A 49973-nucleotide genomic window follows, 5' to 3' on the forward strand; every position below is an offset into this window, starting at 1 on the left:
CGTCAAAAACGCCCAGACAACCGGGGAGGGCCCCTTGAACTTTGCCTTGCGCAACGCTATGGCCGACAAGAAACTGTCACCCCGTCAACTGGCCACCCGTGTAGGGGTGACGACCAAGACAGTGGAACGATGGATCGCAGATGGGGAGCTGATCCCGCATGCACGAAACCGCGTGGACACGTCAGGTGTGTTGGGAGTTGATGAAGCGGTGTTGTGGCCCAAGGCAGTCGGATCGGTCGTCAAGACCGGACCGGATCGAGAGATCATCTCCGCTTATCCGTACCGTTCGGCGTGCCCATCGTCGGTGTGGCGGCAGCTCATCAGTGAGAGCACGCGGGACATCGTCCTCGCCGGGTACACGAACTATTTTTTCTGGATCGAGCAGCCCGCGTTCCACGCCACACTTCGCGTCAAAGCCGACGCCGGTTGCCGCATCCGCTTCCTGCTCGGCGACCCGGACGGCCGTGTGACCGGGCAGCGCGAAGCCATCGAAGATGTGGCCTTCAAGGTGTCCACGCGCATCCGCATCAGCCTGGACGAGCTGGCCAAGCTCTCCGACCTCTCCGGCCTGGAAGTGCGCTTTTCGTCCGACGAGGACGCCACCAACCACGTTGGCCTGTCTGTCTTCCGGTTCGACGAACAGGCCCTCGTCACTCCACACCTCGCCCGGCTCGTCGGCCACGATTCGCCGATGCTGCACCTGCGCAGGCTCCAGGAGGGCGGCCTCTTCGACCGCTTCGCGGAGCACGCCGAGGAGCTTTGGGAGCGCGGGCGTGCCGTCACCCTGAACACGGGATGACCAGGGTTCTGTCTGCTGGTCGTATGGCGGATACGGCCTGTGCACCAGCATCTGCCACCGCCACATCATCGCCACACGACACCCGGAAACAGGCCGACGATGCGGCGCCTGGCGCGGTTTCGAAACGTCCGCTTCGTGTCGCCGGTCAGCGCCGCCGAAGGGCGGCCAGCACCTGCTCGACGTCGTCGGCGGTGTTGTAGAGGTGGAAGCCGAGCCTGGCCTTGCCCGCCCGCGTGCTCGCGGTGATGCCTGCCGCCGCCAGGTCGCCGGCATCGGCGTCCAGGGCCACGATCGCGCTGCCCCGCGCGGGCAGGCCGAGTCGGCCGAGAAGGGTGTCGGCGAGGCCCGCGCAGTGGGAGTGGACGGCGGCCAGGTCCAGGGAAGCCAGGTACGGCAGGGCGACGGCCGCGCCCAGGTGGGCCGGCCAGACCGGCGCGAGGTCGAAGCGGCGCGCCCCCTTTGCCAGGCGCAGGGGCATGCCGTAGACGGTCTGCATGGGTTCTTCGCCCGCGTACCAGCCGGCGACGACCGGCACGGCGCGCTCAAGGGCCCGCGGATGTACGGCTATCCAGGCGGCTCCGCGCGGGGAGAGCAGCCACTTGTACCCGGCGGCGACGACCCAGTCCGCCCAGTCCAGTCGGAGCGGTGTCCAGCCGGCGGCTTGCGTGACGTCCAGCACCACGGGCACGCCGCTGCGTTCGCGCGCCTCGCGCAGCGCGTCGAGGTCCACGCGGGCGCCGTCCGCGGACTGCACGACGCTCACGGCGGCCACGTCGTATTCGGGGAGGGCCGAGGGGAGCGCGGTCAGATCCACCTCGGTCACCGTCACCCCGCGGTGCGCCTGGGCCGCGAACGGGAAGGTGGTGCTGGTGAACTCCCCTTTGGCCACGAGCACCTTGGCCCCGTCCGGCAGACCGGCGGCCACCGGGGCCAGCAGCTGGGACACGGCCGCGCCCACTGCCACGCGCTCGACCGGGACGCCGACGAGGTCGGCGTAGCCCTGCCGGGACAGGGTCACCGCCTCGTCGAAGTCGTCCGGCGTATCGGCCCCGCGCCGCCACCGGTCCACACCGGCGGCCACCGCATCGGCGACCGCGCCGGGCGGAATGCCGATGCTCGGCGTGTTCAGGTACCCGCGGGGAACGTCGAATTCGGCTCCGAAGGCGTCGCGCATACCGCCATGTCTATCAAATGCGGTCTGGGGTTGGGGTGTTCATCGCCTTGCCCGATCCCGTGCTGCCCACCGCTCTGTCATGCTCGGGCAGCATGGCCGACGACGAGGCGCTCGTGCGTCCTGCAACGGACGCCGACCGTGCAGGAGTCCTGGCTCCGGCACCCCGGCTTGCCGAGGGCGTCGCGGCATGGCGGGATCACGCGGCGGCGGTCCGGGCCGCCGGCACATGGCTGGCGGAGTCGATGGCCGCTGCCGGCGAGGGGCGGGCCGGGGTGTTCGTCGCCATCCGCGGCGACCTGGTCGTCGGGGTGGTGGCGGTGGAGGAACAGCGCCACTACACCGGGGTGCTGGACGGCCGTCAACCAGCGGCGTGCTCCACGTGTTCCTCCTCGTCCTCGTCATCGTCGACGGCCGGCGGACAGAGATCCATGACCATGTCCAGCCCGAGGGTTCCGATCTCCTTCAGCAGTGGTGCGGAAAGCTCGCAACTTCCTTGTCCGTTCTCGCTGCTGTAGCCGAGGAAGAGATCCATGAAGCATTCTCCGGCCAGTCCGTCGAGCACGTCATGCCTCTCGCGCACCCGGCTCACCAGAACCTCGACGTGCTCGTGGAGGGGACGGCTGGTCTCCAGCCCGCTCTCCAGAATCCACACCGACGCTTCCCGCCGCCGGCTCGTGGGATTCCGGGGACTGTACAGGCTCCCCTTCTCGAAGGCACGGTCGGGCTCGATCCCCAGCCGCGCCGTCACCTCCCGGGCGGTCACGGTTTCACTCGTGATCCGCAGCGAACCGGTGGCCCACTTGCCGTCCTCCATCGGCGGCTCTTGCCCCGTCTCCAGTTCCGTCACCGGCCCCGCAATTTCATTCGTCGCTCGATACGCAAAAATACTCACTATGAGTGATTATTCCATGTCCATCCCGTTTGACCGACTGCGTGCCGCCCTGGACGTCGCGCTCCGGCACGTGGAAGCGCAGCACGGTGATTCCGTCGCGCTGACGGAGGACTGCTTCTGGTCCGTTCCGCAGGAAGATCTCTACGACATGGGGCACAAGCCGACGGAGCTCACGATCGGCTCCTTGGCGGACTCCTGGGAGTGGGTCGAGAAGCTGCCCGACGAGCCCGGCGACGCCATCGACCACCACCTCGTCCGGCTGTCCGAGATCCTGCGGGCGATCGGCCACGCGCGGTCGGCGTCGTAGACCCGGGGCTGTCCGGGCGGATCCCGCCACAGCACCGTCCCGCCCCTATGTCATCATGTGATGACATCGCTCGATGACATGAAATGGGGGAACCTGTGGAGGCAGGGGACATACGGGGAGCAACGGCCCCCGCCACGTGGCGGCAGCGGGCGCTGGTGCCCGTGCTCGTCTATCTCGGCATGGTCGTGGCCATGGTCAGCAGCCTCGGTGCGCCGCTGGTGCCGCGTATCGCCGTCGTCGACCACGTCTCGCCGGCCACCGCCCAGTGGTCGCTGACCATCGCCCTGCTCGTCGGGGCCGTCGCGACCCCGACCATGGGGCGCCTCGGGGACGGGCCCCGGCGCCGGGCCGTGATCCTCGGTGCGGTGGGCGTCGTGCTGGCCGGCAGCGTGCTGGCGGCGCTGCCGCTGGGCTTCGGTGCGCTGCTCACGGGGCGGGCCCTGCAGGGCGTGGGCCTCGGGCTGATACCGCTGGCCATCGCCACCGCGCGGGAGAGCCTGCCCGCCGAGCGCTCGCGGCCGGCGGTCGGGGTGCTGTCGATCACCCTGGTCGCCGGAGTCGGCCTCGGCTACCCGGTCACCGGCCTGCTCACCCAACTCTTCGGCCTGCACGCCGGGTTCTGGCTCGCGGCCGTCATCAGCGCCGTCGCGCTGGCCGCCGCAGCGGTCGTCCTGCCGCCGACGCGGCACCTGACGCCGCAGCCGCTGGACGTGTTCGGCGCGGTGCTGCTCGGCGTCGCGCTCGCCGGAGTGCTGCTCGTCCTCGGCGAGGGGGAGTCCTGGGGCTGGACCTCGGCCCGCCTGCTCGGACTGGCCGGGGCCTCCCTCCTCCTGCTGCTGTGGTGGACGGTGCACGAACTGCGCACCCCGCACCCGCTGGTGGACCTGCGGCTCGTCCGGCACCCGGTGGTGCTCACCGCCGACGTGACGGCCGTGATCGCGGGCCTGGGCATGTACGTCCTGATCTCCCTGGTGACCCGCTACGCGCAGACCCCGGCGACGGCGGGCTACGGCTTCGGTGCGTCCGTCGTCGTCACGGGCATGATCCTGCTGCCGTTCTCGGCCGCCAGCGTCGTCTCCAGCAAACTGGCCGGTGTCCTGGCGCGGCGCGTGTCCACCGGTGCGGTGCTGCCGGTGGGCTGCACGGTGTCCCTGCTGGCGATGGCCGTGTTCGGCTTCGCCCGCGGCAGCCTCTGGGAGCTGTTCCTCGCGATGGGCATCGCCGGACTCGGCGTCGGCTGCACGTTCGCGGCCATGCCCGGCCTCGTCGTCAGCGCGGTCCCGGCGCACGAGACGGGCAGTGCCATCAGCTTCAACCAGGTCCTGCGCTGCGTCGGCTACTCCGCGGGCAGCGCGCTGAGCGCGACCGTTCTCGAGGCGCACACCCCGGCGGGGCGGACGCTGCCGTCCGCCGACGGCTACCAGACCGCTGCGCTGCTGGGATGCGCCGTGTGGCTGGTTACCATCGTGGTCACCGTCGTCCTGCCCGCGCGCTCCCGCGCGGCGGGCACCGCGCGTGCCGGGGCGACGGTGCACGTGGCGGCGGGGGAGAAGGGCGCCGTCGGTACGGCCCCGGACAGCGGCAACCCCGCGCCCGCGGCCGGCCCGGCGCGGTGCGCATCCGACGAGCGGAGGTCCCCATGAGCCCCGAGCAGCAGGCACCGTCCGGGGGCGGGAAGCCGGCCTCCCGGCGCCGCGACGCCGGCCGCACCCGCGAGCGGCTGCTCGACGCGGCACGGGAGCTGTTCACCGAGCGCGGCTTCGACCGCACCACGACCCGCGAGATCGGGGAACGCGCGGGCGCGGACCCGGCGTTGATCGCCCGCTACTTCGGTGGCAAGCCGCAGCTGTACCTCGCGTCGCTGCGCGCCGAGTCCGACCGGGCGATCCCCGCCGACCTGCTCGACGAGGAGCGGCTGCTCGGCCTGCTGCGCAGGATCACCGACCACGGTCCGGGCCCGGTGACCCGGGCCACCGTGGTGCCCTACAGCGACCCCGTCGTCCAGGAGGCCGCCCGTACGCAGCTGTACGAGCGGCTGGTCGACCCGCTGAGCGAGCACTTCGTCCGGGACGGCGTTCCCCGGGCGCAGTTGCGGGCGGAGCTCGCGGTGGCGGCGCTCACCGGCGTCGTCCTCGCCCGTGACGCGGGCGCGCTCACGGAGCTCGCCGCGGCGGACCCCGGCGAACTCGTCGGCCTCGTCCGGGTCCTGCTGAGCGGGGCGGCACGGCCCGTCGGCGACGAGGCGGCCTGAGACGAGGCGGCCTGTTCGGAAATCCAGGTGCGGTGATGCGGGTCCGCAACGGATACTCGTGCGAGTTCACGAAGGAGGTGGAGACGATGAAGCTTGCCGAGGCACTGGCGGAACGCGCGGAAGCGACACGGCGCGTGGAGCAGCTGCGAGCGCGCGTCGTCGGCAGCGCGCGGTACCAGGAGGGCGAGACACCCGCCGAGGAGGCGTCACAGTTGCTGGCCGAGGCCGGTGAGGTGCTGGACTCCCTGGAAACGCTGATCCGGCGGATCAACCGCACCAACGCGGCCGTGCAGATGGCCGAGGACGGCACGCTCACCGACGCGCTCGCGCGCCGGGACGTGCTGCGGCTGCGCCACTCGGTGGTCACCGCGGCGGCGGATGCGGCGGCGGGCTCGGGCGACCGGGGATACGGCCGGCAGCTGCGGTCCGAGCTGATGATGCTCTCCGCACTCCCGGTCGCGGAGCTGCGTGCACGGGCGGACATCCTGGCCCGCGAGATCCGCGAGATCGACATGCGGATCCAGCGGACGAACTGGGAAGCCGACTTGCTGGACTGACCGGTTCCGGCAAGTGCCGGGACCAGCGCAGCGACAAGTGCAGGACGATGCGGAGCAGGTAGCCGTACCGGAGGCGTGCACACACCGAGGGTCGGCGGTTTCCGGTCCACTCCTGGCGCGTGAAGAGCAACGCAGGGGGTTCGATTCCCCCATGACGACGCAGCTCAGCATCGCGTACAGGTAACGGTGCACACAGCACAGCACATCACCACGTGCAGATCCGGGGCGGCGAGGGCGGGTTCGGGGTTTCCCGCATCGTCGGCGAGTGGGGGCGGGGCATGGCGACGGACGTCCTGTGCCCCGCCGAGAACCACGGTTTCATGGAGCCCCTCCCGCTCCACGGCCGGCGCCGCTGCGAAGGGCCGGCGGCCGTCGAACGCGTCAAGGCCGTCCTCGAACCACTGTGCAAACGCGGCGACTTCGCCCCGGAGAGCACCCGCAAGGCGCTCGGCGGCCTCGCTGCGACCGCCCCGCCGGCGGCCACTGACCGGTCTCCTCTCTCGTACCTCTGAGCTGCGGCGTCAATCGTCCGTTGATCCGAGGGTGGTGCACTGCTCCGCAGTCACTCCGACCACGAGAGAGGAAACGTTTCATGACCGTACGACCCACCTCACCCGCGCACCTCCGCCTCTGGGCCGCCGCCGGGCTGGCGGGCGCAGTGACCGCGGGCGTGCTGGCGACCCCGGCCGCTGCGGTGGCGCCTGCGGCACCTGCGGCATCGGTGCCGTCTGCAGCCGGATTACGCGCGGACTACCCGTGCGATGAATACCTGACGGCCTATAAGGGCCAGACCGTCCGCTCGACCTGGACCTTCCACATCGACGCCCTGGGACGGCCCGAGTGGGCACTGGCCGGCAATCTGTCCGCCGGCAGGTCCCCGCGCACCGCGTGCGAGACGACGGTGGGGAACATGGGCGGCAAGGGCTATGACGGCGGCCATCTGATAGCCAGTACGCTGAAGGGTGTCAGCAAGCGCATCAACCTCGTGCCGATGCGGCACTCGGTCAACATTGGCATCTACAAGATGTTCGAAAACGGCGCAAAGAAATGCCTGAAGGTCCCAGGCATGCAGGTCACCAACTACAGTGCTGTAGCGCGCTATCCCGCAGGGTCGTCCGTGACACCCGACAGCTTCACCGTATCGATGCTGCCGAGGAAGAAGGGGGCAGTGAACCAGCAGATCAAGCTGGACATTCCCAACAAGGACCTCTCCCCGCAGAAGGTCGCCGCACTCAAGAGGACGCTCAACGCCGGCCTCACGGCGAACAAGTGCGGCACCGTGTCCTGAAGGTGTTCCCCGGTGGGAGCGCCTGTCCGGTGCTCCCATGGCGGGAACCGTAATCCCCCTGCAGGATGTTGACCACATACCGAGAGGGAGGGCTGCGCGTGGGAAGCATGCTTCTTGAACGTGACGAAGCATTGGCGGAGGCGGCGAGAGCCGGAAAATCCGCGCGGTCCGGGAACGGCCGTTGGGTGTTGTTCGGTGCGACGACGGGCCTGGGGCGCACCGCTCTGCTGGAAGAAGTGATACGGCGCGAGGCGGCGGCAGGCGGTATGCGCGTGCTCCATGCGCGCTGCTCGCCCGATGAATCGGCGTTTCCTTTCGCTCTGCTCCGCCAGATCTTTCCCGAGCTGGGGATTCCCTTCGCGGACCTGCCGACCGCCGAGGAACAGCGGACCTTCCACCGTCTCGTGACCGGCCTGGCCCGGACCGCCGCCCGGCAGCCCGTGCTCCTGGCGGTCGACGATCTGCACGACGCCGACGCGGTGTCACGCCGCTGGATCGCCTACCTGGCGCGCCGGCTGGCGGGGTTGTCCGTACTGCTGGTGGTCACCGAGCGCCAGGAGGCGGGCCCCACCGTCCAATGCAATGCGTGGGGCAGGCCCATGACGCTCCGCCCGCTCGGCCCGTCGGCCGTCGCCCGGCTCGTGGACGCCTGTCCGCCGCCCGCCCGCGGGCACGGTGCCGACCGGGCCGGGCTGTGCGTCCGGGCATGCGCCGGCAATCCCGCGCTGGTGCACGCCCTCCTCGCCGACCTCGACGGGGGACCGCTGCCCGACCAGCTCTCCGACCTGGCCGGAAGCCGCTACCGCGACGCGATCGCCCAGTGGTTACGGAGCCGGGTCACCCCGGGGTCGCGCCGCGTCGCCGTGGCGCTCGCCATCGCCTGGGGAGGTCCCGCGGTCCCCCGCAAGGCACTGCTCCGCGAGGCCGCCGGCCTCGGTCCGGACCACCGTGCCCTGCCCGCGGGCACGTCCACCCACGGCCGTCTCCTCTCCCACCGGCTGGCCCGCGCAGCCGTGCTCGCGGCGACCGATCCGGCCGAACTGGACGAGCTGCGCGGCCGGTTCGCCCGCCTGCTCGACGAGCACGGTGCGCCCGCGGCCACCGTCGCCGCCCACCTGCTCCACATCGACGGGCCCGGCGAGGAGTGGATGACGCAGTCCCTGGAGGACGCGGCCGAGGACGCCGCGCGCGACGGGCGCATCGAGGAGGCCGCCGCCCTCCTCCGCCACGCCCTCACCGCTCCGCTCGCCCCCGCCCGCAGCTCCCGGCTCGCCCTGCGCCTCGGCGGCCTGGAACTGCCCCGCAGCGCCGACGCCGGCATCCGCAGGCTGCGCACGGCGCTGGACCTGCAGGTCGATCACGAGGAACGCGCCGCCGTCGCACCCGCCCTCGGCGCGGCGCTCGTCGCGCGAGGCCGCACGGACACGGCCATGGACGTCATGCGCCAGGCGGGCAGCGCCCTGGAGGACGACGAGCACGTGCGGGTCCTGCAGACCACCGCCGCCATGATGGCCTCGCACGACGCGGTCGCCTGGCGCAACGCCGTCGCCCGCATGCGGGAGCTGGCGGCGACGGCCCCCGCCGGCATCCAGCCGTTCGCCTGCGGCCTGGTCACCGTGTACGAGGCCGGGACCGGCCGGCTGTCGGCGGCCGAGGCCGTCAGCCGCGTTCTGCCGTGCCTGAAGACGGCGGTGGACCCGCGGATCCGTACCGGCTGGCTGGCCAACGCGGCCACGTTGCTGCACTGGGCCGACCGGCTGGACGAGGCGCGCGCCCTCACCGACGAGTGCCTCCCCGTGCCGCCCGTGCTCCCGGACCTGACGGACGTCGGCCGGCAGTGCCTGGTCGTCATCCGTGCCGAAACAGCCCTGTGGGCCGGTGACTTCCGGCGCGTGGTCGCCGAGAACGCCCCGCTCCTCGACGCCTGCACCGGCCAGGGCCTCCGTATGCCCCATCTGAGGTCCGTGGTGGCACTCGCCTGCTACGAGCTCGGCCACCGCGCCCGGGCCTGGCGGCTGCTGGACGCCGTCGACGAGAAGGACGAGGAGCGCACCGGCAGTTCATGGAAGTGGGAGGAAGCGCGCTATGCCAGGGCCCTTCTGCACGCCGCCGAGGGCAGATGGCAGGAGGCGCTCGACAACTACCTCGCCTGCGGCCGGGGTCAGGAGGCACGCGACATCGTCAGTCCCGCGCTCACACCCTGGCGGTCCGGCGCGGCCCACGCCCTGGTCCGGCTCGGACAGCCGGAGCGTGCCCTGGGGCTGGCCGAGGCGGAGCTGCGCCATGCGCGGACCTGGGGGACCCCCCGCACGGTCGGCCGGGCGTTGCGGGCCCACGCCGCGGCCGTGGGCGGCCGCCACGGCCTCGCATCGCTGAACGAGGCCGTGGACGCGCTGAGGCAGGCGCCCGCCCCCGTGGAGCTCATCGAGGCCCTGATCGACCTGGGCCACGCACGGATCGGCGCCGGGAACGGCCGCAAGGGCCGCAGCGATCTGCACGAGGCCCACACCCTGGCGCTGCAGCTTCTCGGTCCCGACCCCGCCGCCGGACGCCTGGTCCGTGCCGCCGAGAACGCCCTGAAGGCCGGGGGCGCCCGCAGGATCGGCCAGGTCACGACGGGCAGCGCCGCACTCACCCGGGCCGAGCGGCGCATCGTCGAACTGGCGGCCCGCGGGCAGACGAACGCCGAGATCGGCGCGGCGCTCCATCTGGCCCGCAGGACGGTGGAGACCCATCTCACCAACGCCTACCGGAAGCTCGGTGTGACGCGCCGTACCCAGCTGGCGTCCAGCTGGGACGGAGCGGGTGCCTCCGGGGCCGCCTCCGCCGGGCAGGACGAGGAGGACGAGGAGGAGGGCGTGACCGCGTCCGCCTGACCGGGAGCCCGGGTGCCGCCCGGGCTCAACCGGCCATGGCAGGGCCCGAGTCGGGGGCGGCGTCGGCAGGCCAGAGGTCGTCGGGGAAGAGGGCGTCGTCGGAGTCGCCCTCGGGCATCAGGGCGGCGAGCATCTGCCGGGCGTCCTCCGCGATGTCGGCGGCGCGGGGCAGCATGACGCTCTCGTAGGCATGCAGGGCCTCGTCGACGGTGGCGTGGCCGGCGACGGCCTGGGCGAGCTCGGCGCCGTCGAGCAGGGCGAGGTTGGCGCCGACGCCGACGGGCGGCATCAGGTGGGCGGCGTCGCCGAGCAGCGTGACGCCGGGGACGCGCTGCCAGGTGTGCGGGACGGGAAGGACGAACATGGGCCGGTTGACGAAACCGCCCTCGTTGTCGCGCAGGACGTCCAGCAGGCTCTCGTCCCAGCCCTGGTACCGGGCGAGGAGGCGGGCGCGTACGGCTTCGGTGTCGGCGAGGTCGAGGCCGGCGTGCCAGTCCTGGGGGCCGCGGAAGGCCACGTAGGCGCGGACGTGTCCGTTGCTGTTGCGCTGCACGAAGATGCTGTGGTTGCCCGCCTTGGCCGACATGGTTCCGCGGCCGACCAGGCGGGCGATGCCGGGGTGCCGGCGGTCGGTGTCGTCGAAGAGGGTCTCCACCATCGTGACGCCGGCGTAGGCGGGTTGGGCGCCGGAGAGCGCGGGGCGCACCCGGGACCAGGCCCCGTCGGCGCCGACGACCAGGTCGAACTCCTCGGCGGTGCCGTCGTGGTGGTGCAGGCGGGCGGTGCCGCCGGGGAGCGGGGTGACGGACTGTACGGGGCGGCCCCAGCGGATCGTGCCGGGGGCGAGGGAGTCCAGCAGGAGGGTGCGCAGCTGGCCGCGGTCGATCTCGGGCCTGCTCAGGTCGCCTTCGCCGGCCTTGTCGTGACGTATGAGGGTGGCGTGGCGGTCGTACATGCGCCACTCCTGGCTCTCGGGCCGGGACAGGGCGAGGAACCGGTCGAACAGTCCGGCGGCGCGCAGCGCGACCTGGCCGGTGTCCTCGTGGATGTCGAGGGAGCCGCCCTGCGTGCGGGAGCCGGGGCCGGTCTCGCGCTCGAAGACCGTGACCGGCACGCCGTGCTGCTGCAGGACGCGCGCGCAGACGAGGCCGCCGGGACCGGCGCCGACGACTGCGATGCGAGGGGTGGTGGACATGAGGGCCACGCTCCGTTCTGCGGATGAAGACGGATGAAGTGAGTACTGACAGAACCACAGCAGCTGCAAAAGTACAACCGCTCCGACTTTCCTGTCGATCCGTTTTTCGATCGGATCCGCTCAAGGGGGTAGGGTGGGGGCATGGCCGAGACGACGACAGGGCGCCGCGAGCGCAAGAAAGCCCGTACCAGGCAGGCCCTGGCGGACGCCGCCATGCGGCTGTTCACCGAGCGCGGCTTCGACGACGTCGGCGTGCGCGAGGTCGCGGAGGCGGCCGACGTCTCGCTGAGCACGCTCTTCAAGCACTTCCCCAGCAAGGAGGCGCTCGTCTTCGACCTGGACGCGGACGTCGAGAGCGCCCTGGTCGCCGCCGTCCGCGACCGGGAGCCCGGCCGGTCCGTGCTGCATGCCCTGCGCGACCACATGGTGCACACCCATGCCGCCGTGCGGGCCGACGACCCCTTCTTCGTCCTCGTCGAATCCACCCCCGCACTGCGGGAACACGCCCGGCGCATGTGGTCGCGCTACGAGAAGGCGCTGGCCGCCGCCCTCGCCGAGGCCACCGGCCTCGCCCCGGACGCCCCCGCCGTCACCGGTCTGGCGCGCTTCGCCCTGGAAGCCCCCGGTATCGCCCGCGCGACCGAGGACCCGGCCCGGACCGTGCGCGAGCTGTTCGACCTGCTGGAGGGCGGTTGGGGCGGTACCCCGCTGGCGCAGGGTCAGGAGGAGTGACCCGGCGAGGCCCTCCTCGCCCTCAACGCCCGTACCCCCGGCGCCAGCAGCGCCGCCGTCGACGCCAGGACGACCACGTCCGCACACCCCAGCAGGACCACGTCCGCCCCGGCCGCCGCGGCGAGCGGACCGGCCACGTAGAGCCCCACCGGCGCGAGCGCCAGCGAGCCGAACCAGTCGTAGGAGCTCACTCGCGCCAAGGCCGCCGCCGGCACCTCCCGCTGGAGGGTCGTCGCCCACAGCACCCCGAAGACGTCCCACGACACTCCGGCGAGGAAGGCCGTCGCGACGGTCGGCCACAGCGGCGCGTGCAGCCCCAGCAGCAGCATCGGCGCCGCCGCCGGGAAGGTGGCCAGCACCGCGACGAGCATCGGGCGCCGCGGGCGCAGCCGTGCCGCCAGGGCGGCTCCCGCGATCATGCCCACCGCCTGCGCCGCCACCACCGTGGACCAGGCCCGGGCCCCGCCCAGGCCGTGCTCGCTCACCAGCGGGCCGAGCACCCCGGTCTCCGCGCCCACCGCCGCCACGACGAACGTGTACTGCAGCACCACCACCCACAGCCACTGGCGCGACGCGAACTCCCGCCAGCCGTCGCGCATATCGCTCCACCCCGAGCCCATGGCCGTACGCCGCAGCGGTGTGCGCACCCGGATCCCCGCGATGAGGCCGGCACCCGCCAGGAACGACGCCGCGTCGACCGCCAGCGCCCACCCTGCGCCCACCAGGGAGACCACCACGCCCGACAGTGCCAGCCCCAGCAGCATGGCCGTGTTCATCCCCACGCGCAGCACCGCGTTCGCCTGTGTCAGCCGGTCCGCCGGCACGATCTCGGGGACCACGGCCGTCATCGCCGGGGAGAACAGCGCGGTCGCCAGCCCCGCCACCGTGGCCAGCCCGGCGAGCCCGGCCAGGGGCGCGTGCTCCGTCAGCGTCATCGCCGCGAGCCCCGCGTAGGCGGCGGCGCCGGTCAACTCCGCGGCGGCCAGCAGCCGGACGCGGGGGACCCGGTCGGCGATCACCCCGCCCACGAGGACGAACAGCAGCTGGGGGAGCACCTGGCAGGCCAGCACCAGGGACAGTTCACCGGGCGTCGACCCGGGCAGCCCCAGGACGGCGAAGGACAGTGCCACGCGCGCGAACCCGTTGCCCAGCACGGAGACGGTGCGGGCCCAGGAGAGGAGGACGAAGTTGCGGTCCCGCAAGGGGGCGACGGCCGGCAGGGGCCGCAGGGAGGTGTCGCTCACGTCGTCAAGTGTCCGGCCGGGCACGGCGGAAGCGGCATCGGATACCGCCGCCGGAAGGCCCCGCAAGGTGGCCGGTAAATATCTCCAGGAACCGGATATTCCGGAGATATACTCGACCACCGCACGCCCACGGGGGACGGCCGCTCTCGGCGATGCCGAGCCTGCCGGAAGGACGGAAGCGGGCCCATGGCGCCACGCAGGCGAGCTGTTCTGGACAACGCGATCGCCCACTACTACGACCGGATCCGGTCGGCGCTCGACCACGTCCGCGAGCACGGCACGGGCGGCGGCGACGCACCGGAGCAGCGGCTTCCGCAACTCGACGGCGCCACACGGGAGTTCTTCTCCGCCTCCGGGCTCGCCTCGGCCGTCCTCGGCACGTACCACGGCGTGCGGCTGACCCTCCTCGACCTCATGCGCAACCCGGGCACCCGCACCACCAAGACCTTCGCCTCCCTGGTCATCGTGGCGCGCGCCGTGCGCCACATCCACGAGACGGGGGAGCCCTTGATGCTCCTCACCCCGTCGTCGGCGAACAAGGCCACCGCCCTGCGCGACGCGGTGCTCCGCGCCGTCGACGCCGGCCTCGTCACCCGCGACCAGCTGCGCATCGCCTGCGTCGTCCCCCGGGAGTCCGTCGCCAAGGTGTGGCACTCCCGCCTGGCCGCCGATCCCGGACTGTGCGAACGCAACCCCGTCGTCGTGCACGACGGCTCCGGCGCCGCCGTGAAGGCCCTGGCACAGGAAGGCGCCGAAACCTGTGCGGAGGAGCTCCGGCGAGTGGCCGGAGTGCGCATCTGGCATACGCTCGACCTCGACAACTACCGTGCCGCGGACACCGTACGGGCCTTCTACGAGGCCGAGTTCCACCCGCTGCCCGACGGCAGGATCCGCTGGCACTCGCACGCCGTCTCCAGCGCCTTCGGGCTGTTCGGCCACCACCTGGGCACCCGGCTCCTCGCCGCGGAGCCGGGTGCGCGGGACGACCCGCCCGGCTATCTCCTCGTCCAGCACCTGCGGACCCCGGACATGGTGCAGGACCTGTACGCCGGCGCCGCGTCGCCCCCGTACCGCCGGCACCCGGTGAGCGGCCTGTTCGTCCAGAACGCCAACCCGGTGTTCCCCGCGGCCGCCTACGACCCCCGCGAGAGCATCGACCCCACCTTCTACACCGAGCGGCCGGCCACGGCGCCGCGGATGAGCGCGCTGATCCGGGAGCAGGGCGGCAGCGGCATCGTGGTCTCCCTCCACGAGTGCCTCGGCCGCTACGCACAGGTCCGCGCCCTGGTGGCGCAGGCGGACGTGCAACTCCCGGCGGATCCCCGGAAGTTGCGGGAGTGGTCGCTGGTGATGGTGGTGACCGGCACGCTGCTGGCCGTCGAGCGCGGACTGGTCCGCGCCGACGAGGTCGTCCTGCACGGCTCCGGCTCGTACGACGACGGCGACTACACCCCGCTGCCCCCCGACACCCTCCGGCCCGCCGGACAGCTGAGCGACCTGGCCGAGGTGCTGCACAAGGCCGCGGGCGTCCAGGACACGTGAGGCGGCCGGATGCGCACGGGAGTCGTCATCCTTCCCGAACACCCGTGGCCCGAGGCCCGGGAGATCTGGCAGGCCGCCGAGGAGGCCGGCTTCGACCACGCCTGGACCTACGACCACCTGACCTGGCGGTCGCTGCGCGACGCACCGTGGTTCGGCTCGGTCCCGCTGCTGGCCGCCGTCGCCGCGGTCACCCGCCGGATCCGCATCGGCCCCCTGGTGGCCACCCCGAACTTCCGGCACCCGGTCGTCCTGGCCAAGGAGCTGATGACGCTCGACCACATCGCGGGCGGCCGCATCACCGCGGGGATCGGTGCGGGCGCCGACGGCTTCGACGCGCAGGCGCTGGGCGGACCCGCGCCGCGTCCGGGCGCCCGCACGCGCCGCTTCGAGGAGTTCGTCACGCTCCTCGACCGCCTGCTCCGGCACCCGGCCACCGATCACGACGGCCCGTTCTACACCGCCCGCGCCGCCCGCACGGTGCCCGGCTGCGTGCAGCAGCCGCGGATCCCCTTCGCCGTCGCGGCGACCGGCCCGCGCGGCATGCGCCTGGCGGCGCGCTTCGGGCAGGCCTGGGTCACCGCGGGCGACCCGGCCCGGCCGGGCGGTCCCGCCGGCCCCGAGGTGCTGCCGCTGCTGGCCCGGCAGGCCCGCGCCGTGGACGAGGCCTGCGCCCGGGCGGTCCGGGATCCCGCGAGCCTGCAGCGCATCGTCCTCGGCAGCCGCCTGGTCCCGGGCCTGACGGACTCGGCCGACCGGCTGACCGCCTTCGCCGCCGACTGCGCGGCGCTCGGCTTCACCGACCTCGTCCTCAACCGGCCCCGCCCCTCCGGGGTGTTCGCGGGCAGCGCCAGGACGTTCGACGCGGTCGTCGCGGCCGCTCTGCCGCACATCGCACGGCTCCGGCCGGTACTCGACGGGAAGGGAGGCAGCGCCGGTGGCGACGGACCACGATGACGACTACGGCCGCACGTTCGGCGACGTCTACGACGACTGGTACTCCCTGGACTTCGACGACGGCGCGCGGGCCGTCGAGGTCCTGGCCCGCTACGGGCGCGACGGCGGCGCCCTCGAAATGGGCGTCGGCACCGGCCGCATCGCCATCCCCCTCGCCGCGCGCGGCATCAGCGTCCACGGCGTCGACACCTCGCCGGACATGCTGCGCCGGCTGCGCGCCAAACCCGGCGCGGAGCTGGTCCGCACCGAGCTCGCCGACATGACCGACTGCGACCTCGGCCGCCGCTTCGCGCTCGTCTACTCGGTCTTCAACAGCCTCTTCTGCGTACCCGACCAGCGGCGCCAGACCGCCTGCTTCGCCGTCGCCGCCCGCCATCTGGCCGGCCCCTGCGGGCGGTTCGTCGTCGACCACCAGATCCCCGACGCCGTCGGCAGCGGCGCCTCCGTCCGCCACCTGCACGCCGGGCCGGACCGCTTCCGCTTCTCCGTGGTCCACTGCGACCCGGTCTCCCAGATCATGGAGCGGCAGACCATGGTCGTCGAGAACGGCGGCGTCACCCCGTACCGGTCGGTCATCCGCTACGTGTGGCCGTCCGAGATGGACCTGATGGCCGCGGCCGCCGGGCTGACCCTCGAAGACCGCTGGCCGGGCTGGCAGGGCGGCACCGTACGGCCCGACACCCGGCGCTGCATCTCCGTCTACCGGCCCGTCGCCCGGGGGGCTTCGTGAACTCCCCGGCGCCGCCCCGCGCCCCGCTGCCCTCCCGCACCGCCCTGCACGCCCGGTACGCCTGGGACACCGGCCCCCGCCTGGCCCCTGTCCGCTGCCGCTGGGACGGCGCCCGCGGCCGCCACCGGCCCGTGCACGCCCACTCGCTGCCGCCCGCCCCCGTCCGGCTGAGCTACGCCGGGCTGGCCGAAGGACCGCGCCACGTCCTGGAGTTCCTGCGGCAGCAGGGCGTCCCCACCGCGGCGGCCGGCACCGGCGACGCGCCCGCCGACATCCTGCTGCGCGGCACGACGGCCCGGGCCGTGCCCGCACTGCCCCCGGCCACGCTCCTGCTGCCCTTCCGGGTGCGCCTCGTCGTCCCGGTCGGCGAGGGCGCCGAAGCACTGCACGCGCGGATCTCCCGGCGGGAGCGCCGCGGCTTCGCCGCCCGCCGCCGGGAACGCGGCTGGACCTGGGAACAGGCCGCCGGCCCCGGGGCGTTCGACCACTTCTACGAGCGGATGCACCTGCCGACCATGCGCCGCCGGCACGGCGGCGCGACCCGCAGCCTCCCGCCCGACCTCGCCTACGAATGCCTCTTCCGGCGCGGGGCGCTGTTCTTCGTCGTCGAGAACGGCACCCGGGTCGCCGGGGTGCTGTGCTACCGCCCGCCCCGCTCCCGGACCCTGACCATGCGGCTGCTCGGCGTCCTCGACGGGGCCGAGGAGCACTACGCGAGCGGCGCCGCCAGGGCGCTCACGCACTTCGCCCTGGAGTGGGCCTGCACGCACGGGATGACGCACGTCGACTTCTCGGGCTGCGAACCGTTCCTCAGCAAGGGCATCTTCCAGTTCAAACAGCGCTTCCACCCCGAATGCCGGCTGCCCGCCGACCACTTCGGCGGCAAACGGCTCGTCCTGCGCGTCGTGCGCGACACCCCGGGCGTGCGGGACTTCCTCGTGGCCAACCCGGTCGTCGCTCTCACGGCAGGCGGCTTCGAGGCCCTCTACTTCCACGACGCGGACCGTCCGCCGCGCACCGGCCTGGCCTGGCAGTGCCCCGGCATCCTGCGCGCCCGGCACCTCGGCCTGGACGCCTTCCTGCAGGCGGTTCCCCGATGACCGGCCATCATCCGTGGTTCGGCACCGGGGAGTTGCCTCCTCCTGCCCGGCTCGGCGCCGAGGAGCTGCGGCAGACCTTCGTGCACGCGATGCGCGACATCGGGTTCAACGGCGCACAGGTCGCCACCCGGCCGCTGACCGTGCCGCCCGCCTCGGCCGCCGAACTCTACGCCGCCTCCGCCCGGTTGCTGGACCTCCTGCGCACCGCGCTCCTCGCCGCCGGCACCGACCGCGCGGAGCGCATGGCCGCACTGGCGGTGGACGAGACCCTGCACCCGCTGTTCACCGACGACCGCACCGAGGAGCGCCACTGCGCCTGCATGGCCCGCCCGGACGTGGTGATCGGGCCCACCGGGCCACAGTTCCTGGAGGTCAACGTGGGCGGCGCGGTCGGCGGCGCCGTGCACACCCACGTCCTCACCCGCACCTGGCGCCGCCTGTACGCCGACGGCCCGGACGGCGGGCGGCTCCCTTTTCACAGCCACTCGCTCTTCGCCGAGCGCAGGCGGCTCTTCGCGGCCGTCTGCGCCGAGCTGGGGGCCGAGCCCGCCGTCGCGCTGCTCGGCACCGTCCGCGACCTGCCGGGCGTGCACGGCACCCGCTACTTCGACCTGGAGGTCGGCCACCTGCGCCGGCACGGCTTCGCCGCCGAGTTCTTCGAGCCCGAGGACCTGCACCACGGCCACGGCGCCGACGGCCGCTTCCGCTATCCCGTCGGCCTGCGGCACTTCACCGTCACCGAGTGGCGCCACCACGGCATCGACCTCGCCCCGGTGCGCCGCGCCCTCGACGCCGGGTGCCTCCTCCTCGCCCCGCAGACCGCCTATCTCGTCTCCAACAAGAAGGTCCTCGGCTGGATTTCGGAAGGACGGCCCTGGATGACCGGCGCGGAACGGGAGTTCGTGCGCCGCTACCTGCCGTGGACCCGCGTCACCGGGGACCGCGACGTCGTCTGGCGCGGCCGCCGGTACGGCCTGGGCGAGCTGCTGCTGGGCAGGCGGGAGCAGTTCGTGCTGAAGAAGGCGGTGGGCATGTGCGGCGACGGCGTCCTCCTGGGCCCGTCGACCGGTCCGGCCGTCTGGGCGGATGCCGTCGGGCGGGCCGTGCGGGAGGAGGACAGCATCGCGCAGGAATACGTCGAGCCCGGCCGCTGTGCGGCCGGGCTCACGGACGGTACGGAGGCGGGGACGCACTCCACGACGATCGCCCCGCTCCTCGGCCCGTACATCGTCGCCGGACGGCCCGCGGGCTGCCTCGTCCGCTACTTCGCCAACGGCGAGAGCGGGATCGTCAGCATGTACGGGCACGGGGCGCTCGTCAACGTGCTGACGGCGGCGCCTCGTTGAGGGAACTCAGGTCGTGGGCGTAGGTGCCGACGGCGTGCGCGATGACGTCGATGTTGGTGTCGAAGGCCTTGAGGTCCAGGTTGCGGAGGGTGTCGCCGGCGGCGTGGTAGTGGGGGTCGTAGGCGGTGCCGGCCGTGCCGCCGTAACGTTGTGCCTGCTCCTTGGTCTTGATGCCCTCGGCGCCGGTGAAGGTGCCGCCGGCCGGGATGCCGGCCCCGATGAACGGCCCGTAGTCGGACCGGCCGTCGAAGTCGGTGCCCTCGTGCGGCTGGTGGCGGCGGTCGAGATAGCCGTTGATCAGCCGCTCGATCTGTGCGGAGCCCTTGGGGCCGGGGCCCGCGCCCTGGTGGTCGGAGTCGTCGCCGTCGTAGACGAACTCGGCCGGGTTGGGCGAGGCGATCATGTCGAAGTTGAGGTAGAGGGCGATCTGCCTGCGCTGCTTCGCGTCGAGGCGGGAGACGTAGTACTCGGAGCCGAGCAGGCCGAGTTCCTCGCCGGACCACCAGGCGAAGCGCACCTTGTTCGCCGGCTGCCGGCCGGGCTTGCGGGTCTCCTTCGCGAGCTTGAGCGCGACCTCCAGCAGGCCTGCGGAGCCGGAGCCGTTGTCGTTGATGCCCGGGCCCTCGGGCACCGAGTCGAGGTGGCTGCCGAGGGCGACCACGCGGTCGGCACTGCCGCCCCTGGTCTCGGCGATGACGTTGCGGGTCTGCTTCCTGGAGTGCTCCTGCCGGATGTCCAGGTGGACCGTGACCCCGTCCCGGGCGGCCGCGGCCAGGGCCTCGCCGTCGGCCTTGGAGACGCCCGCGGTGGGGATGCGGCCCTCGGCGGGGCTGCCGAAGGTGCCGTGGGCGGCGTCCTGGCCCTCGTTGTTGTAGATGACGGCGCCGACGGCACCGGCCCGGGCGGCTGCGGCCTGCTTCTCGGCGAAGGTGCAGCCGCCGCGCTCGACGAGGGCGATCCTGCCGGTGAAGGCGCCGGAGGCGTAGTCGTCGGCGGAGCAGCCGGGACCCTTGTCCGCGCGGGCGACGGCGACGGGAGCGTCGATGCCGCCCTCGGGCGTGGACGGGGAGAAGGTGAACGCCGACACCTTCAGATCGCGCGGCTGCGGGGCGACGACCGAGAGCTTCTCGGTGAGCGTCCTGGCCTGCCAGATCTCGAAGTTCTGGTACGAGACGTCGTACCCGGCCTTCTGCAGCAGCGCGTGGACGTACTCGGTGGACGCCTCGTGGCCGGAGGTGCCGGCGGCGCGGTTGCCGCCGTTGGCGTCGGCGATCTGCTGGAACTTCTGCAGATGGCGGTAGGCGCTCCTGGCCGAGGACGCCCGGACCAGCTTGTCCGCCAGTTGTTCGGCCTGTCTGTGCTGATGCCCCGCCGTCGTGGGACGCGCTCCGGCGGGCGGGGCGGCGGCGAGCAGCAGGGGGGTGGCGACGGCGGAGGCGACGAGGGCCGCTATCGCCCGGCGGCGGTGGGGTACGCGCACGGGGGTCCTTCCGGGCAGGGGCGGCCACGGCGCGGGCCGCCCGGCAGTGGATCACCGCGGCCGGGTGCGCCGCGACTGGGAGCGACCGTACCCAGGTATGTGTAGGTCGCAGCCGGATCGGGAGCGCCTGACACGAGATCGCCACATGCCGGACACGCTCCGCGTCACGGAGAGGGGACAACCGGGCCCGACGGGCAAGGAATCTGACGGAGTGTCAGGGAGCGCGATGTCCCGCTTCTCGCGCCAGTGCTCTCGTATGATCGCACCGCACCGTTGTGTTGCCGTGCAGTGGAGCGGTCGGTGCTCGGGAGACGGAGACGCGATGACGAACGGGTTGTGTCAGGCCCCGGGCCGTCCCGGGATGTGGACGGCAGGACCGGAGGACGCCCCTCCGCTGGTGCTCGTCCACGGCATCCTGGTCTCCGCCCGGATGTGGGACCCGCACGCCGTCCGGCTCGCCCCGCGGTTCCGCATCACCGCACCCGACCTCCCGGCCCACGGGGCCCTCCGGGGTGAGCGGTTCACCCTGGAGGACGCGGTGGCCCGCGTGGACGCCGCCGTGGCGGAGGCCTCCGCGGCGACCGGGCGGCGCCCGCTGGTCGCCGGCACCTCCCTGGGCGGATACGTCGCCCTCGCCTACGGCGCAGCGCACCCCGACCGCGCCGCCGCGCTGCTCGTGCACGGCGCCACCGCCCGGCCGGAGGGCTTCACGGGCCGGGTGTACCGCACTGCGTCCCGCGTCTTCGAGAAGCTGGGCCCGGAGCACACCGCGCGCCTGGCCGACCGGGCGATGCACCGGCAGCTGCCGCCCGAGAGCTACGCGGCCGTGGTGTCGGGCGGCCTGGCCGTCCGCGCCTTCTCCGAGACCGTCGCGGACATCACCCGTCGCGATTTCCTCGCGGTCGCGGCCCGCGTCCGCGTCCCCCTCCTGTTCGTCAACAGTCGCAGCGATCTGCTGTTCCGCGCCCAGGAGAAGGCGTTCCTGCACGTCGCGCGGGAGTCCGGCGGCCACGTCCGGATGTGCCACGTGAAGGGGGACCATGCGCTGCCGGTCGGCGACCCGGAGCTGTTCGCGCGGGTGCTGGAGCGGGGCCACCGCCACCTGTCGGAGGCGGTGCCCGCGGCGTTCGGCCGCCCGGCATGAGCGGGGTGACGCCCCGTCCGGTCCCGCTGCCCGCGGCGTGAAAGCATCGAATCATTATTGCTGGGTTGCGCAAAGGTGCAATCATTGCTGCCGGGCGCATGTCGTTGCGCCTGGCTCGATGAGTTCCCCGGTCGACGGCGGAGAGGTGCGCGGCATCCGGAGCGACCCATGTCGGGCGAATACGGACGAAGGAAGGTGCCGCAGGTGCCGCGGGGCAGCACACCGTCAACAGGCAGCAGGAACATCCGGATCGGCGCGGCCGTCGCCGAGATCGAGGGCCTCTACACCGCACTGCGGGCCGCGGGCCAGGGCGGGCACCGCGACCGTCTCCTCACCGAGCTCGCCCAGGCCGGGCGGCGCCTGACGGACCTGGCCCTGAGCCAGCCGCCGGACCGGACGGTCATGGTGCCGTCGCGCTCGCGCTGGCGCCGCCGCCGGGTCCTCGCCGCCAAGGGGGCGGGCTGGATCGCCGCCCGGACCTCCCGCCGGGCGGGCTGATCCCGCCGTCCGCCGTCCGGCATAATCGGCAAGCGAGGAGGCCAGGTGAGGACGAAGCACGGTGCCCGATGGGTCATGGCGACGCTGGTCGTGTGCGCTCTGACGTCATGTTCCGGCCATGATCCCGCACCCGCGTCGTCCCCCTCCGCCGGGGCGAGCGCCCCGTCGCCGAGCGCGGACCCCGGCAAGCCGCGGGCCAACGAGGACCCGTCCCACTACGCCGCGCCCGTCGCCAAGTACGCGGCGCAGGCCGGGATCCACCCGCAGCTGCTGATGGCCGTCCTCTACAACGAGTCCTACAAGCCGCACGACCCCGACTTCCAGCGCGCCTGGCAGAAGATCAAGCCGGACGCCGCGTTCGGCATCGCCAACATGCACAAGGCCGCCTTCGACGAGACGAAGCAGGGACGGGACTTCGCGCACCGCGACTGGCAGGAACTGCCCGACGACACCGACCTCGCCGTCGAGGCCGCCGCGTGGTTCCTGCACGACCTCGACCGGCAGCTGCCCGCCCACTGGTCCGGCTCGTACACCAGGGACGAGCTGCTCGCCCTCGGCTACAACGCCGGCGGGGGCAACATGGCCGCCTTCGCCCGCGGGGCGAAGCCCGGCGCGGACGCGCAGACGTACCTCGACCGGCTCCGCACCAACTGGTCCACGGCGGCCGCGGCCCTCAAGAAGTCCTGACGGCGGCGCCCGACGCGGAGTGCGGCCGTCCGGCGACGGAGCGCACTCGGTTAGCCTGAGGGCACAATGAACTGCTTCACGACGCCCTGGGGCGAGCTCGACCTCGCCCGCTTCCCCGCGGACCCCCGCGACCCCTTCCGCGCCTGGGACGCCGCCGACGAGTACCTGCTGCGGTACCTGAAGGGAACCGACGGGGAGCCGGTGGACCTGTCGGGCACCGTGGCCGTCGTGGGCGACCGCTGGGGCGCCCTGGTGACCGCGCTCGCCGCGCACCGCCCCGTGCAGATCACCGACTCGTACCTCGGACAGCAGGCCACCCGCGCCAACCTGGCCCGCAACGGCGCCGCCCCGGACGCGGTGCGGCTGCTGACGACGCAGGACACCCCGGCGGACCGGATCGACGTGCTGCTCGTGCGCGTTCCCAAGAGCCTCGCGCTCCTGGAGGACCAGCTGCACCGCCTCGCCCCCGCCCTCCACGAGGGCACCGTCGTCGTGGGCACCGGCATGGTCAAGGAGATCCACACCTCGACGCTCCAGCTCTTCGAGCGCATCCTCGGGCCCACCCGGACCTCCCTGGCCGTGAAGAAGGCGCGTCTGATCTTCTGCACCCCGGACCCCGCACGCACCCCCGGCGCCAACCCCTGGCCGCACACCTACACCCTGCCCGCCGGCATCGGGGCGGCCTCCGGGATGACCGTCACCAACCACGCGGGCGTCTTCTGCGCCGAACGCCTCGACATCGGCACCCGGTTCCTCCTGGGCCACCTGCCGCACCGGCAGGGCCCGGACCGCGTGGTCGACCTCGGCTGCGGCAACGGCGTGGTCGGCACGGCAGCGGCGCTGGCCAACCCCGCCTCCATGGTGACGTTCGTCGACGAGTCCTTCCAGGCGGTCGCCTCCGCGGAGGCGACCTTCCGCGCCAACACCGGGATCGCCGGCGCGGCGGAGTTCCGGGTGGGCGACGGACTCGCGGACGTCCCGGCGGAGTCGGTGGACCTGGTCCTCAACAACCCGCCGTTCCACTCGCACCAGGCCACCACCGACGCCACGGCCTGGCGCATGTTCACCGGCTCCCGCAGGGTGCTGCGCCCCGGCGGCGAACTCTGGGTCGTCGGCAACCGCCACCTCGGCTACCACGTGAAGCTCAAGCGCATCTTCGGCAACTGCGAACTCGTCGCCGGCGACCCCAAGTTCGTCGTCCTGCGCGCCGTCAGACGCTGACGCCGCCTCCCAACTGCTGCAGCAGGCCGAGGCGGTCGTAGGTCCACCAGGCCTCCTCGATGCGGCCGTCCCGGAAGCGGAACTCCGTGACACCGGTCATCTCCGCCCGGCGGCCCGTCGGCGGGATGCCCATGAAGGTGCCCCGGTGCGTGCCCCGCCAGGTCCAGCGGACGCACACCCGGTCCGCCTCGGCCAGCTCGCTGTCCAGCGTGAACCGGAAGTCGAAGGCCTGCCGCCAGTCGGCGATGTCGTTCTTCAGCGGCTCCGTGCCGATGACGCTGGCGGCCTCCTTGCCGACGTCGTGGTGCCGGTAGTCCGTGAGGAACAGCTCGTCGACCAGGGAGAGGCGCCCGTCCGTGGCGACCTCGTCGAAGAACCGGCGCGCGGTCGCCTTGTTGAGCCCGTCCTCCCGGACGACGTCGAGATCCGTGAACGTCGGCATGCCGTCGCAGAGCGACACCATCTCCTCGAAGATCCGGTTGGTCTCCGGGAGATTGGAATTGCTCATGGCCTTTTCGTAGGAGGGGAATTCTATGATCTCCACGTAATGGTCCGGTTCCGTGTGGTCCCGGCCGACGAGGGAGTGGGTGGCCGTGCGCTTCCCCTCGGTCTGTTCGACCCAGGCGTCCAAGAGGCGGTTCATCTCGGAGTATTTGCCGGTTCTGCAGTCGATTACCTGGACGAATGTCATGACACATCGCCTCCCGAGGTCGATTCCAGATTAGTGCCGCGGCACTCAGACCTCCAGTTCGCCCTCGATCCGCTTGAGCTGGTGCCGGGCCATGGCCAGATTGGCGCGCTTGGCGTCGAGCACCAGGTACAGGAAGAGCCCGTTGCCGCCGCGCCCGGTCAGCAGCCTGATCAGGTGGTACTGGCCGCTGAGCGTGATCAGGACGTCCTCGATGGCGTCCTGGATGCCCAGCATCTCCATGGTCCGCAGCTTGGCCCGCACCACGTCCGTGTTCCCGGCGGCGGCGACATTCAGATCGAGCGACTGCGAGCCGCCCAGCGTGCCCAGCGCCATTCCGCTCCCATAGTCGACGAGAGCCACGCCGAGGGCCCCCTCGATCGAACTCATCGCGTCCTTGAGGGCAGTTTCGGTGTTCAGCACGGTCAATTCCCTTTCCGGGTGAGGATTTTCCGGCGGTATCGCCGGGGAAAGAAGGACGGAAGGCTCACGCCTGGCGCTCGCGCTCCAGCGCGCCGTCGACCAGGGCGGCGATCCGCGGGCCCGTCCTGCGGGCCTCCAGATTCAGCCGGCCCACGTTGGCCTCGGCCGACGCCAGCAGCGTCAGCACGCACGAGGGCCCGGCCGCGTAGGTGGCCACGTAGCCGCGCTCGCCGGAGACGAGCAGTTCCCGGAAGCCGCCGTGGCTCACGGCCTCCGTCAGCCGGGCGCCCACGCCCAGCGCGGCGGCGGTCAGCGCCGCGAGGCCGTCCGGCTCCAGGTCGCTGACCACGTGCGCGATCACCAGCCCGTCCGTACTGGCCACCAGCGCACCGGTCAGGTGCGGGACCCGGACCCGTAGGCCCTGGAGCTCGGAGAGCACCTCGGGTGCGGCGGTCATCGACTGCCTCCTTCCGGCGAACTGCCTCAGGGCACGCCTCATCATGAGATCGGTGCGACGGGGGTCACGGACCGGGTCACAGCGCCTCCAGTGCGTCACGGATCCGGTACAGCAGGGAGATCTCCGGCACGGCCGGGTCCGCGGCCCGGGGCGCGGGACCGCCCGGCGCCGGGGCCTCCGCCTCCGGAGTGCGGACCAGCCCGGCGGCCGCCAGCCGCCGGACGTCGAGCAGCGTGGCGAAGGCCGAACGCCCCAGGGCCCGGGCGATCTGCAGCGGAGTGCGGACGCCGTCGGCCGCCGCCAGGACGGCCCGCCGCCCGCACGCCGATTCGCCGCAGCCGGGCCCCGCGGCGGGGGACGGGACGACCGGGGCGACGTCCACCTCGGGCCGCGGCCACGCGAGTTCGAGCAGGGTGCGCCGCCGGCTCACCTCGCGCTGCAGGACGGACACGGGCACCGGCCGCACCGGACCGAACCAGTGCCGGGCCTCCTTCAGGAACCGGTCCGGCACCTGCTGGGAGCGGTCGAGCGGGGACAGCACGAAATAGGCGGCATCGAACAGCGCGCTCAGATGGCACAGTTCCAGCTCGCCCCGGCTCAGCCGGCCGTGCTCGACCAGGAAGCACCCGGCCCGGTAGTCCGGCCCGCCGGTCTCCACCGCCTCCTCCCACTCCTGCGCCGACAACCGCCCGCGCGCGGTGAGCCGCCACCCCACGTCCGGCACCACCGGACTCTCGGCGTGCACCACGGCGCCGTCGGCGAAGTAGAGAGCCCCCACCCGGCCGTGCAGCGCACCGGTGGCACCGGTCGCGGCGAGCCGGGTCAGCACGGCGCCGGGGGCGCCCGTCCCGCCGGTCACGCCGGCACCAGCCGGGCCGTGATGTCCTTGATCCGGAAGAGGGCCACCGCCAGGTTGGCCTCGGTGCGGTCCAGCCACAGGTAGAGGAAGACGCTGCTGTCGAAGGAGGTCTCGACGAAGCGGATCAGGTGGTAGCTGCCCTGCGCCGTGACGATCACGTCCTCGACGGGCCCCGGCCGCGGGGTGGCCGCCGCGGTGAACGCCCCGCTCTCGAAGGCCAGCCGGGCCAGCTCGGCGGCCTCGGCCGCCGCGGTCTCGTGGTCACGGCCCGGCCCGTCGCCCGCCGCCCCGAGGGCCAGCCCGCTGCTCCAGTCCACCAGGCTCGCGCCCCGGGCCCCCGGGATGGCCATGGCCTCGGCTAAGCACCCGTCGATACCGGTCACACGATCCTCTCCCGATTACCAGTGGCGTGCCCCGTGCGACGGAAGGTAACCGATAAAAGCACCCGGACGTGAGGGTTTTGGCATTTTCTCCCGGCACATGTGCCCCGAGTGGTAGGCGCAGGACCGCCCCCGTCCGGAGTCCTCGCAGGTCGCGTAGGGTGGCGTAATGACGACCCACGCCGTCGAAGCCGCCGCCGTCGCCCTGCACCAGCGCACCTGGACCCCGATCCCCGAGGAACTGGCCCTGGCCGGTGAGTTCTTCGCCCGCCGCGAACGGCTGGAGCAGCGCCTGCTGCCCGGAATGCCCGCTTGCCGCACCCCGCAGGGCTGGGTGACCCAGCACGTCCTCTGGCTGGAAGACGCCTCTCGCGTCGCCGACGAGCTGCTGGCGCTCTGGAGAGACTATCTGCCGGGCAGTCACATGGTGGTGCTGCTGCAGGCCTACGCCGACCACGCACGCCGGGTCGTGCCGCTGGCGCAGCAGCTCTCCCAGGCGTGGGCGACGGAACGGCCGGGCTCCTGCTCGCACCAGGAGACGGTGTGGTGGGAGGACTGGCACCTTCCCGCCGAGCAGCGGCGGCAGTTGGACGAGCTGACGCACAGCACGATCGTGATCGGCTCGGTGATGGTGTCGGCGCTGTCGCAGGCGGGGTACTGAGCCCGAGCCCCGAAGGGGCGCAGGGCGGATATATGTGGCTCCGCCGCGTGGGCGCGAGCAGCCACGACGAGCCCGCAGTCGCAGGACGGCGTGTCCAGCGGAACGCCGGGAAACCCGGTGGCGCCCCAGGACACCGGCCTGCTTGGATTCCCCTGTGCTCTCCCATCGGCTCGCCCAGCTGGAGGCGTACTACGACGCCGTCCCCCGCACCGGTGCACGGGCCGAGGACTTCGGCCCGCTGACCCTGTTCGTCCAGGAAGGCCGGGGCAGCTGGCCGTACTACGCCCGCCCGGCCCTCGGCCGGCCCGGCCCGGTCGGCCGTGAGGACGTGGCCCGCGTCCGCGCGCGGCAGCGCGAACTGGGCGTGCCCGAGAGCTTCGAGTGGGTCGCCGAGACGACGCCGTCCCTCCGGGCCGCCGCCGAGGCGGCGGGACTCGCCGTGCACGAGCACCCGTTGATGGTGCTCGGCCCGGACGCCCCCGCCGCCCCCGTCGCACTCGACGGCGTGACGGTGCGCACCGTCGGCCCGGACGACCCGGTGCTCGCCGACGCACTCGCCGCCGCGCACCTCGCCTTCGGCGAACCCGGCACCCGCATCGGCACGACGGGCCCCGCCCAACTGGCCGGGAAAGCGCGGGCCCTGACCGAGGACGGCTCGGTGGCACGCCTCGCCGCACGCCTGGAGGCCGGTACGTCGGTGCTGGTCGCCGCGCTGCGCGGCGGCACGGTGCTGTGCTCCGGCCAGCACCAGCCCGTGGGCTCCGTCAGCGAGGTCGCCGGCATCGGCACCCTGCCGGCCGAACGGCGGCGCGGTCTCGCCCTCGCGGTCACGGGGGCCCTGGTGGCTGACGCCCGGCAGCGGCTCGGCGTGGAGACCGTCTTCCTCTCAGCAGGCGACGACGCCGTGGCCCGGGTCTACGCCCGGGCCGGTTTCCGTCGCATCGCCACCGCGCTGATCGCCGAACCGGCGGACGGGGCCTGACCCGGAGCAGTGGATCACCCGGGCGCCGACCGCGTCGGCGTCGGGCACCGGCTCGTCGACGTACCGGGCGATCAGTTCCCGAGCGGTGAGGTCCTCGACGGGGTCCAGCCTCATCGCCCGCAGCTCGCTGGCGATGTCCTCCGGGGCGAAGCTGGTGAGCCAGGGCTCGCCGAGCTCCGCGACCATCTCCGCCGCGGCCTCGCGCACGGCGCGGAGTTCGGGGGACAGCGCCGGCGGCGCTGCGTCGCAGTAGTCGAACACGACCTGTACCGGTGCAGCGTGCCCGGCCAGGAAACGGAGGGTGCCGAGGACGGCGTCGCGCGTGAGGTACAGCGTGACCCCGAGCCAGAGGAAGAACGCCGGTTGCGTGCGGTCCAGCCCGGCCGCGGCCAACGCCCCGGCCAGGGTGCCGCGTTCGAAGTCGACGGGGGCGAAGGTCACCGACGGGGGAATGCCGATCCCGGCCGCGGCCAGCTGCTGCCGCTTCCACTCCTGGGTCGCCGGGTGGTCGACCTCGAACACCCGCAGATCGGCGTGGGGGTTGCGGTACGCGAAGGTGTCCAGGCCGGCGCCGAGGACCACGAGCTGCCGGGTACCGGCGGCCACGGCGGCCGCGAGCGCGTCCTCGGCGAAGCGGCTGCGCGCGGCGAGGAACCGGATGCCGAACAGGTCCGCCGGATCGTCGGGCAGCGGCGGCAGATCGCCGGCATCGAGACACAGGATCCTCGGCGCCAGCGGGTCGGTGAGGATCCGCCGAGGATCGCCCTGGTGACGGGCCCGGCTGTGTGCTGCGCGCAGTGCGGTACGACTCGGGCGACCGGATTCCATGATGCCTCCTGGGAGTTGTGGGGACGCGGTCCATGATCGGGCTGCGGGCCGGTGCCGTGACAGGGCAGCCTCTGCCCCCTGTCACGGCACCGGCGGGGGAAAATGCCCGGATGGACCGCAAGACCGCCCTGCGCGACTTCCTCGTCTTCCACCGCTCACGGCTGAGCCCCGGCGACGTGGGACTGTACGTCCACGGCCCGCGCCGGGTCGCGGGCCTGCGCCGCGAGGAGGTGGCCGCGCTGGCCTCGGTCAGCGTCGACCAGTACATCCGCCTGGAACGGGGCCGTACGTCCCTCGTCTCGGACGCGGTCCTCGACGCGGTCGCCGGTGCGCTGCGGCTCACCCCGGGCGAGCGGCGCTACCTGCGCGCCCTGGCGCGGCGCCCCGTGACGGCCGGCGCCCCGCCCCGGGCGGGGGAGCGGGGAGTGCGGGACAGCCAGCAGCGCATCCTCGACTCCCTGCACGCTTCGCCCGCCTATCTGGTCGGCCGCAACGGCGCCATCCTGGCGTGGAACCGGCTGGCCGCCCGCGTCTTCTTCGACTTCCCCCGGATACCGCCGCACGACCGCTCGCTCGGCCGGCTGATGTTCACCCATCCCCGCGCCCGCTCGCTGTTCCTCGGCTGGGAGGGCACGGCGCGCGAGATCGTGGCGTACTTGCGCACGGAGACGGTGCGACGGCCGCACGACACCGAACTCGCCGCGCACGTGGGCGGGTTGCTGGCCGAGAGCGCCGACTTTCGGCGGCTGTGGACGGCGCAGTTCCCCTTCAACGCGACCCGTGAGCCCTCCAGGCTGGCCTGTCCCGAGTTCGGCATCACGCTGCAGCTGTCCTGGGAGGCGTTCGAGCCGACGGACGCCACCGACGCGTGGATGGTCGTCTACACCGCGGCCGAGGGATCACCGTCGGCCGACGCCCTGCGCACGATGGCGTGCCGCCCGGCCGCCCGGGCGGGGTGAGGGCGCAGCGGCCTCACCACAGGTTCCGCCCGCCCCATATCGGATCCCCGGCGTACGGGTCGTACGCCTCCAGGTTGTCCACGGCCGGGTGCTCGCGCCCGGCGGGCCCGCTCGCGAACGCCCGCAGCAGGTTCGCCGTCACCCGGCCCGTGAACCGCGCCGCCCCCGGCGGTATCCCGTGCCCGCCGTCGCCCGTGAGCGACTCCACCCATCGCATGGTGCCGGTGTTGAACACCCCCGCCCCGCTGCCCACGGTGTAGTACGCGGTGTCCGCGAACGACCGCACCCCGCGGCACACCAGCCGCGAGTGGGCGAGGATCTCGATCGGGCGCGGGGTGGCCGGGCCGGCGTCGACCCGGTCGTACTCCGTTCCCACCAGGTTCGGGAAGGCGGTGCCCCGCACCGCCCCGGTGCCCTCCAGGAGCCAGTGGCCGGGCTCGGCCACCACGTAGGCGGCGTCCGTCGGGTTCGACTCGTACAGCGTGCCGGTCAGCGCGTTCTCCGGATCCGCGTGCGGCGGCTCGCGCCAGTCCGTCGTCACGGCCGCGTCGTCCTTGCCGTAGAGGGGATCCCGCTGCCAGTCCGTCTTGTAGCAGACGACCAGGCGCTGCTCCAGGCGGATCCGGCGGAAGCAGGCGTTCGCCCCGAGGAAGGCGACGTTGGTGCCGGCGTCCCGGGCGGCCGTGACGTGCGCCCGCATCGCCGGGGTCCAGTACTCGTCGTGGCCCAGCGAGACGACGGCGTGCGCGCCGTGCAGCAGCTGCGGGTCGCGGTCGAGGTCCATCGACGTCGTGTACGCCAGCGGCAGCCCCAGCCGTTCGGCGAGGGCGATGGCGGGCTGCTCGTAGGTGATGAACAGCGGCGCACCGTCCCGGTCGTACGGCCGGTCGCAGCTGACCGCGAGCGACCGCGAGCCGGAGTCGTCCTTGCCGCCGGGGCCGTAATAGAGGCTGTGGCCGCCCCAGGTGTTGTACGCCTGCCAGGTGGCGACCGCGTTCACCAGGACCAGCCTGCCCGCGGTGCTCGCCGACCGGACGGTGAGGGGGACGTGGCGCTGCTCGCCGGAGTCGGCGGTGAGCCGGATCAGGTACGCGCCCTCGGGCCAGCCGCGGGTGGAGACCCGGATCGACGGCTCCCAGGAGGCCGCGACGGTCCGCGTCTCCCCGGCCGGCCGGGCCAGGGGCTGCGCGGCGCCGGGTATCCGCTCCGACGCCCAGACCTTGCGCGCCTGCGCACCCCCGTACCAGCCCATCCGGAAGGCCTCGGCGCGGAAGCCCTCGGCCGTGGTGGAGACGCACAGCGAGAACGCCTCTCCCGGCAGCACGCTGACCCGGTCCGCGTACCCCTCGACCGCACGGTCCGCACCGCGCTGCCGCAGTCCCCAGTCACGGTCGCCGGGGCGCCCGTTCTCGGCCGGAACGGACAGCCGCCCCTCGCCCGCCGCCCCCGCCCCCGGCCCGGAACCGGAGTCCGCCGTGCACCCGGCGAGGAGCGCACCGGCCCCCGCCGCGGCGCTCGCGCCGAGGAAGTGCCGCCGGTCCCATGCATGCCTGGCCATGTCGGGCCCATTACGCGCGAGCGCGCACGGCCCTGCAACCGCAGGACGTGCCGTCCTGCTCCGATCGGGCGGCCGTTGTCACGGAACGGCGGAAACGGCGGCCGCCGGCGCCGCCGTACCGCCGGACGGCGCCTCCGGCCGCTCCGATAGCATGTTCGGCCTCGCGATGATCACCTTCATCGTCCGTCCCCCACCGGAGAACACGCAATCCAGCACGACGAGCACATCCCTTTGACCATCATCCAGTAAATCGGCCAGATAATTGATATCGATGTCATCGCGAATTTCTTCGCGAATAAATTTGCGGACGATACTGTGGGCCGCGGCGGGTGCGATAGCCCTCGGATTCCTCATCGCATTGGAGATCGCCGCGCGTCACTACGGCCTGCCGGGGCCGATGACCAATCAGGCGAAGGAGGTGATTTTCGCCCCCAAATCAGGGCCGCTGCTGTACGGCAGCATGGCATTGATGATGGTGGTGCTCACCTGGCGGGAACGGTTCATCGCAGCCGGTATCGCGGTCGGCATCGACATCGCCTTCTTCCTGGTGCGCTGGGCGGTCGGCGCCAAGATGATGTTCGGCAACGGCGCGCTGTGGGTGGTTCTGGGATATGCGGTCATCGCCGTCACACGCCGCACCGGCCGGGAGCGCATGCTGCTGCTGAAGGGTGTCGGGCTGGGCCTGCTGCTGGTGGCCGGCCGCAAGACCGGTGACACCTGGCTGCTCATCACGTCGAAGACCCGCCCGATGGTGCTCGACCAGTACCTGGCGACCGCCGACCACGCGCTGGGCAACCCGTCGTGGCTGGTGGGCCGGCTGGTCAGGGCCGCGGGCCCGGTCGGCTCCCACGTTCTCGACTACGTCTACATCCAGCTCGCGGTGGCCGCGGTCGTCGTCGCGGCGTACCAGCTGCGCAACGTGGCGGCCGAGCGCCGCTTCCCGCGCCACCACCTGGTGCGCACCTTCCTGGTGATCGGCCTCCTCGGACCGGCCATCTACATGATCTTCCCGGTCGTCGGGCCGACCTTCGCCTACGGCGCCGACGGCGGGCACTGGGCGGTGGCCGACATGTGGCCGGACGCGCTGCCGACCGGGCTGCCGCACCACATGACCTTCGACGGGACCACCCCGCGCAACTGCATGCCCAGCCTGCACACGGCGTGGGCCACCGCGATCTTCATCCATTCCCGCAAGGGCCCGCGGATTCTGCGGTTCTTCGGTGCGTTCTGGCTGGTCGCCACGCTCGGCGCGACGCTGGGATTCGGCTACCACTACGGCACGGACATCATTGCCGGCGTGGTGTTCACGCTCACCATCGAGGCGGCTCTGCGCTCGCAGGAACGGGACTGGGACCGGTCGGGAATCCGGCTGGCCGCCTACGGCGCCACGGTGTTCGCCGCGCTCCTGGTGGCATATCGCTGGCTGCCGGTGGAAATGGCCGGACATCCATGGGTGTTCGGACCGCTTCTCCTGCTGGCGACGGCCTCGGTGGTCTACGGCTACATGCGGCTCGTCAACCAGTGGGAACCGAAGGCCGCACCGGTGCGGAAACTGGAACCGCAGCCCGAACCGGTGTGACCGCACGCCCGGTCCGGGGCCGGCCCGGCGGTGGCGACACCGCCCGGCGTCAATCCCCGGGCCGCCGTGTCCTCCCGACGGCTGGACTGTCGCGACCCGCGGAACCGACAACCGTCTCGGCGGTCAAGCACACAGCCGCCGTCCGCTGGGCCGGTCCCGGCCCACACCCGCAGGGAGACACATGCTTCAGCGCATCGCCGCGTCCGCACTCGGCCTCGTCCTCTCGACCGCTGGAGTCCTGGGCCTGGCCGTCCCGGCCGGCGCCCAGGAGGACGGTCACGGCGCCCCGGGACACGGGACCGGACACGAGGTCCGGCACGACGAATGCACCGCAGGCAACATCTGCTTCTGGTCCGAACCCGGCTTCCACGGCGAGAAGACCGTCTACAAGTCGGCGCTCGTGGAATGCACCCGCATCGTCAAGCCCTCCGCCGACGCCCCGGAACGGCTCATGACCGCCCGCTCGGTGAAGAACCACACCGAGCGCACCGTCATCATCGGCTACAACGACCCGCTGTGCCTGGTCCCCAGCAGCATCACCCCCTCCCGGCCCCCGCTCCGCCTCTCCGCCCTGTCCGACAGCGCCGACCTCGGTGAGGGCATCCGGTACATCCGCTCCACCTGACCGGCACCGCGGCCGGCCGCCGCCGTCAGTGGTGGAACGCCGTCGCCACGCTCTCGGGCCGCCCCAACGGACCGTGCTGGCGACGCAGTTCGGGCAGCAGGGAGCGCAGGTCGTCCAGGAAGTGCTCGGCGAGGTCGAGCGAGAAGCCGTTGCGGCAGACGACGCGCAGCACCGACAGATCTTCGCGGTTCGGGGGGAAGGAGTAGGCCGGCACCAGCCAGCCCCGCTCCCGCAGCCGGCGCGAGACGTCGAACACGTCGTAGCTCTCGACCCCGTCGGCCGTGGTGAAGGCGAAGACCGGCAGCTCGTCGCCGCGGGTCAGCAGGCGGAAGTCGCCCATGGCGCCGATGCCTTCGGACAGGGTGCAGGCCACGTCCCGCGCGTTCTGCTGCACGGCGCGGAAGCCCTCGCGGCCCAGCCGCAGGAAGGTGTAGTACTGCGCGGCCACCTGGGCCCCGGGGCGTGAGAAGTTCAGCGCGAAGGTCGGCATGTCGCCGCCGAGGTAGTTGACGCGGAACACCAGCTCCTCGGGCAGCGCCTCCTGGCTCCGCCACAGCGCCCAGCCGACCCCCGGGTAGACCAGCCCGTACTTGTGGCCGGAGGTGTTGATGGACGTCACCCGCGGCAGACGGAAGTCCCACATGAGCTTCTCGTCGAGGAACGGCGCGATCATCGCGCCGGACGCGCCGTCCACGTGCACCGGCACGTCCAGGCCCGTCCGCTCCTGCAACGCGTCGAGTGCGGCGCACACTTCGGCGACCGGTTCGTACGACCCGTCGAACGTCGAGCCCAGCACGGCCACGACGCCGATGGTGTCCGCGTCGCACAGCGCGGCGGCGGCCTGCGGGTCGAGGTGGTAGCGCTCGCCCTCCATCGGCACCTGGCGCGCCTCGACCTCCCAGAAGTTGCAGAACTTCTCCCAGCAGACCTGCACGTTGGCGCCCATCACCAGGTTGGGCCGCGCCCCGCCGTGCGGATAGCGGTCCCGGTGGGCGAGTGCCCAGCGGCGTTTGAGGGCGAGCCCGGCGAGCATGCAGGCCTCGCTCGACCCGGTGGTCGAGCAGCCGATGGCCGAGGCCGGGTCGGGGGCGTGCCACAGGTCGGCGAGCATCGTCACGCAGCGCTGCTCGAGTTCGGCGGTGCGCGGGTACTCGTCCTTGTCGATCATGTTCTTGTCCCGGCACTCGGCCATCAGCGCCGCCGCCTGCGGCTCCATCCACGTGGTGACGAACGTCGCCAGGTTGAGGCGGGCGTTGCCGTCGAGCATCAGCTCGTCGCGGACGAACTGGTAGGCCGCGTGCGGGGCCATCGGCCCGTCCGGCAGGGAGCGCCGGGGCGGTTCCACCGCCATGCCGGCGACGGGGTCGGCCTCGCCGTAGAAGGGATTGACCGAGTAGCCGCGCTTGCGGGCCGCGCCGCCGCGTCTGCCCTTGTGCAGTGCCATAACCGTGACAATACGGACCGAATCTCCGCAGGGGGCGAGGGCTCACCGCAGGGTCGCGCCGCGGATATCGATCCCCTGCGCGGGGTACGTGCATCAGCACGGGGAGGCCGGCGTCGCGTGGGAGGGGAGCCCGGTGAGCGCTCTGAACAAGGGGATCGAGAAGGTCGAGGTGCAGCTCGGCTGGGATCCCGCGCCCGTGGGGGCGCCGGACCACGACCTGGACCTCATCGCGGCGACGTACCGCACGGACGACCGGTACGGCGACCCCGCGTACCTGGTGCACTTCGACAGCCGGGCGCCCGACGGCACGATCACCCTCAACCGGGACAGCCGCACCGGCCGGGGCTTCGGCGCCGACGAGGCCATGACGCTGGAGCTGGGCCGGCTGTCGGAGTCCTACGGCCGCGTGGTGGTGGGCGTCGCCATCCAGCAGGGCGGCGGGCGCCTGACGTTCGGCGACGTCGCCCGCCCCGGGGTCCGGATCACCGAGGGGTACCACGAGCTGGCCGCGGACGGCTTCGCGGCCGTCGCGTGGGCGACGGCGGCCACGGTCGCGGAGTTCGTCCGTGACGGGTCCGGGGCATGGGTCCACCGCGCCGGGGTCCGCGGGTTCGACGCGGACCCGACGGCCTTCGCGGAGCTGATGGGCAGGAAGCCGGAGGCGTAAATCCGGTGGCGCCGGCGGGCCGTTCACCTGCACCCTGACCCGGTGAAAGAACCCGAACACCGGATCAGGGCGCTGCACAGCGCGTCCACCGTCACCGTCTACCAGGCCTACGACCCCCGGATCGGGCTGCCCGCGGCACGCGACGGCCGGTTTCCTCCCGCCTGGAAGCGGGACCGGATGACCTGGATCAAACCGTCGTTCCTGTGGATGATGTACCGCTGCGGCTGGGGCGCCAAGGAGGGGCAGCAGACCGTCCTGGCCGTCGAGATCACCCGCGAGGGCTTCGAGTGGGCGCTGCGCCACGCCTGTCTCTCGCACTACGCGCCCGGTGCGCATGCCGACCGGGACGACTGGAAGCGGCAGTTGGCGGATGCACCGGCGCGGGTGCAGTGGGACCCCGAGCGCGATCTGCACCTGCAGCCGCTGCCCCACCGCTCGTTGCAACTGGGGCTCTCCGGCGGGGCCGCGCGCCGGTACGCCGACGAATGGACCGTCGCCATCCGCGACGTGACGCCGCTCGCGGCAGAGATCCGCGAACACGTCCGCGCAGGCCGCCTGGACGAGGCCGCGGCGCTGCTGCCCGAGGAACGCCCCTACCCGGCCGGCGACGAACTCCTCGGGCACTTGCGGCGCTGACGACCGTTCACATCCTGTCGAGCGCCTCCCGCAGACCCGGCAGGATCCGGGACGTCCAGCCGCCGCCCATGATGGAACGGGCGCGCTGCTGCAGCGGGTTGTCCGGGTCGAAGCCCTCGTGCGCGAGGAACAGGCGGGTGCCGGTGCCCTCCGGGTGGAGGGTCCAGGTGATCGTCCAGTCCACGTCGGCGTCGGGGGCCGGATCGGCGTCCTGCCAGCGGATGCTCAGCATCTTCTCCGGTTCGAAGGCCAGCACTTCGGCCTGGACCGTTCCGGAGAAGCCGGTCGCGGGAATCGGCACGGCCTGCATGGTGTAGCGGTGGCCGACCAGGAGCCGGAAGTCGCCGGGCATCAGCCACTGGGCGATCAGCTCCGGCTCGGTCAGTGCGCGCCAGACCTTCGCGGGCGGGTGGGGCAGGAACTGGTCCGTGCGGACGGCGGTGAGGTCGTCGGTCATGGGGTCTCGTCTATCTCGTCGGTGTCTTCCATCCGGTCCAGCACGTCCCGCAGCCCGGCGAGCCTCTCGCGCCAGAACCGCTCGAACGGGCCGAGCCACTCCTGCACCTCGTGCAGGGGAACCGGCTCCAGCCGGTACAGCCGCTGACGGCCCGCCCTCCGCTCGCTGACCAGCCCCGCCTCGCGCAGCACTCGCAGGTGCTCCGAGAAGCTCGGGCGCGCCATGGCGAAGCGGCCGGCCAGCGAGGAGACCGGCTGAGGTCCCTCCTCGCGCAGCATCCGCAGCACCTCGCGCCGCACCGGGCTGGCCAGTGCCGCGAAGACGCGGTCGTGGCGGGTCTCCGCAGTCGTCGGCATGCCTCCACTATAGGTAGGAGATTTCCTACGTGTCATGTCGATCTCCGTGCGGCCGGCCCCGGCCCGCACCCCACGAACGGGTGGATTGCCGCGGTTCACCGGGCATCCCCTCGGGGGGCTACGGCATCGTGCAACCGCTCCCACCCGAGCTGTGCAGTACTGCCAACTGCAAGAGAAGGGGAACGAGTTGACTGCAGAGACCGACCGGAAGACGGAGGCGGCGGAGGAGGAATTACGGTTCCGCTCGCCCACCCTCGCCGTCTTCGAGAAGAGCCCGCTCACCGCCCGCTCGATGAGCAGGCGCCTGCCCCGCCTCGTCCGCAAGGCGCTCGGCCTGGCCTGGCGGGTGGACCGGCGTGCCGTGGTCGCGCTGCTGTGCTGCCAGGGCCTCTCCGGGGCGTTCGAGGCCTTCGGGCTGCTGGCCACCACCGGCACCATCACCGCGCTGATCGCCTCCGGCCACGTCCAGGACCGGCTGCGGGAGGCGCTGCCCTCCCTGGTGGTGCTCGCCGGGGCGGCCGGAGTGCGCGCCCTGCTGGGCATCGCCGTCTCCCACCTGTCCAGCAGGCTGGCCCCGCGGATCTCCCGCGAGGCCGAGCTGCAGATGCTCGACGCCGCGCTCGGCGCCGAGCTCGTGGCCTACGACCACCCCGGCTTCAACGACAAGCGCGAAGCCGCGGACCGGGGTGCGGACGTCGCCAAGGACCTGCTCACCGAGTCCCAGGACCTGATGGCCTGCACCGCCTCGCTGATCGCCGCGGCGGGCGTGATCACCCTGCTGCATCCGGTGCTGCTGCCGCTGCTCGTCCTGGCCGCGATCCCGCAGGGCGTCGCCGCCGTGCGCGGTGCCCGCGTGCACTACCGGACCTCGAAGGCCCTCAGCGCCGACCGCCGCGTCCTCAGCCACCTGCGCTGGTACGCCACCGAGAAGGACTTCGCCGACCAGCTCCGCTCCGGCACCATGTCCGGCTTCCTGCTGGGCCGTTACCGGGCCATCGGCGACCGCATCGACCGCGCCACCGACGCGGCCGTCCGGCAGAGCTCCCGCTACGCGCTGGCCGGGGCGCTCGCCGGAGGGGTGGCCTCCGGGCTGGTCTGGACGGCGCTGGCCGGGCTGCTGGCCACGGGGCACATGTCGGTCGCCTCGGCGGGCACGGCGGTCTTCGCGCTGCGCTCGGTCGGCTCGTCGCTGCGCGGCATGGTCGGGTACGGTGCGCGCCTGTTCCGCACCGGGCTGTACCTGGACGACTGGGCGGACTTCATCGCCGAGGCCGGCGGCCACCAGGTGCAGCGCGGCGGGGTGGACCCGGGGCCGGAGGCGCCGCAGACGGTCCGGGCCGAGGCGCTCACCTACTGCTATCCGGGTTCGGACCGCCCGGCCCTGGAGAAGGTCTGCCTGGAGGTGCGCCGCGGCGAAGTCCTCGCCCTGGTGGGGGAGAACGGCTCCGGCAAGACCACCCTCAGCAGGCTGCTGGCCGGGCTCTACCTGCCCACCGACGGCAGCGTCACCTGGGACGGCCGGGACACCGCCACCCTCGATCCGCAGGCACTGTGGCGCCGGTCGGCCGTCGTTCCCCAGCACTTCGCCCACTGGCCCCTGTCCGCCCGCGAGAACATCACCCTCGGGCAGCCGCACGGTTCCGGGGGCGACGAGGCCGTCCTGCGCGCCGCGGAGCACGCGGGCGCCGGCGAGGTCGTCGACGGGCTGCGCAGCGGACTCGACACCCTGCTGGCCCGGGAGTGGTTCGGGGGAGTGCAGCTGTCCGGCGGGCAGTGGCAGCGCATCGCCATCGCACGGGCCTTCTACCGGCCGGCGGGGCTGCTCGTGATGGACGAGCCGACCAGTGCGCTCGACGCGCGCGCGGAGCACCGCATCTTCACGGGCCTGCGGGCGGCCGCCCGGGACCGCGCCGTCGTCCTGGTCACGCACCGGCTGGCGAACGTCGCCGTCGCGGACCGCATCGTCGTGCTCGACCACGGCCGGGTCGTCCAGTACGGCACGTACGGCGAACTCGTCGCGGCCCCCGGGCTGTTCAGGGAGCTGTGGGAGCTCCAGAACGACCGGGGGGTGCCGGCGCAGCGCGATGCCGGGGCGGACGAGCGCATTGGCACATGAATGTCATTTTCATGTACGGTGTCGCTCACCGCCACCGCACCCAGGAGGACCACCGATGGCCGTCCCCAAGCGCCGTATGTCCCGCAGCAATACCCGGCACCGCCGCGCCCAGTGGCGCGCGGACGCCCCCGTACTCGTCCCGCTGGTGATCGACGGACAGACGTACCAGGTGCCCCGGCGCCTGGTACGCGCCTACGAGCGCGGGCTCCTGCCCCTGCCGGGCCGGTGACGGCCCCCGCTCCCGCCCGCAGGCTGCCGGTCACCGTGCTGTCCGGCTTCCTCGGGGCGGGGAAGACCACGCTGCTCAACCACGTCCTGAACAACCGCTCCGGACTGCGCGTCGCCGTGATCGTCAACGACATGAGCGAGGTCAACATCGACGCCGCCCTGGTGCGCGACGGCGGGGCCGCGCTGTCGCGCACCGAGGAGCGGCTGGTGGAGATGACCAACGGCTGCATCTGCTGCACGCTCCGCGACGACCTCCTGGAGGAGGTGGACCGGCTCGCCCGGGAGGACCGCTTCGACCACCTCCTGATCGAGTCCAGCGGCATCTCCGAACCGATGCCCGTGGCCGCCACCTTCTCCTTCGCCCGGGACGACGGCGCCACACTCGCCGACACCGCCGCCCTGGACACCATGGTCACGGTGGTCGACGCCGCCAACTTCCTCCCCGAACTGGCCCGCGGCGACGAACTCGCCGCGCGCGGGCTCGACCAGTACGAGGAGGACGAGCGCACCGTCAGCGACCTGCTGGTCGACCAGGTCGAGTTCGCCGACGTCATCGTGCTCAACAAGCTCGACCTCGTGGACGGCGACGAAGCGGCCCGGCTGCTCGCCGCCCTCGCCCGGCTCAACCCCGCGGCCCGCCTCGTGCCCGCCCGCCACGGGCGGGTGGACCCCGCCGAGATCCTCGGTACCGGCCTCTTCGACGTCGAACGCGCCCAGCAGGCCCCGGGGTGGGTGGCCGAACTCAACGGCGACCACGTCCCCGAGACCGAGGAGTACGGCATCTCCGGCACCGTCTTCCGCGCCGCGCGCCCCTTCCACCCCGGACGCCTGTGGCGGTTCGTCACCGAGGAACTCGACAGCGGCGCCTACGGCACCGTCCTGCGCTCCAAGGGGTTCTTCCGGCTCGCCTCGCGGCCGTCCGTCACCGGGCTGTGGTCCCAGGCCGGTTCCGTCGCCCGCTTCGAGCCCGCCGGTACGGGGAGCGGGCCCGGGCAGGCCGCACAGGAACTGGTCTTCATCGGCACGGGCCTGCACGCCGCCGCCCTGCACGACAGGTTGACGCACTGTCTTGCCGGAGTTGACGAACCGGATACGGACGTCAACGATCCGTTCCCGCCGTGGGAGACCCACGGCACCGCCGCCACCTGCGAGCACGACGTGCAGCCGGGTCCCGGCGCCGCCGGGAAACCGCACGCAGTGGCCGGAACCGGTGGACATCCGTTGAACGCCGGGCAGGCTCCGCACACGATGTAGCCGGACCTGGCGACCGGGTGGCCGGCCGAGTGCGCCCGCCGGGCCGGTGGGAGGCGAGGGCCCGTGGCACTGCGTATCCACTTCACCAGCGAGGACTTCCCGCAGACGAGGCTGGCCCAGGCGCCCGACCCGCTGTGGGAGGTCCTGCTCAGCCTGCACATGCTGCAGACCGGCGACGGGCCGCTGGTGTTCGACCAGTGGCGCCGCCGCACCCGCGCCAGGCTGGACGGGAGCATGCGGCAGCTGCTGGCCCTGGCACCGCCGCGCGGCTACTCGCCCGACTTCCTCACCCCCGCGGCCGCCACCGGAGGACTGGAGGCCGGCATCGGGGCCGTGCTGTCCACGCCCCGGGCCCGGCTGCGCGACGACCTCGTCCAACTCGCCGTCTCCCAGCGGCGGATGCCGCCCGGCGCCCGGCTGCTCGCCGAGGGCGCCCCCCGGGCCCTGCGCGAACTGGGGGAGGCCATCCGCGCCTACCACCGGGTGGCCCTCGCCCCCTACTGGTCGCGCCTGCGCAGCGACATCGGCGCGGACCTGGCCGCCCGCACCCGGGCGGCCACGGGGTCCGACGTCTTCTTCGACCACCTCCTGCGCACCCTGCACCCCGGACTGCACTGGGAGCGGCCCGTACTGACCATGCTCGGGCCGCACGTGAACGGCGACCTGCATCTGGGCGGCCGCGGGCTGCTGTTGCTGCCCTCGTACTTCTGCTGGCGCAAACCCACGATGCTGCGCAACCATGACCTGCCGCCCGTCGTGGTCTACCCGGTCGAGCACGCCACGGGGCGGCTGCTGCAGGACCCCGCGGGCCCGGGCGGTCTGGCCGCGCTCGTCGGGCGGACCCGGGCGGTCCTGCTGGAGACCGTCGCCGAGGGCGGCACGACCACCGAACTCGCCCGCTCCGCCGACATCGCCGCCGCGACCGCGAGCCATCACCTCACCGTGCTGCGCGAGGCCGGCCTCGTCGTCACACGGCGCGTGGGGGGCGCCGCGCACCACACGCTCACCCCGCTCGGGGCGGAACTGCTGGGGAGTGATGCGGCCTTCCCGGCCTAGGCGCTGCGCTGGAAGGCGATGTCTTGACTGCGGGCTCGTCGTGGCTGGTCGCGCCCACGCGGCGGAGCCGCTGGGGGCACCTCCCGGCGGTAGCTGGGGGAGTAACAGCCCCGTGCCCCTTCGGGGCCCGGTGCTGCACCGGACTTCGACGCGACTCGCTGACCTCGCGGATTAGATACGGGTCGAATGCTGTGGCCGACAGGTCCCGTCTTCGGGACCCTGGGGCGGAGAAGACGGGGGATGCGGGGGAAACGGGGGATCCACCGTGACGAGTCGCGGGCCGTGGCACGCAAGGGGACCAGTCCGGCCGATCATGGCCACTGCCCTGGTACTGGGCTTCCTGCTGGTGTCCGTCACCACAGGCGTGGCGCGGTCCGCGCACTCGGCAGCGGTCGTGATGCCGGCGGGGATGACCGCCGGGGTCGCCGTCTTCGACCGCCGGACGGGGGCGTTCACCGAACGGGTCGGCGCGGACCGCCCCTTCCGGTCGGCGTCGGTGGTGAAACTGCTGATCGCACTGGACGTGCTCTGGGACCGGGGTCCGGCGTACGACCTGCCGCCCGACGACCGGGCCCGGCTGGAGGTGATGCTCACCGCGAGCGACGACGATGCGGCGAGTTACTACTGGGCACAGCGCGGCGAGTCGGCCCTCGTGACGCGCATGGTGTCCCGGCTCGGTCTGCGGAGCACCACCGGGCCGCCCCCGGACTTCCCCGGCTACTGGGGATATTCGGCCATAACTGCGGCCGATATCGTGCGCATCTACCGTTACCTGCTGGACTCCGCGCCGGCCCCGGTGCGCGAGTTCGTGATGGGAAATCTGCGACGGTCCGTGCCGTACGGGACTGACGGGTTTTTCCAGCACTTCGGCATTCCCTCGGTGTTCGAACGCCCTTGGGCGGTGAAGCAGGGCTGGTCCGGCTTCACTTCGCCGGGTCCCACCACGGCCCCCACCCCGGACGACCGGAAGCGGGCCGCGGTGACGGGCGTCGACCTGGTCCGCCCGGCGCTGCACACCACCGGCACCGTGGGCGACGGCGACCGCTGCATCGTGGTCGCCCTGACCCTGCAGCCCGTCGGCACCACCGCCGACACCGCGTACACGGCCGTCGACGACCTCGTCCGTTCCCTCCCCGTACCCGGCGCGACACCGAAGCGACCGGCCGCCTAGGGCCTGCCCGATGGGTCGGCACGGGCCCCGCGACGCTCCCCCAGCTACCGCTGGGGGTGCCCCCAGGAGGTGCCCAGCACCGGACGCCGCGGGGCCCGCACCGACCCATCGGGCAGGCCCTAGTCCCACGCCGGAGCCGCGAGCGCTCGCCCGGGCAGGTGATATATCGCGGCCATCGACGGCGGTCGCCCGCCGACGGGTGCCCCGCCGCGCGACGATGCCCGGGCCGGGTCGTGCACTGCCGTCCCCGGTTCCGACCGTCGTCGCCGCGTGGAGGTGCCGTGTATACCGCCGAGCTCGCTGTCAAGACCCTCGAACCCACCGCCCAGGAAGACCAGTTGGCGGAGGACTACGCCAGCATCCTCGACACCGTCGCCCACATCGACCGGAGCCTGCGGGACGGCGAGTGGCACAGCGTCCGGGACGGGCTCGACCAGCTCATCAGCGCCGCCGAGGACATGTGGTCCTCGCTCTCCGCCTCCGACCCCGGGGCCGAGGACCCGGACCAGGACTTCGACGACGGCCGGCCGGACCCGGCCATGGACACCGACACCGCCAAGGTGCGCCAGCTCGTCGCCGTCTACACCGAACCCCACGTCCTCGGGCGCACCCTCTACCCGGTGAGCGGCATCAACGACCCGCAGCTGCGCGCCGCCGTGGAACGTGAGGACGCCGGGCAGGACCCCGTACCGGAACAACTGGGCGTATCCGCCGAAGTCGTTCACTGATCGCAGCACCCCTGCACCGCCGCCACGGACCCCGTCTCGACCACGCCAGCGGATCGGGTAATATTCCTTTCGCGCCGCTAGCTCAGTTGGTCAGAGCAGCTGACTCTTAATCAGCAGGTCCGGGGTTCGAGTCCCTGGTGGCGCACGCGTTGCGAGGGCCCCATCTTCCGATGGGGCCCTCGCTTTTGATTCATCCGCTCAGGATGTCCGTGAGCACCGCGGCGGCGCTGATGTCGCAGTCCTTGGTGGCGGTGAGCAGCGTCAGCTGCCGCTTCCCCGCCAGCTCCCGCAGGTGCTGCAGCGCTTCGGTGTGCTCCGCGTCGCGCAGTTCGGCCCGGTAGCGGCGGCCGAACTCGGTGAACTTCTCCGGGTCGTGGCCGTACCACTGGCGCAGCGCGGTGGAGGGGGCCACGGCCTTGCACCACTCGTCCAGCGCCGCCTTCTCCTTGCTCAGCCCGCGCGGCCAGATGCGGTCGACCAGGACCCGGGTGCCGTCGCCGTGTTCGGGGTCCTCGTAGACCCGGCGTGCCCGCACCTGCCGCCCGTGTGCCACCGTCTTCTCCTCAGGCTGCCGATGTGTCCGGTTGCGTCCTATCCTGGGCCGGAACGGTCGTGTCCGCATCCGGTGCCGGCCGGTCCGGGAGAAGGAGAGGCCGATGCGCCAGATCGCCACGGTGGTCGACATAGCCGCGACCCCGGCCCGGGTCTGGGAGGTGCTGACCGACCTGCCGCGCTACGCCGACTGGAACCCCTTCATCCGGGAGGCGTCCGGCGAGGTCGCCCCGGGGGCGCGGCTGCGGCTGCGGATGTTCCCCGCCCGCGGCCGTCCGGTGACCTTCCGGCCCCGGATACGCACCGCCGTCCCGCAGCGGGAGCTGTCCTGGATGGGCCGGCTCGTGCTGCCCGGCCTCTTCGACGGGCTGCACCGGTTCGTCCTCACCGACCTGGACGGCGGCGGCACCCGCGTGGTCCAGGACGAGAAGTTCACCGGTGTGCTGGTCCCCGCCCTCGCCAAGGCCGTCGCCCGGACGACCGAGGACTTCGACGCCCTCAACCGGGCGCTGCGCAAGCGGTGCGAGACGGTCCGGGTCTGACGCCCTCGCGATGCGCCCCGGCACCGTCCGCGGTAGAAGTGGAGCGCAGGCCGCCGATCACCCGAGGGAGCCCCTCCATGCCGACTGACGAACTGACGCGCTTCCTCGAGGCGCTGAGCCCCGCGAACCGGCAGAAGGTCGAGCAGCAGCCGCAGGAGCAGCAGGAGAAGCTGGCCGCCGCCTGGGAGGCCGAGCTCCGCGAGGACCGGGACCTGGACACGCTCAGCGAGCTGTCACCGCACGCCGCCGAGGACGAGGCGGCCGAGCGGATCGTCCGGGAGCTGCTCTGATCCTGCCGGTCACACGTGGTCGACGAGCCCCTTGGCGCCTGCCGTGCGCGCGCAGTGGGCCCCGCAGTAGAAGTGCCCGCCCGTCTCCACGCCGTGCCCGGCGATCTTGACTTCGCAGTGCTCGCAGACGGGGGCCATACGGTGGATGGCACACTCGAACGAGTCGAATACGTGTACTGCCCCCTGGGCCTCCACGGTGAAGGACATCGCGTAGTCATTGCCGCACACTTCGCATTGAGCCATGCCCGCATGGTCCGGTGCGGTGCCGGGTGTGGCAACGCTGCCGCGGGCGGGTCGCCGCCGGCCACCCGTCCGGCCGCCCGCCGCCCGCACGAACGGCGGGCGGCTCCGGTCCCGGTGGCATATTCCGGTCAACTCGTACGCATGTTCCCGGGCGGCACCCTGCCCCGCACCAGCGCCGCGTGCCACTTGTCCGTCCTGTCCCCTGGCCGGTCCTGATCGGGCACTGCTGTCAGACCGCGCGCGTCTTCCTACGCTCCACCGCCATGAACACCACACGGCTCAGACGTTTCGGCCTGTCCGCTGTCCTCGCCGCCGCCCTCGGCGCCGGCCTGGCCCAGCCCGCCTCTGCGGCCCCGGCCCCGGCCATGGCCATCGCTGCCGACAAGGCGTCGGCGACGCCGGGTTCGACGGTCACCATCACGATGACCTTCACCAACGACCAGTCCACGAACACCCAGTTCGTGTACCAGTCGATCCAGCCGACGTGGAACACCTCGCAGGACCCGGGGCTGAAGTACACCTTCAAGTCCTGCAGCGGCGACGCGGTCCAGTGCGACGTCTCCAACCAGAGCGGCGTCGTGCGCTACAACGTGCCCGTCGTCCCCGGGGCCACCCGCACCGTCAAGCTGACCTACCAGGTCGCCGCCGACTCGGCCTGCGGCCCGAGCAGGCGGATCGAGCTCTACTCCTACCTGTACTACGAGTACCAGGGCGGACAGGCCAAGAAGGACGGGATCTACCCGGTGGGCACGGACATCACGTGCGCCACGACGCCGAGCGCGGCGGCCGCTCACAAGTAGCACCGTCACCGGGCGGCCCGACGGCCGGCCGGTCCTCCGAACAGTGCGACACCCCGAGATCCCGCCCGGCCAGGAGCCCTTCCTGGCCGGGCCTTTCGCTCTGCAGCGGCTTACTGCGGCCGGTACAGCCACGGCGTCGTGACGCTCAGCACCGCGAACCCCAGCCGCTCCAGGATCGGGCGGCTCTGGTCGGACGCGTCCACCTGCAGGTAGCGGACGCCGCGCCCGGCCGCGATGCGCGCGCGGTGGGCGATCAGCGCCCGGTAGACGCCCCGCCCCCGCCACTCCGGCACCGTCCCGCCGCCCCACAGCCCGGCGAAGTCCGTCCCCGGGCAGAACTCCATGCGGGCCGAGCTCACCGGCCGGTCACCGGCCAGGGCGACGACTGCGACGATCCCGTCCGGGTCCTGCTCCAGCTGCTCCAGGACCCGCTCCCCGAGGCGGGTGCCCGGTGTGCCGAAGGCCTGCTCGTGGACCTGCGTCATGAGCGCCACGCCGGCCGCGTCGGTCACCGGCTGCAGCCGGATGCCCTCCGGCGGCCCGGCGTCGGGCGACAGGGCGGATACCGGGGCGACCATCAGGGTCTCCGCGGGCTCGGGCACGAGGCCGGCCGCCCGCAGCCGGCCGGCGAGGTCCGCGGGCCGGTCGTGGGAGTACAGCTTCCACTCGAACTCGCGGCCCAGGGAGGTGAAGTGCTCGACCTGGGCCCTGACCGCCCCGTCCGCCGTGGCCTCGTCGAGGCCGGACCACAGGACGCCGTGCCAGCCGTGCTCGGCCGCACACACCTGCCGCACCACCCCGTCCACCCGCTCGATCCGGGCCCCCGGGCCGTCGGGGCGGGCCTCACGGCGCATCTGGCGGTCGAACAGCGCCAGCAACTCGTCTCGATCCATCCGCACACTGCAGCACCGGGATGGCCGGCGGGCAACCGATTTCCGCGGTCAGAGGCCGCGCAGGGCGGGCAGCAACTCCTCGGCGGCCCAGCGCAGGTAGCCGGTCTGGTGCTCGCCGCCGATCTGCACCAGGGCGACCTCGGTGAACCCCGCCTCGGCGAACGGCCGTACGGCCGCCACGAAGTCCTCGACCCGGGACCCGCAGGGGACCTTCCCGGCGACGTCGTCCTTCGTGACGAACCGGGACGCGGCGGCGAAGGAGACCTCGTGCGGCAGCTCGGCCAGGACCTGCCAGCCGAGGCCGGCCCAGCGGAACTGCGTGTGGGCCCGCTCGATCGCCGCGTCGCGGTCCGGGTCGTAGCAGACGGCGAGTTGCCCGATGCGGGGCTTGCCCGCCCCGCCGAACCGGTCGAAGTCCGCCACCAGCTCCTTCCTGGGCTCGGTGGCGATGAGCAGGTCGCCCAGCCCGCCCGCGATCCGGCAGGAGCGTTCGCCCGAGGCCGCGATGCCGATCGGCGGGGGCGGGGAGGGCAGGTCCCACAGCCTCGCGTGCTCGACGTCGAAGTGGGCGCCGTGGTGGTTGACCGTCCCGCCCGCGAACAGGGCCCGGATGATCTGCACCGCTTCCTGCAGCCGCTCCTGGCGCACGTCGACGGCGGGCCAGCCCCAGCCGACGACGTGCTCGTTGAGGTTCTCGCCGGACCCCAGCCCGAGCCGGAACCGGCCCTCGGACAGCAGTTGGACCGTGGCGGCCTGCTGGGCGACCACGGCCGGGTGGTAGCGGGTGGTCGGGCACGTGACGAACGACATCAGCGGGATGCGGGAGGTGGCCCGGGCCGCGGCGCCCAGGACGGCCCAGGCGTTGGGGGAGTGGCCCTGGACGGCCAGCCACGGGAAGTAGTGGTCGGAGACGACCGAGAAGTCGAAGCCCGCCTGCTCGGCTCCCACCACGTGCTCGACCAACTCCCGGGGACCCGCCTGTTCGGACAACATCGTGTAGCCGATTTGCACCATGAGGTCCCAGTTCCCTAAGTGGTGGGGGAGAAACCCGATTCGACCACCCTACGCGCGCGTACGGTCGCGCAACGTGATGCTCCCGCACGTGATCCCGGTCATGGCGCCCCGTGTGATGCCCGGCGCAGACTGAACCAGGCCACAAGCGGTTCTAGCCGGACAAATTTCTTCACTCCAGGAACCGCAGACGCATGTGGATCATCTGTACGGGTGGTGGGGGGAGCACAACCCGTCTGTTCCGGTGACAGGGCAGGGCCCGCCACGGATTTCTTGCAGCTATGGAGGTCGCACACGTGCGCATCGGATCGGGCCGTCGCCCCGTCCTGCTGATACCCGCTCTTCTGGGTTCCCTGGCGCTGACCGCATGTTCCGGGGGAGCCAAGGCGGATGCCGGCCCCGAGGCCAAGGTCACCGTCACTCCGGCCGCCGACGGCAAGGAGGTTGCGCTCGGCTCGCCCATCTCGGTCAAGGCCGACGGCGGCAGGCTCACCGCCGTGGACGTCAAGGACGACAAGGGGCAGAACATCGCCGGGCAGCTGGCGGACGACGGGTCCTCGTGGACCTCGCAGGGGAAGGTCAGGCCGCAGGCCACCTACACCGTGCACACCACGGCGAAGTCGGCCAAGGGCCGGGAGTCCTCGACGACCTCGAAGTTCACCACCCAGCAGGCCCCGAAGGTCAACAAGCTCAACAACACCCCGGCCGACGGGGAGACCGTGGGCACCGGCATGCCCGTCTCGATCCTCTTCGACCACAAGGTCGACAAGGACAAGCGCGCCGACATCGAGAAGGCCCTGAAGGTCGGCACCTCGGTGCCGGTCGAGGGCGCCTGGGGCTGGGTCACCGACTACTCCGGCAAGGACCGCATCGACTGGCGGCCCAAGAACCCCTGGCCCGCCGGGACCAAGGTGACCGTCAAGGGCTCGCTGGCCGGGATCGACTCGGGCGAGGGGGGCTGGTTCGCCCGCGACTACAACTACGGCTTCTCGATAGGCAAGGACCGCAAGGCGGTCGTCGACGTGCCCAGCCACACCCTCACCATGTACGAGGACGGCAAGGAGGTCGGCAGCGTCAAGGGCTCGGCCGGCTCCCCCGAGGCGCCCACCCGGGGCGGCATCCACACCGTGCGCAGCAAGGCCGCGGACGAGGTCATGGACTCCTCGACCATCGGCTACGGCGACCAGTGGTCGCTGGCCTCGAAGTGGGTGACCCACATGACCGCTTCCGGCACCTTCCTGCACTCCGCGCCCTGGAACCAGTCCATCGGCGTGGTGAACAACAGCCACGGCTGCTTCGGCATGACCACCGAAGACGCCAAGACCGTCTACGACTTCCTGTCGATCGGCTCCACCGTCGAGGTCAAGAACACCTCGAACACGGAGAAGACCGACGTCGGCAACGGCCTCGAGGTCTGGCAGGAGAACTGGGACCAGTGGCAGAAGCGCAGCGCGCTGAAGTAACACCCTTGCGGGGCGGATGAGTCGAACGTGGGGGCGTCACCGGCCGGTGA

56 protein-coding genes and 1 tRNA gene are annotated in these 49973 nt (G+C 72.6%); 36 read left to right on the top strand and 21 right to left on the bottom strand.

Annotated features, from left to right (window positions below; translation table 11 throughout):
- The first annotated feature begins 34 nt into the window (after positions 1-34).
- Positions 35-799 (top strand): XRE family transcriptional regulator, encoded by a 765-nt coding sequence (locus ACLHRZ_RS02435; RefSeq protein WP_490416512.1) that lies wholly within the window; start codon positions 35-37, stop codon positions 797-799.
- Between the two features lie 145 nt (positions 800-944).
- On the opposite strand, the gene ACLHRZ_RS02440 is transcribed toward ACLHRZ_RS02435, so the two are convergent.
- The 3 genes from ACLHRZ_RS02440 to ACLHRZ_RS02450 form a co-directional block, all read right to left on the bottom strand.
- On the bottom strand, positions 945-1973 hold the full coding sequence (locus tag ACLHRZ_RS02440) for an aminotransferase class V-fold PLP-dependent enzyme (RefSeq protein ID WP_490416513.1): 1029 nt from the start codon (positions 1971-1973) through the stop codon (positions 945-947).
- Between the two features lie 77 nt (positions 1974-2050).
- Complete coding sequence (locus tag ACLHRZ_RS02445; RefSeq protein ID WP_490416514.1) at positions 2051-2335, bottom strand: hypothetical protein; 285 nt, start codon at positions 2333-2335, stop codon at positions 2051-2053.
- Entirely contained in the window at positions 2332-2865 is a 534-nt protein-coding gene (locus tag ACLHRZ_RS02450) for a DUF4279 domain-containing protein (RefSeq protein ID WP_490416515.1), read from the bottom strand. The genes ACLHRZ_RS02445 and ACLHRZ_RS02450 overlap by 4 nt, the downstream gene beginning before the upstream one ends.
- Before the next feature lie 16 nt (positions 2866-2881).
- Between ACLHRZ_RS02450 and ACLHRZ_RS02455 the strand changes: the two genes are divergently transcribed.
- The 7 genes from ACLHRZ_RS02455 to ACLHRZ_RS02485 all read left to right on the top strand — a co-directional run bounded on the left by ACLHRZ_RS02455 (position 2882) and on the right by ACLHRZ_RS02485 (position 10144).
- Complete coding sequence (locus ACLHRZ_RS02455) at positions 2882-3172, top strand: hypothetical protein (RefSeq protein WP_490416516.1); 291 nt, start codon at positions 2882-2884, stop codon at positions 3170-3172.
- A gap of 83 nt (positions 3173-3255) precedes the next feature.
- The gene (locus tag ACLHRZ_RS02460) at positions 3256-4815 is read left to right on the top strand and encodes an MFS transporter (protein WP_490416517.1); all 1560 of its coding nucleotides are present in this window, start codon (positions 3256-3258) and stop codon (positions 4813-4815) included.
- Positions 4812-5423, top strand: coding sequence for a TetR/AcrR family transcriptional regulator (locus ACLHRZ_RS02465; RefSeq protein WP_490416518.1), 612 nt, complete (start codon positions 4812-4814; stop codon positions 5421-5423). Before ACLHRZ_RS02460 ends, ACLHRZ_RS02465 begins: the two co-directional genes overlap by 4 nt.
- 86 nt (positions 5424-5509) lie before the next feature.
- The gene (locus tag ACLHRZ_RS02470) at positions 5510-5980 is read left to right on the top strand and encodes a DIP1984 family protein (protein ID WP_490416519.1); all 471 of its coding nucleotides are present in this window, start codon (positions 5510-5512) and stop codon (positions 5978-5980) included.
- Between the two features lie 212 nt (positions 5981-6192).
- On the top strand, positions 6193-6492 hold the full coding sequence (locus ACLHRZ_RS02475) for a hypothetical protein (protein ID WP_490416520.1): 300 nt from the start codon (positions 6193-6195) through the stop codon (positions 6490-6492).
- 80 nt (positions 6493-6572) lie between these two features.
- Positions 6573-7268, top strand: a complete 696-nt coding sequence (locus tag ACLHRZ_RS02480) for a DNA/RNA non-specific endonuclease (protein ID WP_490416521.1) — start codon at positions 6573-6575, stop codon at positions 7266-7268.
- 107 nt (positions 7269-7375) lie between these two features.
- A complete protein-coding gene (locus ACLHRZ_RS02485) occupies positions 7376-10144 on the top strand; it encodes a helix-turn-helix transcriptional regulator (RefSeq protein WP_490416845.1) in 2769 nt (922 codons plus the stop codon).
- Between the two features lie 25 nt (positions 10145-10169).
- On the opposite strand, the gene ACLHRZ_RS02490 is transcribed toward ACLHRZ_RS02485, so the two are convergent.
- The gene (locus ACLHRZ_RS02490) at positions 10170-11339 is read right to left on the bottom strand and encodes an FAD-dependent oxidoreductase (protein WP_490416522.1); all 1170 of its coding nucleotides are present in this window, start codon (positions 11337-11339) and stop codon (positions 10170-10172) included.
- A gap of 141 nt (positions 11340-11480) precedes the next feature.
- Between ACLHRZ_RS02490 and ACLHRZ_RS02495 the strand changes: the two genes are divergently transcribed.
- Positions 11481-12071, top strand: coding sequence for a TetR/AcrR family transcriptional regulator (locus ACLHRZ_RS02495; RefSeq protein ID WP_490416523.1), 591 nt, complete (start codon positions 11481-11483; stop codon positions 12069-12071).
- Here the strand turns inward: ACLHRZ_RS02495 and ACLHRZ_RS02500 are convergent.
- Entirely contained in the window at positions 12059-13315 is a 1257-nt protein-coding gene (locus tag ACLHRZ_RS02500; protein WP_490416524.1) for an MFS transporter, read from the bottom strand. The two genes, ACLHRZ_RS02495 and ACLHRZ_RS02500, sit on opposite strands and share 13 nt — an antisense overlap.
- 186 nt (positions 13316-13501) lie before the next feature.
- On the opposite strand from ACLHRZ_RS02500, the gene ACLHRZ_RS02505 reads away from it, so the two are divergent.
- The 5 genes from ACLHRZ_RS02505 to ACLHRZ_RS02525 are packed head-to-tail and all read left to right on the top strand — an operon-like array spanning position 13502 to position 18987.
- Positions 13502-14857 carry a DUF6002 family protein gene (locus tag ACLHRZ_RS02505; RefSeq protein ID WP_490416525.1) on the top strand — a complete coding sequence of 452 codons (1356 nt, stop codon included), beginning with the start codon at positions 13502-13504 and terminating at the stop codon, positions 14855-14857.
- A gap of 9 nt (positions 14858-14866) precedes the next feature.
- Positions 14867-15811 (top strand): LLM class flavin-dependent oxidoreductase, encoded by a 945-nt coding sequence (locus ACLHRZ_RS02510; protein ID WP_490416526.1) that lies wholly within the window; start codon positions 14867-14869, stop codon positions 15809-15811.
- Positions 15792-16541: a class I SAM-dependent methyltransferase gene (locus tag ACLHRZ_RS02515; RefSeq protein WP_490416527.1), complete on the top strand. Its 750-nt coding sequence runs from the start codon at positions 15792-15794 to the stop codon at positions 16539-16541. The genes ACLHRZ_RS02510 and ACLHRZ_RS02515 overlap by 20 nt, the downstream gene beginning before the upstream one ends.
- Complete coding sequence (locus tag ACLHRZ_RS02520) at positions 16538-17641, top strand: hypothetical protein (protein ID WP_490416528.1); 1104 nt, start codon at positions 16538-16540, stop codon at positions 17639-17641. The genes ACLHRZ_RS02515 and ACLHRZ_RS02520 overlap by 4 nt, the downstream gene beginning before the upstream one ends.
- On the top strand, positions 17638-18987 hold the full coding sequence (locus ACLHRZ_RS02525) for a hypothetical protein (protein WP_490416529.1): 1350 nt from the start codon (positions 17638-17640) through the stop codon (positions 18985-18987). Before ACLHRZ_RS02520 ends, ACLHRZ_RS02525 begins: the two co-directional genes overlap by 4 nt.
- On the opposite strand, the gene ACLHRZ_RS02530 is transcribed toward ACLHRZ_RS02525, so the two are convergent.
- Positions 18959-20467, bottom strand: a complete 1509-nt coding sequence (locus tag ACLHRZ_RS02530; RefSeq protein ID WP_490416530.1) for a M28 family metallopeptidase — start codon at positions 20465-20467, stop codon at positions 18959-18961. The genes ACLHRZ_RS02525 and ACLHRZ_RS02530 overlap by 29 nt on opposite strands.
- 322 nt (positions 20468-20789) lie before the next feature.
- On the opposite strand from ACLHRZ_RS02530, the gene ACLHRZ_RS02535 reads away from it, so the two are divergent.
- The 4 genes from ACLHRZ_RS02535 (at position 20790) to ACLHRZ_RS02550 (ending at position 24017) form a co-directional block, all read left to right on the top strand.
- The gene (locus ACLHRZ_RS02535; protein ID WP_490416531.1) at positions 20790-21611 is read left to right on the top strand and encodes an alpha/beta fold hydrolase; all 822 of its coding nucleotides are present in this window, start codon (positions 20790-20792) and stop codon (positions 21609-21611) included.
- A 168-nt stretch (positions 21612-21779) separates the two neighbouring features.
- Positions 21780-22109, top strand: coding sequence for a hypothetical protein (locus ACLHRZ_RS02540; RefSeq protein WP_490416532.1), 330 nt, complete (start codon positions 21780-21782; stop codon positions 22107-22109).
- A 75-nt stretch (positions 22110-22184) separates the two neighbouring features.
- Entirely contained in the window at positions 22185-22796 is a 612-nt protein-coding gene (locus ACLHRZ_RS02545; RefSeq protein ID WP_490416846.1) for a transglycosylase SLT domain-containing protein, read from the top strand.
- A gap of 66 nt (positions 22797-22862) precedes the next feature.
- A complete protein-coding gene (locus ACLHRZ_RS02550) occupies positions 22863-24017 on the top strand; it encodes a methyltransferase (RefSeq protein ID WP_490416533.1) in 1155 nt (384 codons plus the stop codon).
- On the opposite strand, the gene ACLHRZ_RS02555 is transcribed toward ACLHRZ_RS02550, so the two are convergent.
- The 5 genes from ACLHRZ_RS02555 to ACLHRZ_RS02575 form a co-directional block, all read right to left on the bottom strand.
- Entirely contained in the window at positions 24007-24708 is a 702-nt protein-coding gene (locus tag ACLHRZ_RS02555; RefSeq protein ID WP_490416534.1) for an ester cyclase, read from the bottom strand. The genes ACLHRZ_RS02550 and ACLHRZ_RS02555 overlap by 11 nt on opposite strands.
- 45 nt (positions 24709-24753) lie before the next feature.
- Positions 24754-25128, bottom strand: coding sequence for a hypothetical protein (locus tag ACLHRZ_RS02560; protein WP_490416535.1), 375 nt, complete (start codon positions 25126-25128; stop codon positions 24754-24756).
- Positions 25129-25192: 64 nt separating this feature from the next.
- A complete protein-coding gene (locus ACLHRZ_RS02565; RefSeq protein WP_490416536.1) occupies positions 25193-25627 on the bottom strand; it encodes a roadblock/LC7 domain-containing protein in 435 nt (144 codons plus the stop codon).
- Positions 25628-25661: 34 nt separating this feature from the next.
- Entirely contained in the window at positions 25662-26444 is a 783-nt protein-coding gene (locus ACLHRZ_RS02570; protein ID WP_490416537.1) for a transcriptional regulator, read from the bottom strand.
- Positions 26441-26827: a hypothetical protein gene (locus tag ACLHRZ_RS02575; protein ID WP_490416538.1), complete on the bottom strand. Its 387-nt coding sequence runs from the start codon at positions 26825-26827 to the stop codon at positions 26441-26443. Before ACLHRZ_RS02575 ends, ACLHRZ_RS02570 begins: the two co-directional genes overlap by 4 nt.
- Before the next feature lie 166 nt (positions 26828-26993).
- Between ACLHRZ_RS02575 and ACLHRZ_RS02580 the strand changes: the two genes are divergently transcribed.
- Together ACLHRZ_RS02580 and ACLHRZ_RS02585 are read left to right on the top strand one after the other, a co-directional pair.
- Positions 26994-27485, top strand: coding sequence for a hypothetical protein (locus ACLHRZ_RS02580; protein WP_490416539.1), 492 nt, complete (start codon positions 26994-26996; stop codon positions 27483-27485).
- A 154-nt stretch (positions 27486-27639) separates the two neighbouring features.
- Positions 27640-28467, top strand: coding sequence for a GNAT family N-acetyltransferase (locus ACLHRZ_RS02585; protein WP_490416540.1), 828 nt, complete (start codon positions 27640-27642; stop codon positions 28465-28467).
- Here ACLHRZ_RS02585 and ACLHRZ_RS02590 read toward each other — a convergent pair.
- Complete coding sequence (locus ACLHRZ_RS02590) at positions 28372-29295, bottom strand: class I SAM-dependent methyltransferase (protein ID WP_490416541.1); 924 nt, start codon at positions 29293-29295, stop codon at positions 28372-28374. The genes ACLHRZ_RS02585 and ACLHRZ_RS02590 overlap by 96 nt on opposite strands.
- Before the next feature lie 110 nt (positions 29296-29405).
- Here ACLHRZ_RS02590 and ACLHRZ_RS02595 point away from each other — a divergent pair, with 110 nt between their 5' ends.
- A complete protein-coding gene (locus ACLHRZ_RS02595) occupies positions 29406-30254 on the top strand; it encodes a helix-turn-helix domain-containing protein (protein WP_490416542.1) in 849 nt (282 codons plus the stop codon).
- Positions 30255-30267: 13 nt separating this feature from the next.
- On the opposite strand, the gene ACLHRZ_RS02600 is transcribed toward ACLHRZ_RS02595, so the two are convergent.
- Both ACLHRZ_RS02600 and ACLHRZ_RS02605 read right to left on the bottom strand, forming a co-directional pair.
- On the bottom strand, positions 30268-31812 hold the full coding sequence (locus ACLHRZ_RS02600; protein WP_490416543.1) for a N,N-dimethylformamidase beta subunit family domain-containing protein: 1545 nt from the start codon (positions 31810-31812) through the stop codon (positions 30268-30270).
- A gap of 78 nt (positions 31813-31890) precedes the next feature.
- Positions 31891-32166 carry a hypothetical protein gene (locus ACLHRZ_RS02605; RefSeq protein ID WP_490416853.1) on the bottom strand — a complete coding sequence of 92 codons (276 nt, stop codon included), beginning with the start codon at positions 32164-32166 and terminating at the stop codon, positions 31891-31893.
- On the opposite strand from ACLHRZ_RS02605, the gene ACLHRZ_RS02610 reads away from it, so the two are divergent.
- Both ACLHRZ_RS02610 and ACLHRZ_RS02615 read left to right on the top strand, forming a co-directional pair.
- Positions 32084-33391 carry a phosphatase PAP2 family protein gene (locus ACLHRZ_RS02610; RefSeq protein ID WP_490416544.1) on the top strand — a complete coding sequence of 436 codons (1308 nt, stop codon included), beginning with the start codon at positions 32084-32086 and terminating at the stop codon, positions 33389-33391. The genes ACLHRZ_RS02605 and ACLHRZ_RS02610 overlap by 83 nt on opposite strands.
- A gap of 181 nt (positions 33392-33572) precedes the next feature.
- A complete protein-coding gene (locus ACLHRZ_RS02615; RefSeq protein WP_490416545.1) occupies positions 33573-34016 on the top strand; it encodes a peptidase inhibitor family I36 protein in 444 nt (147 codons plus the stop codon).
- Between the two features lie 25 nt (positions 34017-34041).
- Here ACLHRZ_RS02615 and gad read toward each other — a convergent pair whose 3' ends face one another.
- Positions 34042-35460 (bottom strand): glutamate decarboxylase, encoded by a 1419-nt coding sequence (gene gad / locus ACLHRZ_RS02620; protein WP_490416546.1) that lies wholly within the window; start codon positions 35458-35460, stop codon positions 34042-34044.
- Between the two features lie 133 nt (positions 35461-35593).
- Here gad and ACLHRZ_RS02625 point away from each other — a divergent pair, with 133 nt between their 5' ends.
- Positions 35594-36127, top strand: a complete 534-nt coding sequence (locus tag ACLHRZ_RS02625) for a TerD family protein (protein ID WP_490416547.1) — start codon at positions 35594-35596, stop codon at positions 36125-36127.
- Between the two features lie 42 nt (positions 36128-36169).
- Positions 36170-36763, top strand: coding sequence for a DUF4291 domain-containing protein (locus ACLHRZ_RS02630; RefSeq protein ID WP_490416548.1), 594 nt, complete (start codon positions 36170-36172; stop codon positions 36761-36763).
- A gap of 7 nt (positions 36764-36770) precedes the next feature.
- Here the strand turns inward: ACLHRZ_RS02630 and ACLHRZ_RS02635 are convergent, their stop codons facing one another.
- Together ACLHRZ_RS02635 and ACLHRZ_RS02640 are read right to left on the bottom strand one after the other, a co-directional pair.
- Positions 36771-37220 carry an SRPBCC family protein gene (locus ACLHRZ_RS02635; protein ID WP_490416549.1) on the bottom strand — a complete coding sequence of 150 codons (450 nt, stop codon included), beginning with the start codon at positions 37218-37220 and terminating at the stop codon, positions 36771-36773.
- Positions 37217-37576, bottom strand: a complete 360-nt coding sequence (locus ACLHRZ_RS02640; protein WP_490416550.1) for an ArsR/SmtB family transcription factor — start codon at positions 37574-37576, stop codon at positions 37217-37219. The genes ACLHRZ_RS02635 and ACLHRZ_RS02640 overlap by 4 nt, the downstream gene beginning before the upstream one ends.
- A 187-nt stretch (positions 37577-37763) precedes the next feature.
- Between ACLHRZ_RS02640 and ACLHRZ_RS02645 the strand changes: the two genes are divergently transcribed.
- The 7 genes from ACLHRZ_RS02645 to ACLHRZ_RS02675 all read left to right on the top strand — a co-directional run bounded on the left by ACLHRZ_RS02645 (position 37764) and on the right by ACLHRZ_RS02675 (position 44274).
- Complete coding sequence (locus ACLHRZ_RS02645) at positions 37764-39692, top strand: ABC transporter ATP-binding protein (RefSeq protein WP_490416551.1); 1929 nt, start codon at positions 37764-37766, stop codon at positions 39690-39692.
- 55 nt (positions 39693-39747) lie between these two features.
- Complete coding sequence (gene rpmF, locus ACLHRZ_RS02650; RefSeq protein WP_490416552.1) at positions 39748-39921, top strand: 50S ribosomal protein L32; 174 nt, start codon at positions 39748-39750, stop codon at positions 39919-39921.
- Positions 39918-41174: a GTP-binding protein gene (locus ACLHRZ_RS02655; protein ID WP_490416553.1), complete on the top strand. Its 1257-nt coding sequence runs from the start codon at positions 39918-39920 to the stop codon at positions 41172-41174. The genes rpmF and ACLHRZ_RS02655 overlap by 4 nt, the downstream gene beginning before the upstream one ends.
- Before the next feature lie 63 nt (positions 41175-41237).
- Positions 41238-42230 (top strand): ArsR/SmtB family transcription factor, encoded by a 993-nt coding sequence (locus ACLHRZ_RS02660; RefSeq protein ID WP_490416554.1) that lies wholly within the window; start codon positions 41238-41240, stop codon positions 42228-42230.
- 313 nt (positions 42231-42543) lie between these two features.
- Positions 42544-43401 carry a serine hydrolase gene (locus ACLHRZ_RS02665; protein ID WP_490416555.1) on the top strand — a complete coding sequence of 286 codons (858 nt, stop codon included), beginning with the start codon at positions 42544-42546 and terminating at the stop codon, positions 43399-43401.
- Positions 43402-43682: 281 nt separating this feature from the next.
- Complete coding sequence (locus ACLHRZ_RS02670) at positions 43683-44129, top strand: hypothetical protein (RefSeq protein WP_490416556.1); 447 nt, start codon at positions 43683-43685, stop codon at positions 44127-44129.
- A 71-nt stretch (positions 44130-44200) separates the two neighbouring features.
- A tRNA-Lys gene (locus ACLHRZ_RS02675) sits at positions 44201-44274 on the top strand.
- A gap of 45 nt (positions 44275-44319) precedes the next feature.
- Here the strand turns inward: ACLHRZ_RS02675 and ACLHRZ_RS02680 are convergent.
- Positions 44320-44682 (bottom strand): DUF488 domain-containing protein, encoded by a 363-nt coding sequence (locus tag ACLHRZ_RS02680; protein WP_490416557.1) that lies wholly within the window; start codon positions 44680-44682, stop codon positions 44320-44322.
- A gap of 103 nt (positions 44683-44785) precedes the next feature.
- On the opposite strand from ACLHRZ_RS02680, the gene ACLHRZ_RS02685 reads away from it, so the two are divergent.
- Entirely contained in the window at positions 44786-45223 is a 438-nt protein-coding gene (locus ACLHRZ_RS02685) for an SRPBCC family protein (RefSeq protein ID WP_490416558.1), read from the top strand.
- 77 nt (positions 45224-45300) lie between these two features.
- A complete protein-coding gene (locus ACLHRZ_RS02690; protein WP_490416559.1) occupies positions 45301-45513 on the top strand; it encodes a hypothetical protein in 213 nt (70 codons plus the stop codon).
- Positions 45514-45522: 9 nt separating this feature from the next.
- Here the strand turns inward: ACLHRZ_RS02690 and ACLHRZ_RS02695 are convergent, their stop codons facing one another.
- Positions 45523-45756, bottom strand: a complete 234-nt coding sequence (locus ACLHRZ_RS02695; RefSeq protein WP_490416560.1) for a hypothetical protein — start codon at positions 45754-45756, stop codon at positions 45523-45525.
- A 263-nt stretch (positions 45757-46019) separates the two neighbouring features.
- Between ACLHRZ_RS02695 and ACLHRZ_RS02700 the strand changes: the two genes are divergently transcribed.
- A complete protein-coding gene (locus ACLHRZ_RS02700) occupies positions 46020-46556 on the top strand; it encodes a hypothetical protein (protein WP_490416561.1) in 537 nt (178 codons plus the stop codon).
- 110 nt (positions 46557-46666) lie between these two features.
- On the opposite strand, the gene ACLHRZ_RS02705 is transcribed toward ACLHRZ_RS02700, so the two are convergent.
- Positions 46667-47449, bottom strand: a complete 783-nt coding sequence (locus ACLHRZ_RS02705; protein ID WP_490416562.1) for a GNAT family N-acetyltransferase — start codon at positions 47447-47449, stop codon at positions 46667-46669.
- 48 nt (positions 47450-47497) lie between these two features.
- Complete coding sequence (locus ACLHRZ_RS02710; protein ID WP_490416563.1) at positions 47498-48463, bottom strand: TIGR03557 family F420-dependent LLM class oxidoreductase; 966 nt, start codon at positions 48461-48463, stop codon at positions 47498-47500.
- Between the two features lie 293 nt (positions 48464-48756).
- Between ACLHRZ_RS02710 and ACLHRZ_RS02715 the strand changes: the two genes are divergently transcribed.
- A complete protein-coding gene (locus ACLHRZ_RS02715) occupies positions 48757-49923 on the top strand; it encodes a L,D-transpeptidase (protein ID WP_490416564.1) in 1167 nt (388 codons plus the stop codon).
- The last annotated feature ends 50 nt before the right edge of the window (positions 49924-49973 follow it).

It is taken from the genome of Streptomyces sp. AM25, assembly GCF_058146165.1.

Bases quoted from the DNA above. Each gene is read 5' to 3' on its own strand.
- ACLHRZ_RS02535 (WP_490416531.1), top strand. From the start codon at position 20,790: ATGACGAACGGGTTGTGTCAGGCCCCGGGCCGTCCCGGGATGTGGACG.
- ACLHRZ_RS02495 (WP_490416523.1), top strand. From the start codon at position 11,481: ATGGCCGAGACGACGACAGGGCGCCGCGAGCGCAAGAAAGCCCGTACC.
- ACLHRZ_RS02505 (WP_490416525.1), top strand. From the start codon at position 13,502: ATGGCGCCACGCAGGCGAGCTGTTCTGGACAACGCGATCGCCCACTAC.
- ACLHRZ_RS02580 (WP_490416539.1), top strand. From the start codon at position 26,994: ATGACGACCCACGCCGTCGAAGCCGCCGCCGTCGCCCTGCACCAGCGC.
- ACLHRZ_RS02545 (WP_490416846.1), top strand. From the start codon at position 22,185: ATGGCGACGCTGGTCGTGTGCGCTCTGACGTCATGTTCCGGCCATGAT.
- ACLHRZ_RS02485 (WP_490416845.1), top strand. From the start codon at position 7,376: ATGCTTCTTGAACGTGACGAAGCATTGGCGGAGGCGGCGAGAGCCGGA.
- ACLHRZ_RS02605 (WP_490416853.1), bottom strand. From the start codon at position 32,166: ATGAGGAATCCGAGGGCTATCGCACCCGCCGCGGCCCACAGTATCGTC.
- rpmF (WP_490416552.1), top strand. From the start codon at position 39,748: ATGGCCGTCCCCAAGCGCCGTATGTCCCGCAGCAATACCCGGCACCGC.
- ACLHRZ_RS02455 (WP_490416516.1), top strand. From the start codon at position 2,882: ATGTCCATCCCGTTTGACCGACTGCGTGCCGCCCTGGACGTCGCGCTC.
- ACLHRZ_RS02565 (WP_490416536.1), bottom strand. From the start codon at position 25,627: ATGAGGCGTGCCCTGAGGCAGTTCGCCGGAAGGAGGCAGTCGATGACC.
- ACLHRZ_RS02685 (WP_490416558.1), top strand. From the start codon at position 44,786: ATGCGCCAGATCGCCACGGTGGTCGACATAGCCGCGACCCCGGCCCGG.
- ACLHRZ_RS02615 (WP_490416545.1), top strand. From the start codon at position 33,573: ATGCTTCAGCGCATCGCCGCGTCCGCACTCGGCCTCGTCCTCTCGACC.
- ACLHRZ_RS02550 (WP_490416533.1), top strand. From the start codon at position 22,863: ATGAACTGCTTCACGACGCCCTGGGGCGAGCTCGACCTCGCCCGCTTC.
- ACLHRZ_RS02590 (WP_490416541.1), bottom strand. From the start codon at position 29,295: ATGGAATCCGGTCGCCCGAGTCGTACCGCACTGCGCGCAGCACACAGC.
- ACLHRZ_RS02610 (WP_490416544.1), top strand. From the start codon at position 32,084: ATGTCATCGCGAATTTCTTCGCGAATAAATTTGCGGACGATACTGTGG.
- ACLHRZ_RS02710 (WP_490416563.1), bottom strand. From the start codon at position 48,463: ATGGTGCAAATCGGCTACACGATGTTGTCCGAACAGGCGGGTCCCCGG.
- ACLHRZ_RS02705 (WP_490416562.1), bottom strand. From the start codon at position 47,449: ATGGATCGAGACGAGTTGCTGGCGCTGTTCGACCGCCAGATGCGCCGT.
- ACLHRZ_RS02700 (WP_490416561.1), top strand. From the start codon at position 46,020: ATGAACACCACACGGCTCAGACGTTTCGGCCTGTCCGCTGTCCTCGCC.
- ACLHRZ_RS02690 (WP_490416559.1), top strand. From the start codon at position 45,301: ATGCCGACTGACGAACTGACGCGCTTCCTCGAGGCGCTGAGCCCCGCG.
- ACLHRZ_RS02635 (WP_490416549.1), bottom strand. From the start codon at position 37,220: ATGACCGACGACCTCACCGCCGTCCGCACGGACCAGTTCCTGCCCCAC.
- ACLHRZ_RS02490 (WP_490416522.1), bottom strand. From the start codon at position 11,339: ATGTCCACCACCCCTCGCATCGCAGTCGTCGGCGCCGGTCCCGGCGGC.
- ACLHRZ_RS02510 (WP_490416526.1), top strand. From the start codon at position 14,867: ATGCGCACGGGAGTCGTCATCCTTCCCGAACACCCGTGGCCCGAGGCC.
- ACLHRZ_RS02665 (WP_490416555.1), top strand. From the start codon at position 42,544: ATGGCCACTGCCCTGGTACTGGGCTTCCTGCTGGTGTCCGTCACCACA.
- ACLHRZ_RS02640 (WP_490416550.1), bottom strand. From the start codon at position 37,576: ATGCCGACGACTGCGGAGACCCGCCACGACCGCGTCTTCGCGGCACTG.
- ACLHRZ_RS02525 (WP_490416529.1), top strand. From the start codon at position 17,638: ATGACCGGCCATCATCCGTGGTTCGGCACCGGGGAGTTGCCTCCTCCT.
- ACLHRZ_RS02470 (WP_490416519.1), top strand. From the start codon at position 5,510: ATGAAGCTTGCCGAGGCACTGGCGGAACGCGCGGAAGCGACACGGCGC.
- ACLHRZ_RS02440 (WP_490416513.1), bottom strand. From the start codon at position 1,973: ATGCGCGACGCCTTCGGAGCCGAATTCGACGTTCCCCGCGGGTACCTG.
- ACLHRZ_RS02555 (WP_490416534.1), bottom strand. From the start codon at position 24,708: ATGACATTCGTCCAGGTAATCGACTGCAGAACCGGCAAATACTCCGAG.
- ACLHRZ_RS02465 (WP_490416518.1), top strand. From the start codon at position 4,812: ATGAGCCCCGAGCAGCAGGCACCGTCCGGGGGCGGGAAGCCGGCCTCC.
- ACLHRZ_RS02480 (WP_490416521.1), top strand. From the start codon at position 6,573: ATGACCGTACGACCCACCTCACCCGCGCACCTCCGCCTCTGGGCCGCC.
- ACLHRZ_RS02595 (WP_490416542.1), top strand. From the start codon at position 29,406: ATGGACCGCAAGACCGCCCTGCGCGACTTCCTCGTCTTCCACCGCTCA.
- ACLHRZ_RS02600 (WP_490416543.1), bottom strand. From the start codon at position 31,812: ATGGCCAGGCATGCATGGGACCGGCGGCACTTCCTCGGCGCGAGCGCC.
- ACLHRZ_RS02460 (WP_490416517.1), top strand. From the start codon at position 3,256: ATGGGGGAACCTGTGGAGGCAGGGGACATACGGGGAGCAACGGCCCCC.
- ACLHRZ_RS02540 (WP_490416532.1), top strand. From the start codon at position 21,780: ATGTCGGGCGAATACGGACGAAGGAAGGTGCCGCAGGTGCCGCGGGGC.
- gad (WP_490416546.1), bottom strand. From the start codon at position 35,460: ATGGCACTGCACAAGGGCAGACGCGGCGGCGCGGCCCGCAAGCGCGGC.
- ACLHRZ_RS02695 (WP_490416560.1), bottom strand. From the start codon at position 45,756: ATGGCTCAATGCGAAGTGTGCGGCAATGACTACGCGATGTCCTTCACC.